The sequence below is a fragment of the Bacillus sp. L_1B0_5 genome (assembly GCF_000836715.1).
Taxonomy (GTDB): Bacteria; Bacillota; Bacilli; order Bacillales; family Bacillaceae_G; genus Bacillus_A; species Bacillus_A thuringiensis_S.
The window spans coordinates 1-57,671 of the sequence record NZ_JXIS01000002.1 but is presented as its reverse complement, the minus strand read 5'-3'; the positions used below and the strand labels follow the sequence as shown (position 1 = coordinate 57,671).

The following is a 57,671-nucleotide window of genomic DNA, read 5'->3' as shown; positions in this document are numbered from 1 at the left end:
GTGGAAAAGAATATAAAAGAAAAGAAATCACTAGGTATGACTACGATGCGTGAAAGAGTAGAATTAGTTGGTGGAACAATTAAAATTGTAAGTAGTAATAAACGAACGAGCGTAAAAGTAAATGTACCATTATGATGTGAAAATGAGGGAAGTTTGTGAAAATAAAAGTATTGTTAGTTGATGATCATACAGTCGTTTTAAAAGGATTAGCATTTTTCTTAAGTACGCAAGAAGATTTAGAGTTAGTTGGAGAAGCGAATAATGGGAAAGAAGCGTTAGTGAAAGTAGGAGAAACAAATCCTGATGTTATATTAATGGATTTATATATGCCTGAAATGGATGGTGTTGAGGCGACGGCATATATTAAAAAAGAGTATCCAAATGTGAAAGTAATTGTGTTAACTAGCTTTTCTGATCAGGCGCATGTTTTACCTGCATTAAGGGCTGGAGCAAGTGGATATATTTTAAAAGATGTAGAACCGGATCAGCTTGTTGAAGCTATTCGAAGCGCATATAAAGGTAATATTCAATTACATCCGGATATAGCAAATGCTCTTCTCTCTCAAACATTACCTGTAGAAGAAAAGGAAGAAGAGCCTTCTATTCAAGTGGATGTACTAACAGCGAGAGAAAATGAAGTATTGCAGCTATTAGCGAAAGGGATGAGCAATAAGGAAATTGCATCTGTTTTAGTTATTACAGAAAAGACAGTTAAGGCGCATGTAAGTAGCATTTTGAGTAAGTTGAATTTATCTGATCGTACGCAAGCGGCATTATATGCAGTGAAAAATGGAATTGTATAAGACGAAAGTCGTAAGACCTAGTTCGCCTTTAGAAGGTGGACTTTTTTTATGGAAAAATACGTCTATGTGAGGACGAAATTGTCCTGATATAAAGATAAAATATGTTTGTAAGCAACAAAACAACAATTACAAGGGATACCTTTTTTGAAAGCATATAACAACATAAGAGTGAGTACTAGGAGGAAGAAATAATGGCAACAGTTTTATTCGTTAAAGCAAACAACCGTCCAGCGGAACAAGCAGTTAGTGTGAAATTATATGAGGCATTTTTAGCAAACTATAAAGAAGCACATCCAAATGATACAGTGGTAGAACTGGATTTATATAAAGAAGAATTACCATATGTAGGTGTAGACATGATCAATGGTACATTCAAGGCAGGTAAAGGATTTGATTTAACAGAAGAAGAGGCAAAAGCAGTAGCAGTTGCTGATAAGTATTTAAATCAATTCCTAGAAGCTGATAAAGTTGTTTTCGGCTTCCCATTATGGAACTTAACGATTCCAGCAGTGCTACACACATATATTGATTATTTAAACCGTGCTGGTAAAACGTTCAAATATACACCAGAAGGTCCAGTTGGCCTAATCGGAGATAAGAAGATTGCATTATTAAATGCACGAGGCGGCGTATATTCAGAAGGTCCAGCAGCTGAGGTAGAAATGGCTGTTAAATATGTAGCAAGTATGATGGGCTTCTTCGGCGCGACAAACATGGAAACAGTAGTTATTGAAGGACATAACCAATTCCCAGATAAAGCAGAAGAAATCATTGCTGCAGGTCTTGAAGAAGCAGCTAAAGTAGCAAGTAAATTTTAATTAAAATTATAATCGTCACTCGAAAAAACAGCATTAACATGTAAATGTTAATGCTGTTTTTTTATATTTTTAGTTCATCAGCAAGTTTTTCTAATTGAATTCGATCTCGTATGTAATAGGTTCTTCCGTCTTTTTTTAAGTAATTTTGTTGGCAAAACTGATTTAATACATATAAAAGATGACGGTAGCTGACATTTAAATATTCCGAGGCCTCGGTATGCTTTTCTATATAACAATTATTTTGTTCTGTTAATAAAATAAAAGCAGCTAATCGATTTTCAAAAGGATAACTATAGTTTTTTGCGTAATTTTCAGTGCGAGTAATTGTCTTTTCTCCAATAAATTTGCATAAGTGCTGTAAAAACGTTGCATCTTGTAATAAAAGTTGCTGACAATCTTTAAGAGGAAGTGCCAAACAAACACAATCTTCTAGTACTTCAACGGACTTAGTAATATTTTCTACTCCTATTAATCCTAATTCCCCGATAAAAGATGGTGCTTGAATAAAATTAATTAATGAAACTTTCCCGTTTTTATGATTCATATATATTTTTGCTTTCCCAGAAATTAAGTAATAGAGATAAGGGAGAGCATTTCCTTCGCTACATATCATCTCTTTCGTTTGAAAAGAATGTAGCTCTACATATGGCAAGACATGAAATGAAAATAGGGTATGGAATTGATGGATTCGCATGTATTGATAAATTTCTTCCTCATTTTTGCTGACTTTCATATTTTCACCCCTATTTATAGTATGAGATATCTCCTATTATCTTTACAAGAAGGAATGATACGATTGATGTAAATTTGTTTTTGTAGAAAAGAGAGTGTGATGAATTTATGAAAAAATATAAAACATTGCTATTTGATGTAGATGATACATTATTAGATTTCCAGAAGGCTGAAAAAGTAGCTTTACGGGTGCTTTTTGAAGAGAAGGGGATCCCTTTAACGGACGAGATAGAGGCTCGTTATAAAAAAATAAATAAAGGCCTTTGGGATGCTTTTGAAAAAGGTGAACTATCACGCAATGAAGTTGTAAATACACGATTCTCTATGTTGTTTAAAGAGTATGGAGAAGAAGCAGATGGTATATTATTCGAAAATAATTATCGTAGCTACTTAGAAGAAGGAAATCAACTCATGCAAGGTGCGTTTGAATTTATAAATCAAATTCAAGGGGAGTATGAGTTGTATATAGTGACAAATGGTGTTTCTAAGACGCAAGATAAACGTTTGCGTAATGCAGGGTTACATTCATTGTTTAAAGATGTTTTTGTTTCTGAAGATACAGGTTTTCAAAAGCCGATGAAAGAGTATTTTGATTATGTTTTTGAACGGATTCCTAACTTTGCACCTGAAGAAGGGCTGATTATTGGAGATTCATTAAGCGCCGATATTAAAGGTGGATATGTAGCGGGAATTGATACTTGTTGGTTTAACCCAGAAAGTAAATTAAATGATAGTGGAATTATACCGACATATGAAGTGCATAATTTTGAAGAGTTAGAAGCGTTATTAAAGCAGCGCGTGTAATAAAAAAATAGGCAGTGGAGCTTTCGTCCCCACTGCCTATTTTGATTAATTTGTAGTTTTGTTATGTTTTGGAAGTGGAAAGGCATTCCCGATAGCAGCTGCACCAAGCATTGGTAATAGTAAATTAAGCGGGAAAAACATAAGTAATAGCAATGTAATAGCTATTGGCTTTCGTAACGCATAGCTCGAAATTGCTGTCGTTACGATGGCAACAGATGCTACTGGATCTATAGGAAGAATAGATGCTACAGCGTATCCGATACTTGACCCAGAAAATATAATTGGGAAGATATGTCCACCTCGCCACCCTGTCTTCAAACAAACGGCAGTAATGCACAACTTTAAAATCCCTGAAAGAAGTAGTATCCAAAAAGATAAATGGCTCCATTCAACAACTAATTCTTTTAATTGATGTTCCCCTGAAAATAATGTGTATGGAAGAAAAGTTCCTGCAATTCCTAATAAAATACCACCGAGAATTCCGAGTGTCAGCTTGTATTCTCTAAAAGGGTGAATTAACTTCTCTAATGTGAATTCTAACTTGAAATAAAAGAAACCAACTATAGCACCGATACTAGCAAGTGGAAGAAATGCGATCCATTCATTGAAAGAAAGTGAACCTTCCCCGAAATCAACAATAAAGGATCCACGATTATCGAGTTTACTCAGTAGTAAATAAACAGAAAAACCTGCGAAGGTAGTAGCTAAGTATACAATCGCCTTTTTTCCTTTAGAAAAAGCAGCAATTTGTTCTCCCTCATTTTCATTCGGTGCTAAATAACCGAATAATGGTGCGTTGAAAATGACACTTAAAGTAGCGCCAATTCCGATCTCGGTTAGCTCATCCATACCCTTCAAGGCAAATTTAAAGCGATCCCCTACCCATGTGCAAAGTCCGCCTATAATTCCAACTAGTGCGGCTTCTGGACCAAGACTAGCACCGAAAATTAAAACAATAATCGCGGTTAAAGTAGCCCGATGGACAAAGCGATATTCGATTCGACCAGTTTTTTTATATTCAGTCATCACTTCAGGCATAAGGCGTGGGTATGTACCGAAATATTTTTGTGATAGACCAACGAGGACCCCGCCAATTATTGTTACGCAAAGGGTGTAATAAGAGGGAAAAGAGAGAACTTCAGGCAAGTATCCCCAAATAAAGTGGATTCCAATATTTATTGTGACTAAAAATAACCAAACTGTAGCTCCTACTATAGATCCTAGAAGAATGCCATATAGAGCAAGTATGTACTGCATATCTTTTTTATCTGTCATGTTATACCTCCGTTATGTAAATCTTAGTAGGGAAAAAAGTGAAATATACTAGTGGAAAATGGATTGAATATATATAGTATCTTTTTGAGAGGATCGCCTATTCAACATGTAGGCTAAATTTTGGAGAATTTGAATTTATAGGTTAAATTACTTATTTAATTTTATAGACTGATTTGAGGTTTTTAAAGGTCTTTTTTGAAATAGATTAGAATATATTTCTTTTGTTGCTTTATATGAAATTGTTAACGTTTATTTTAGAACATTCAGAAAAACAGTTTGACATTAGGAAATTATTGCTATAAAATCAACGGTAATTGCATAGTCTTATCAAGAAAAGGTGGAGGGACAGGCCCGATGAAACCTTGGCAACAGCCGTATAACGGAATTGTGCCAAATCCTGCAGGTAGTAATCCTGAGAGATAAGAAAGAGCCTTTAGAGCGTGTTTTCAAACTGCTCCTTTCTTGTTTTCAGGAAAGGGGCAGTTTTTTATTTTGTATAAAAGAAAGGAGAATGAGAGATGGGAGAATCATGGGGAAAAGGAACGATTTGTGTGCAAGGTGGCTATACGCCAAAGAATGGTGAACCACGTGTTTTACCACTTTATCAAAGTACAACGTATAAATACGATACTTCAGATGATTTAGCAGCCCTATTTAACTTAGAGGCAGAAGGATATATTTATACGCGTATTGGAAACCCTACTCTAGCCGCATTTGAGCAGAAGTTATCAGATTTAGAAGGCGGTGTAGGAGCTGTTGCAACGGCTTCTGGGCAAGCAGCCATTATGCTCGCAGTTTTAAATATTTGTAGTAGTGGAGACCATTTGCTTTGCTCTTCAACGGTTTACGGGGGAACGTTTAATTTATTTGGAGTGAGTTTGCGTAAACTTGGCATTGATGTTACGTTCTTTAATCCAAATTTAACGGCAGATGAAATTGCGGCACTTGCTAATGACAAGACGAAACTCATTTATGCAGAATCATTAGGAAATCCAGCGATGAACGTTTTAAATTTCAAAGAATTTTCAGCTGCCGCTAAAGAATTAGAGGTACCTTTTATCGTTGATAATACATTAGCAACTCCTTATTTATGCCAAGCGTTTGAACATGGGGCGAATATTATTGTTCATTCTACGACGAAATATATCGATGGGCATGCGAGCTCCTTAGGCGGTATTGTAATTGACGGTGGAAACTTTGATTGGACAAATGGAAAATATCCTGAGCTTGTTGAACCAGATCCAAGTTATCACGGTGTAAGTTACGTTCAAAACTTTGGTGCAGCAGCGTATATTGTGAAAGCACGTGTTCAGCTATTAAGAGATTATGGGAATTGTATGAGCCCATTCAATGCATATATTAGCAATATTGGCTTAGAGACTTTACATTTACGAATGGAGCGTCATAGCGAAAATGCTCTCGCGGTTGCTAAGTGGCTTGCTAATCATGAACGTATTGAATGGGTGAATTATCCGGGATTAGATAGTAATGAAAATTACTCGTTAGCACAAAAGTATTTGAAAAAAGGTGCTAGTGGGGTTTTAACATTTGGGATTAAAGGGGGATTAGAAGCAGCAAAAGAATTTATCGCAAATGTAAAACTAGCAACTCTCGTAACACACGTAGCTGATGCACGAACTTGCGTTATACATCCTGCTAGTACGACGCATAGACAATTAAGTGCTGAAGATCAGCGTTTAGCTGGTGTTACATCTGATTTAATTCGTTTATCGGTTGGTATAGAAGATGTTTCTGATATTATTGCAGATTTGGAAGCAGCTCTAGTTGGAGGCAAAACACATGCCGATCATAATTGATAAAGATTTACCGGCTCGCAAAGTGTTGCAAAAAGAAAATATTTTTGTAATGACGAAGGAGCGAGCAGAAACACAAGATATACGCGCTTTAAAAATTGCTATATTAAATTTAATGCCAACGAAGCAAGACACAGAGGCGCAATTACTTCGCTTAATTGGAAACACACCGTTGCAATTAGATGTTCATTTACTTCATATGGAATCACATCTGTCTCGTAATGTAGCGCAGGACCATTTAACGAGCTTTTATAAAACGTTTCGTGATATTGAAAATGAAAAATTTGATGGGCTCATTATTACAGGAGCACCAGTTGAAACTCTTTCTTTTGAAGAAGTAGATTATTGGGAAGAGCTTAAACGTATTATGGAGTATTCAAAAACGAATGTAACATCTACGCTCCATATTTGCTGGGGGGCACAGGCTGGCTTGTACTATCATTATGGTGTTCCAAAGTATCCCCTTAAGGAAAAAATGTTCGGTGTATTTGAACATGAGGTTTGCGAGCAACATGTGAAATTGTTACAAGGATTTGATGAATTGTTTTTTGCTCCGCATTCTCGTCATACAGAAGTACGAGAGAATGATATTAGAGAAGTGAAAGAATTAACATTGTTAGCAAACTCTGAAGAAGCAGGTGTTCACCTTGTTATTGGGCAAGAAGGAAGGCAAGTTTTTGCCCTTGGACATAGCGAATATAGTTGTGAGACGTTAAAACAAGAATACGAACGAGATCGTGACAAGGGATTAAATATTGATGTGCCAAAAAACTATTTTAAACATAATAATCCAGATGAAAAGCCGCTTGTTAGGTGGAGGAGTCATGGGAATTTATTGTTTTCTAATTGGTTGAATTATTACGTGTATCAAGAAACCCCTTATATATTGTAAAGAAAGATTGTGTAACACGTGGCAACGTTTTCCTTGTAAAGATTAACTTATATTTTTCTGAATGTTCAAAATACATTGTTTTTCAGATTTTTTACTCATATAATTTCATCTAAACACAATTTTTGAGGGGTGGACAGTACTATGAAAGAAATTCAAGTTGGGTTATTAGGTCTTGGGACAGTTGGCAGTGGTGTGGTTCGTATTATTACGGATCATCAAGAACGACTCATACACCAAGTAGGTTGTCCAGTGAAGGTAACGAAAGTATTAGTGCAAAACATTGAGAAAGAGAGAGAGGTAGAGGTACCTTCTACTCTATTAACACAAGATGCAAATGAAATTTTAGATAATCCAAATATTGATGTTGTCATCGAAGTGATGGGTGGCATTGATGATGCAAAATCATATATTTTACAAGCCTTAAAAAGCGGAAAGCATGTTGTAACTGCAAATAAAGACTTAATGGCATTACATGGAGCTGAATTATTAGCGATAGCAAAAGATAATAAGGCTGATTTATTCTATGAGGCGAGTGTGGCAGGGGGAATTCCAATTTTACGCAGTATCGTAGAAGGACTTTCTTCAGATCTTATTACGAAAGTAATGGGAATTGTAAATGGAACGACTAATTTTATTTTGACGAAAATGTCAGACGAAGGGAGAGCATATAACGACGTGTTAAAAGAAGCCCAACAACTTGGATTTGCAGAAGCAGATCCAACATCAGACGTAGAAGGTTTAGATGCAGCAAGAAAAATGACGATTTTAGCTACTCTCGGTTTCTCTACAAATGTAGAGCTTGGAGATGTGAAAGTAAAAGGAATTACCTCTATTACAGAGGAAGATATTGAATACAGTAAGAGCTTAGGTTATACAATTAAATTAATCGGTCTTGCAAAACGAGATGGTGAAAAATTGGAGGTTACGGTTGAACCAACTTTACTGCCAAATACACATCCTCTTGCGGCGGTACAAAATGAATATAACGCTGTGTATGTGTATGGTGAAGCGGTTGGAGAAACGATGTTTTATGGACCAGGTGCAGGAAGTTTACCGACAGCGACAGCTGTTGTTTCTGATCTAGTTGCTGTAATGCAAAATATTAGATTAGGGGTAACAGGAAATAGTGCTGTAGTCCCGCAATATCAAAAAGTATTAAAAGAGCCAGACGAAATTGTCGTGAAAAAGTTTTTAAGACTTCATGTAAAAGACGAAATTGGTGTATTTGCAAAAATTACTTCATTGTTCTCTGAGCGCGGAGTTAGTTTTGAGAAAATTATTCAAATGCCGCTTGAAGAGAAAGGAAAGGCTGAAATTGTAATTGTAACGCATCGTGCGTCGCTTGCTGATTATGATTATATTCTACATACGTTGCAAGGGTATGAAGAAATAGATTGTTTGAAAGCGAACTATCGAATTGAAGGGGATGCTAAGTAGTATCTCTTACCATAAAACAGAAAGAGCCTATTAAGCAGCTTGCTTAATAGGCTCTTTTCTATTTAAAATCTGCGTACCAACTTGAATAAATGCTTGGATAATCCAGCCTGTTGTAAAGGATAAGATGATTGTTCCAAAATAGATAGGTCCATCTAATAAAAAGCTTAACGTTAAAAATAAAAAGGCTAATGAAATCTCTGTTCTTCTAAACGTCCATTTTTTCTTTTCAGCAACCGTTAAAACGAAAGCTTCTTGAGGCGCTGCGCAAAGGTTTGTAGAGACGTAAAGACCAATTCCAGCTCCAACGAATAGATTTCCGCAAATAAGTGTTATATATTTTGGAAGAGAGCGGATAGCGTCCATAATAGTTGTAATGGAACCAATCCAATCAACAAAAAGAGAAATAAGAACCATCGTTACAATTGTACCGATTGTAATTTGTTTTTTATTCCAAAAGAGTACGATAAGTGTAAAGGCAAAGTTAATCATGAAAATCCAAAAACCAATACTTATCCCAAAATTTTGATATAGTGCAATAAAGAAGGAATCATAAGGACTAAGTCCAAAGGAAGTAATTGTCGTCATCATATTAATACCGATGGCAAGAATGAGTAAACCGCTAATGAAAAATATATATTCTAATTTGAATCGAAGCATAGTTGTATATCCTTTCTAAATGTATTTGCTAGGAAAGGATATATTGTGGAAAGCTTACCAGGTCAAGGGAGAATTTTTGTGAGAAGGGGAAAATGAGATGACAAATATAAGAAAGATTGCTGAACTTGCTGGAGTATCTGTTTCAACTGTTTCACGTGTACTAAATAATCATCCGTACGTAAATGAACAGAAACGAAAAGAAATTTTAGCGATTATAGAAGAATTAAATTATACGCAAAACGTGAATGCAATTCATTTAGTGAAAGGAAAAACGAATGTAATTGGCGTTTTATTGCCACACGTAAATGATCAATATTATAGCGCTATTATCGAGGGAATATCAAAAGAAACAGCAAAGAATAATTATAATATGATGCTTTGCCAGACGAATTATAGCGAGGAAAGAGAACTAGAAATTTTAAATATGTTAAAAATGAAAAAGCTTGATGGGGTTATTATTTGTTCTCGGGCAAATAGTAAGGAGAAGCTTGAAGAATATACGAAATTCGGCCCGATTGTTATGTGTGAAGAAATAGATTCGAAGTGCATTTCAAGTGTCCATATTGATTACTACAAAGTATTTTCACATGGGATGAAAAGCTTAATAGATGCCGGTCATACACGTATTGGATATTGTATTGGAAGAAGTAATAGTGTTAATAGCCAAAGACGAAAGAAGGCGTATGAAGATTCGCTTCAACAGAGTATCGTAACACCGTTAGAGAACTGGAAATTTGAGGGTTGTTTTACAGTGGAAGATGGACGTAATGTAATTAGAGAATGGGCTCATATGTCAGTAAAACCGACGGCGTTCCTTGTATCTTGTAACCATATTGCAGCGGGGATGGTTACAGAAGCAAAAAAACAAGGAATTCGTATTCCGGAGGATATTACGATTATTGGGTGTGATGATCAAGAGGTGGCAGATATATTGGGTATAACGACGATTTCGCATTCTAGTAAAAATGTTGGAGTGAAAGCGTTTGAATTATTATATGAAAAAATTAATGAAGAGAAATTAGATGTGAAGCATATAGAGTTATTACCAGAGTTAGTAGATAGAGAAACGACATAATTGAGAAGGTGTGAAAATCGCTTTTCAAAATGTCGTTTGGTATAATTATGGACAATCTATGAGGGCTAAAAGGGGTTTTGATATGAGATCAAAAGTATTAAAAGTAATTCTACTCATTACAATTGCATCTTTCTGTTTATTTGCATATGGCTTTGTTTCAGGTGTAAATGATGTATTAAATCCGAAAGCTTCAAATTTAATTAAAAAGACCGATGTAGTGGCGAAAGAGAAAAAGAAAACGGGAACGTTACAAATCGTTAGTTTAGGTGATTCATTAACGCGTGGCGTTGGTGATAAAGAAGGAATTGGCTATGTTGGGCGAATGAAAGAAGATTTACAAAAAGATTATAAGCAAAAAATTGCATTAACAAATTTAGCAGTTAGTGGTGCAAAAATGCCCGATTTATTAAAACAAATTGAAAGTAGTGGCGCTCAATATTCAATTAAGCAAGCAGATGTAATCGTGTTAACGATTGGTGGGAATGATTTGTTTCCAGGCTGGGAATCGCTCGGGAAAATAGATTTAGAGACGTATCGTCCTGATACAGAAACGTTTCAAAATGAAGCGAAGAAAATTATAGAAGAAATTCGTAAATTAAATACAGATAGTCCGATTTTTTGGCTTGGTTTATACAATCCTTTTGAAGATGTAGAAGATTTAAAAGGGTCTTCAAACATAGTTGTGGACTGGAATGCATCTTTAGAGAAGTTAGCGCTAAACGATAAAAATGTGTATATTACACCGACATTTGATTTATTCCAAAACCGCGGGAAAGATTTATTATACTCTGATCATTTTCATCCGAACGAAGTAGGTTATACGTATATGGCAGAACGTTTAGTTCAAAATGTTGTAAGTAAATTAAAACTAGAACAAGGAGGGGTAAAATGACGACGATACTTTCCGTACGAGACTTGAAGAAGGTAATTGGAAAGAAGACTCTTGTAGAGAATATTTCCTTTGATGTAAAGCAAGGAGAAGTGTTCGGGTTCTTAGGACCAAATGGTGCTGGAAAGACGACTACTATTCGAATGTTAGTCGGATTAATTAAGGCGACAGAAGGTACAATTTCTATCGGTGGTTATTCGATTAAGGAAAATTTCAGAGAAGCGATGCGTCAAATTGGGAGTATCGTTGAAAACCCAGAGTTGTACACATATTTAACGGGATGGGAAAATTTAAAGCAATTTGCTCGTATGTTAGGTGATATATCAGATGAACGTATTATTGAAATTGCTAAAATGGTTCATTTGGATGAAAGAATTTATGACAAGGTAAAAACGTACTCACTTGGTATGAAACAGCGCCTTGGAATTGCGCAGGCGCTCCTTGGGAATCCTAAATTACTTATATTAGATGAGCCAACGAATGGTTTAGATCCAGCTGGGATTAGAGAACTTAGGGAATTTATACATAAGCTTGTGAAAGAAGAAAATATGAGCGTGTTTATTTCAAGTCACTTGCTAAGTGAAGTGCAAATGATATGCGATCGTGTTGCTATTATTCATAAAGGAAAGATGATAACAGTTGCCAAGGTTGAAGAATTAATTAAAACGGCAAGTGATCGTGTAGAATGGATTGTTACACCAATTTCTAAGGCGAAAGATATGTTAGAAGCGGCCGAAGAAGTAAGAGAAGCGAGTGTAGAAGGCGAGCGATTACTATGCCGCATGGATATTGCATCTATAAGTAGTTGGAATAAAAACTTTGTAGAAAATGAGATAGATGTACATAGCGTTAAGGAGCTTGTATTTACGCTAGAAGATTTATTTATTGAACTCACAAGGGGTGAGCAGCATGCGTGAATTTGCGAATCTAGTTTTAAATGAATCAGAAAAGATTTACCGTAAGAAACGTATTTTTGTTGTCATGCTTATTTTAGCAATCTTGATCCCGCTTTTTGTGTATGCGCAGTATCGTGAAATAGAAACGACACAAAAAAGACTCGGTACAACTGATTGGAAGGTTTCATTGCAACAGCAAATTGTTGATTCTCAGAACCGGTTAAACAATTCTAGGTTGCCAGAAGAATGGCGTGATTGGTTAAAGGTAAGAGTTGAGCAACAACAATATTATTTAGATCATGATATTAACCCGATGGCGCCGGGTGCACCGACTTTTGTCAGGGCATTTATTGAACAAGGAATTACATTGTTTATTCCGCTTCTCGTAATGATTGTCGCCATTGATATCGTTTCAGGAGAACGAAGTGATGGGACGATGAAGATGTTACTTACGCGGCCGATTCGGCGCTGGAAAATACTCCTTAGTAAATACGTGACGATGTTATTTTTCATTTCGCTCATACTGCTTCTTGTAGGTTTGTTTGCTTACATATTATCAGGGCTTGTATTTGGGTACTCGGGATGGAATTTACCTGTTTTAACAGGGTTTGTCATTGATAAGGAAACGTTAAATACAAACTTTGTGCATCTTATTCCGCAGTGGCAATACATCTTAATGGCATATGGACTAGCCTGGTTTGTTGCTATCGTTGTCGGAACTATATCATTTATGGTCTCTGTTTTAATTCGTAATACACCAGCGGGTATGGGCGTTATGCTAGCTGCATTAATTGCAGGCGGTATCTTAAGCTCGTTCGCAACATCTTGGGAAGGCGCGAAATATATTTTTAGTGTGAATTTATCATTAACGGATTATTTATCAGGAAAATTACCTGCATTACAAGGCTTATCAATGGGATTTTCTTTGATGAATTTAACTGTTTGGGCAGTTGTTTCTCTTATTATTTCGTTCTTAGTATTTACAAAACAGGATATGTTGAATTAATTGGACAGGAAGTGAAAGCATGGAAAATGTTTTAAAAAATGATTGGGGACCATTATTGGCACCAGAATTTGAGAAAGAGTATTATCTTACTCTATCCAGTTTTTTGACAGAAGAATACAGCACACATGTTGTTTATCCGAAGGTAGAAGATATTTTTAACGCTCTTCAGTATACAAGTTATGAAAATACAAAGGTTGTTATTTTAGGACAAGATCCATATCATGGACCGAATCAAGCGCATGGTTTAAGCTTCTCTGTGCAACCTGGTGTTAAGACACCACCATCATTGTTAAATATGTATAAAGAACTTCGAGATGAATATGGTTATGAAATTCCGAATAACGGTTATTTAGTAAAGTGGGCGGAGCAAGGAGTATTACTACTAAATACCGTATTAACAGTTCGTCAAAGTGAAGCAAATTCTCATAAGGGAAAAGGATGGGAGCACTTTACAGATCGTGTGATCGAACTGTTGAATGAACGTGAAAAGCCAGTTGTTTTCATATTATGGGGGCGCCATGCGCAGGCGAAGAAGAAGTTAATTACGAATTCGAATCATCATATTATCGAATCTGTACATCCAAGCCCATTATCGGCAAGACGTGGTTTCTTTGGTAGTAAGCCATACTCTAAAGTAAATACGATTTTAGCTAATATGGGAGAAAGAGAAATTGATTGGGAAATTCCAAATTTATAAATAGAAAAGGTAGTTAACAGTCGTTAACTACCTTTTTATTATTATTGTTGCTCGTTCTTTAATTTTGCATCTAGTACAAAAGTACCAAATGGGATAACTGATGAAACAAATGCTCCAAGTGCCCATAAAATTGATTTACGGTGTACGATTGTTACTTGAATTACTGCAAAGATGAATAGAATAAATAGAACACCATGAGCCATGCCTGTAATTTTAACAGCTGTTGCAAATCCTGCGAAATATTTCAATGGCATTGCTACAAATAATAGTAATAGGAAAGAAATCCCCTCAACTAGTCCAATTGCTCTTAATCGTCCGATTGGTGTAGATAACATAAAGTAGCCTCCTTTAACGTATGCTTGTATATAGTAAATTTGTATTCTTTTTCAAAATAAAATAGTCTATTTTGTTTCATTATATACAAAAAGAAAGTTTACACTACGAGAATAGTGCAAAGTTCAAAATATAGTCACAAAAGCATGAGAATTTAAATAAAAACCTATTTGAAGTATTTGACTTCAAATAGGTTTTGTGAATGAAAATATTAAACAAGTACATCCGTTTTTAAAACGAATTTCTCTACAACTTTTGCAACACCATCGTTCATATTTGTATCTGTTACGTAGTTTGCAATTTCTTTAATATCATCAGGTGCATTGCCCATTGCAACGCCAAGACCAGCAAATTCAATCATTGCTTGGTCGTTATAGCTATCGCCCATTGCGATAACTTCTTCACGCTTAATGCCAAGCTTTTGAATCAGTTTGTTTAAGCTCGTTCCTTTTGTAACACCGGCTTCAGTAAATTCTAAGAAGAATGGTTTCGAACGCATCACGCTTAATTGGCCTTCTAGTTGTTTTTGTAGTTTCTTTTCAACTTCAACAAGGCGTTCAGCTTCTTTATTCATTAATACTTTTACTACAGGCTCTTTAACTGCGGCTTTAAAGTCATCTACTACAACAATTGGCATACCAGTAATATCGCCCTCAATTTCAGTATAAGGATTATTTTCTTCCGTTACGATATCATCGCCCATATAAGTATGAATCCATACATCTTCAGTTTTACTAATTTCAAATAGGTTGTGAACGATTTCAGGAGATAGTGTACTACTAAAGATTTCTTCGTTTGTTTTACAGTTAATAATTTTTGCGCCATTAAAAGATAGAATGAAGCTGCCGTATTCTTCTAAACGAAGTTCTTTGGCTACATTGCGCATACCAAACGTTGGACGTCCAGAAGCAAGTACAACCTTTACCCCTTGCTCTTGTGCAGTCATTAACGCTTCTTTCGTACGAGGTGAAATAGTATGGTCATCACGTAATAAAGTATCATCTAAATCTAAAACAATCATTTTATAAGTCATATAGAAAATTCCTTTCTTTAATTGAAATCAAAATACATGTTCATGAAGAGGATGAGGAATAATAGTAAGACATCAAACCTCTTTGAAAAGAAGTAGATAAATTATTATGAGTGTGTTGCTCATAATATCGGTTAATAATCATTGGGGATGGATAAAACCCCAATGATTAAAGTTTGATTTTATCGTAACAACTCTAAAGGTAGAGTGCAATAATGGAAGTTTTCCAATTTACGATATTTGTTTTGCTGTGGAACGAGAAAATAGTATTTCTAGCAAGATTGCCATTACAGATCCAAGAACGAGACCGTTACTTAAAAACGATGCTAGAAATGGTGGAAGTGTGGAATATGCTCCTGCTGGAACAAACATAACCCCGACTCCTGTGAAGATTGAAAGACCGGCTACTTTAAATAATCGTTCTTTATCCTGGACAGTTTCGTATTCTCGAAAGGCAAGGCCAATCATGCTTGCGAATACAGGATAAATAGCGGCATAACCAACTGCAACTGGAATTGCTGCAAAGAATGAAGTAATCTTTGGAAATATACTAACGACAATAATAAAGCTTGACCCTAATATAAATGGGAGACGTTTATAAATATTAGTAGTTGCAATAAAACCTGCTGATCCAGAAATAGCGACAGGTCCAATAGCTGAAAACAGGCCGCCTAGCAATTGGTTGATTCCTGTTATAATACCGGCTTGTCTAAAACGATCTGATGCAGCATTTTCTTCATATTTAGAGACAACCTTTTGTACAACGCGAATACTTGCTAACATATTTGTTAGAAGTAAGAGTGTAACGAAAATGACCGTAATTACCATGTTCCATTCAACACGAGGCATTCCGAAAACAAATAAGGATGGAAAACGGATTATGTCTGTCACTGGTGTTATTGGATTAGATAATCCGAAGCATGCGAATAATATCCAGCCGCATATGATACTGAAAAGAACGGAATATTGTCCAATAATAGGTAGCTTCATGATGAAAAAGGATAGTAAAATAACAATGAGTGAAAGAATAAATACGTTAGGTTGTACTTCTGTATGTTTTCCATCAAGGCCAAACATCCCCTTTAAGAAGGAGCCACTGAGCTGTGCGACAAGAAGAAATAAATACGTTCCAATGACTGTCGGTGTAAAATAGCGAACGAGTTTATCAATAAGTCCAAAAACGCTAAGAATAATACAAATAATACCGCTTAATAAGAAAGCATATTGAAGAACTTTAAGTGTCTCATTGCTTGATCCAAATAATACGACACCTAAACTTGCGTAAAGGGAGAAAATTCCCCACCAAAGGCCTGCAGGACCTTCTTGAATAGGAAGTTTATGCCCAAATATAGCTTGCAGTAGACCAGCAAAGCCAAGCACAAATAATGTTCTTTGTACGAATGCGATGGCTTCAGCACCATCAAGGCCATAACTAGTTGCGACACTAATTGGTACAATAAGGCTTCCAGCTAAAATAAATAGTGCCCATTGTAAGGCGGAAAGAAATGTCTTCATTATATCAACCTCTTTCGTAGATTCCGTATCTAGTATATACGTATTTTATTTCCACTGGCAAAGATTTGTAGATAGAGAAAAGAGTTGAAACACGATATGAATGCACGTAAGCAATTATGGATAGCGGTTATATGCATGACCTTTGTTGTAATTCTAGGAACAATAGGATTTATGACGATTGAAGAGATTAGTTTGTTTCAAGCATTTTGGATGACGATGATTACGGTATTGACTGTTGGATACGGAGATGCCGTTCCTGTAACACAGGTGGGGAAAGTATTTGCGCTCCTTATTATTCCTGTTGGTGTTGGTATTGTTACATATGCAATTGGAGTAGTGGCAGCTATGATTATTGAAGGGAATTTATTTCATGCAGTGCGGAGGAAGAAGATGGATAAACAAATAGCGCAGTTACAAAATCACATTATAGTATGTGGTTGCGGTAGAGTGGGGCTTCAAGTTGTACATGAATTGCAAGAAAAGAAAATTCCATTTGTTGTTGTCGATAAAGATGAAAGCATATTAGAGAAGGAAAAGCTTTTGTATATACATGGAGATGCGACGGAGGATCAAGTTTTACATCATGCTGGAATTTCAAAGGCGGCTGGTTTAGTTGCTATCGTAGCAAATGATGCTGAAAATGTATTTATTACATTAACAGCAAGAGGATTAAACGATGCAATTAAAATTGTGGCGAGAGCTGAAAAGCCAGAAACTGAAGAGAAATTAAGGCGTGCGGGTGCAAATAAAGTTATTAATCCATCTAGTATGGCAGGAATTCATATTGCAAAAGGTATTGCGAATCCATTAACAGTTCATTATATTGATACAGTGCTGTATGGGATAGAACAGTCATTTGTCATTGAAGAAATTTTAGTTGGAAAAGATACAATACTAGTTGGTAAATCGTTACTAGAGAGTGATGTGAGGAATCAATTTGATGTAACGATATTAGCGATTTTGAGAAATGGGGATATTATACATAATCCAACGGGGCAGGAAAAATTACAAGAACATGATATGATAATAGTATTTGGTTCAGTAGAGAAGCTGAGGCAATTTGAGAAAGAATTACAAAGTACGAGGTGATAAGGAATGCAAATATCGAGCGATAAGATTTTAAATAAAATGGCGAATGAAATTGCAAAGGCAAAAAGTAGTGAAGGACAAAAATCAAAAGATCATTTATTAGTTGTGCGTGCTTTATGCGATTTACTATTAGATGAACAAGTTGAATCTTCTACGTATAGGGAACCGCAAATTCAATCGCAAGTAATTGGAGCGCAGCCTATAACGACAGTTCAACCAGTTATGCCAGTTTCTGGAGAACCTGTGTATATTAAAGAAGAAGGTGCAAATGGTAATTCTTTATTTGATTTTTAAGAATTAAATCGTTTGGCTTATATGAAAAAATTGCTTATGATAGAGGTAAAAAAGGGGAATTAAGATGAAAATTTTCTTTTTACTAGGCTGTATTGCAGCGGGGCTATCTGTTGCGTTAGGGGCCTTTGGAGCACACGGTTTAGAAAATAAAATTTCTGCAAAAATGTTAGAAGTTTGGAAAACAGGCGTTACATATCAAATGTTTCATGCAGGTGGACTATTCGTAGTTGCTTTATTGATGGATAAGGTTCAATCATCACTTTTAACTACTGCTGGTTGGCTAATGGTAGCTGGGATTATTATGTTCTCAGGTAGTTTGTATGCATTAAGTACGACAGGCATTAAGTTCTTTGGTCCAATTACACCTCTTGGTGGTGTAGCGTTTATTGTGGCGTGGATTCTAGTAGGGACTGCAGTTGTAAAAGGATTATAAAAAACAAAAGCTGGCATTTGCCAGCTTTTTTTATGGTCTTGGAGTATAAGTTGCTTGTTGACTAGGTAAATATGCAATTTCTTCTGGAAATTCTACATAATCTAAGTAAATCATTAGTAGTAAATAACGCTTCCCTGACTGCGGTTCACTAATAACGATGTGATCACGGCCAGCTGCTTCAATAATACCTGTATAAGATTGTGTACCAAGGGAACTGCCACGTTCATAAGTCATTACAACCGTAGCTTGCTTACCTTTGTTTAAACGAAGGATATTTTCAATATATGATTGCTCTAGAGGTAACATGCCTTGAGAAATTGCATATTGAGCTTGCGCAGCTTGAGCTGTTTGTTGTTGCATCGCTTGCTGCTGTTGTTGAGTCATTTGTTGCGGTTGTACATAAGTTCCAGATGGTTGATAAAAACCTGTTCCATAGTACGGATTTTGTTGCTGTGCCATTCAAAAATCCCTCCTCATTTTCATCTCTTAATATACGCTAGGACAGTCTTCACCAGATGGTTGGAAGAAGCAGTGCTTTTTGAAGCGGCCGGAGTTTTGTTGGTTATACCAAGTTGGCGGACAAGGACCTTCAGGTCTGAAAAACCATAAGGCAAAATTGGCAGGCCAAAAACGTTGCCCTTGAATCGTACGTCTCGCCAAAGCGATATCTTGCTCTCTCGCTCGTTGATAAAAATATCCTTTTTGCGTTGCTTCAAAACCGCCAGGATTTTGATAAACCATTTGACGTAAATTGCGAACCTTTTTAAAATCTAAACAATTTCCACGGACACGATTTACCCCAACGTTTCCGACCATTAACATCCCCTGCTGCCCTTCTCCTTCGGCTTCAGCACGCATCAGTCTAGCTAACAACTTTACATCTTCTTCGTTATAAGCAATAACACCCATTATGTGTCACCTCTCTTTTTGTAATACCTGCTGGAAAGAGGTTTATTTCTAGATGAAGTGTGGAACAATTACTAGTTCATACGTATGAGGAAAAGGACTCAGATATGACAACCAAACGAAGTTTTACATTGAGAGCGGAAAATAAAAAAAGCTAGCGTGAGCTAGCTTTTCATTATTAAAATACTTTAGACCATAAGTTTGAGAAGAAATCTCCAATAGAGCGCATTGTTAACACAAACCAATTTGCTTTTTCAACTTCTTCGGTCGTTTTTGCAGTAACTTTCATATTTTTATTACCATCTAAGAAACCATATTTATCAGTTGATTCTAAAGTAATTGAGCCTACTTTGGCATCTTTCTTAATAGGAGCAACTAAATGTCCATCTTCAGCAAGAGATTTATCTAATTCAGTCCCAATTTTATAAGGATCTTTGCTACCTTTTTTCGCAATTACTGTTATTTCTTTTTCTGGTGCAACAGTTACTTGATCTTCTTTCCCTTTTACTACAGAGATTGTATTGTTTTTATTAACTTTTAGTTTTTGTTTTTCAAAGTTATTAAATCCATATTCGATTAATTCACGAGATTCTGTGAAGCGTTCATCCATTGATTTTGTTTTAATAATAACCGAGATAAGACGTACATCACCACGTTTCGCTGTAATAGTGAATCCATATCCAGCGGTATCAGAACTACCAGTTTTTAAACCATCCGTTCCATCATAAGAGAAGGCAGCGCCTGGTAACATCCAGTTCCAGTTTTCCATACGAATTGGTTTTGGATGATTGTCTGGGAAGTTTCTAAATCTTTGTTTTGTATCCTCTAGCATTTCTGGATACTTTGTAATAATCGTTTTTGCGAGAATACCCATATCGCGAGCTGACATGGAGTTTTCTCCAGTCGGATCGGTTCCTTCAGGATGTTTTCCTTTTAAATCAGCATTATTTAACCCGGTAGAGTTTACAAATTTATATTTCTTTAACCCTAGCTTTTTTGCATGTTCATTTGCAAGATTTAAGAAGTTTTTCTCACTTCCTGCAAGAAGTTCTGCTAAAGCAATACTAGATCCATTTGCAGAGAATATAACAATAGAATGATATAATTCTCTTACAGTATATTGACGTCCTTTTTCGAACGGTACATTAGAGAATTCATTATTACGAGAGACTTCATAAGCGTAATCAGAAATATTTACTTTCGTATCCCAAGTGATTTTTCCTTCTTTAATTGCTTCTAAAACAGCGTAAACAACAATTAATTTTGACATACTAGCAATAGCTAGCAATTCATCTGGATTTTGCTCGTGGAGTATTTTTCCTGTATCTGCATCAAATAAAAGTGCAGCAGCAGCCTCAATATGTATTTTTTCTTCCGCATGGGATGTTGTTACTCCTAAGGAAGAAATTGAAAATACAAGCAATAGTAAAATAGACAAGATTTTTTTCATATAGATTATCACCTTCGCATCGTTATTTAGCATATAGCTCGTATCATTTTAGCATGAATTTGGATATAGAAAAGTTACAATTTTGTAAGGAATTTGTCGATTTTTGTTCGAATTTGCGGGAAAAAGGAGTTTTTTGAGGAGAAATATAGAGGGAAATAAAAAAAGGAACGAATTTCGTCCCTTTTCACCATTTATATGTGTAAAAATTTCTCTACTTTTTCGTCCGGTAAAATGTTTCCAACGAAGAATGTTCCAAATTCACCATAACGAGCACTTACTTCATCGAAGCGCATTTCATATATAAGTTTTTTAAATTGAAGAACATCGTCAGCAAATAATGTTACGCCCCATTCGAAATCGTCGAATCCAACAGATCCTGAAATCACTTGGCGTACTTTACCTGCGTATTGACGACCAATTTTACTATGACTGTACATCATTTTTTTACGCTCTTCCATAGGAAGCATGTACCAGTTGTCATTACCTTGGCGACGCTTATCCATTGGATAGAAGCAAATATGATTTGCTTTCGGCAATTCAGGATATAAGCGAGCTAAAATTTGTGGGTTTTGGTATGGATCCTCATCAGCTGGAAGATAGTTGCTTAATTCAACAACAGATACGTAAGAATATGCAGGAACCATATATTCAGCTAAAGTTGTTTTATTCAATTCTGTCTCAATTTCATTTAACTCTTCCATTGTTGGACGTAAAATCATAAGCATAATATCAGCTTTTTGACCAACAACTGTATACATTGCGTGACTACCTTTTTTCGCAGTAGCTACTTCGTTCCATTTTTCAACGACATTTAAAAATTCAGACACTGCTTGTCCGCGTTCGTCGCTAGATAATGTTTTCCATGCAGCCCAATCAATAGAACGTAAATCATGTAAACAATACCAGCCATCTAACGTTGTTGTTGCTTCACTCATTCTATTCACCTCAGTTAATGATAGTTTTACACGTTAACTATAGCATATATAGTTTTAAAATCATCTATATAAAACCTTGGCGCATAAAATTGTCACATTTAAGGGTTTAAGTAAGGTGAATTTAACGGCTGAATTTTATGAAAATATAATCATTTTTATTTTATCTATTTTTTGGGAGCTATAAGTTTAAAATATAGAAGAAAAGCAGTATTCTTAAAGATAGAGTTTTTTTAACATATGTAGGAGGGTTTATTCGTGAGCAACTTATTTACAACAGTAAAAGAAAAAGTTCAAGGAAAAGGCATTTCTATCGTACTTCCTGAAGGAACTGATGAAAGAATTTTAGGCGCTGCAGAGCGTTTAGCGAAAGAAGAGTTAGTAAAACCAATCTTAGTTGGTAATAAGGAAGAAATTAGCGCAAAAGCTGCTAGCATGAATTTAACATTAGCAGGCGTTGATATTTACGACCCAGCTACATACGAAGAAATGGATGCAATGGTAGCATCTTTCGTTGAACGCCGTAAAGGTAAAGCAACAGAAGAAGACGCTCGCAAAATTCTTAAAGACGAAAACTATTTTGGTACAATGCTTGTATACATGGGCAAAGCACACGGTTTAGTAAGTGGTGCAGCTCACTCTACAGCTGATACAGTTCGTCCAGCACTTCAAATTATTAAAACAAAACCAGGCGTTACAAAAACTTCTGGCGTATTCATCATGGTACGTGAAGAAGAGAAATATGTATTTGCTGATTGCGCAATTAACATTGCACCAAACAGCCAAGATTTAGCTGAAATCGGTATCGAAAGTGCGAAAACTGCTGAGTTATTCGGCATTGATCCACGCGTTGCTATGTTAAGCTTCTCTACAAAAGGTTCTGCGAAATCTCCAGAAACAGAAAAAGTTGTAGAAGCAACTCGCATTGCAAAAGAAATGGCTCCTGAGTTAACTTTAGATGGAGAATTCCAATTCGATGCTGCATTCGTACCATCTGTAGCTGAGAAAAAAGCTCCAGGTTCTACAATTAAAGGTGATGCTAACGTATTCGTATTCCCAAGCTTAGAAGCTGGTAATATCGGCTACAAAATCGCTCAACGTTTAGGTAACTTCGAAGCAGTAGGACCAATCTTACAAGGCTTAAACATGCCTGTAAATGATCTGTCTCGTGGATGTAACGAAGAAGAAGTGTACAAGTTAGCTTTAATTACAGCAGCTCAAGCACTTTAATTCTAAAATGAATTAGTATGGAAAATGACCACCCTTAGGGTGGTCATTTTTATTTTTCTAAGCCAAGTGCTTTATTATTACGATCAATAATACGTTGTAAATTCGTCTCATATAAAGGAATCTCATCTATTGTTAATTGAGATGGTGTTAACTTCGGAGCGAATTGCTGTAATGTTTTTAAAAGACGCATCATTAAATCTTGTACTGTAATGGTTTCGCCAAGTAATTCTGAGAGTGAGGCCATCGTACTTGGTACAATTTCAGGGTACGTAAAGCGTGTTTCTTCTCCTTGAATTGCTAGGTTGTAGAAATCACGAACGAGTGCGGCACGCTCAGAGCCACTTCCGGTAGCACAGAGATAAATTTGGACAGCGACACCGCCGCGAATACGACGTTGTGAAATACCAGCGAATTTTTGATCGCGAATACTTAAGTCATAACTACCAGGACAGTAAGAGCCAACAATTTCTTTTGCCTCGATAGTAACGTTGTAATCCTTTAACATTTCCTTAATTAAATGCCACATCGTATCGTATCCAAGATCAATATCGATACCTTTTTCTGTTTCTTGGAATAAAAGTGATACGTTTAAAACACCTTCATCAAGCACGACTGCAAGCCCGCCAGAATTACGAACAATAACATTGAAATTGTGTTGTTTTAAAAAAGAAATACCTTCTTCTAAATGCGGAAGGCGTGAATCTTGAATGCCAAGGACAATTGTATTGTGATGAACCCAAGAACGCATTGTTGCGGCTGACTTGCCATTTCCAATGCTTGTGCATAATGTGTCATCCATTGCGAATGACTGAAGTGCATGGAATGTTGGTCCCAAACTAGACTGATCTACAATGCGCCACTCTGGCTGAGATAAAATGGAACGGGAATTGCTCATATAACTAACCCCTTATCTTTAAAATGACAATCTCTATTATAGCAAAAAATGAAGAATGGAGTTTTCTCACATATAAAGGGGGAGCTTAGAGGTGAAATAATAAAAAGGATGCATTACATGCATCCTTTTTATTCTGCAATTTTTTCTAAATTACCGTTTCGGTCCATTCGGAAAGATGTTTGAGAACGTTCTTCGTCATCCATGACTGCCAATTTACGAGCTCGGTTCATAATGTTCATAAGTGTTTCGTAATCTTCTTGTACAGTATGAGATTGCTTTTCTAACTTTTCTAGTTTCTTTTCTAGTTCCTCATTCCGAAGGATTTGTGCTTTAACTTCTTGTTTCAATCTCGTATTCTCGTTTTCAAGAGCTGTCACTTTTATATTTGAAGATCCGACTGTTTGTAAAAAATAAATAACATCTTGCATTGTCATAGAGCTTCTTGCAGCAGGAGCAGTAGATTCTTGATATGGAATAGCTTCTTTATATTGTACGATTGATTCTTCTTGTATTAATTCTTCATAATCAGTTACCGAATCTGAAGCTGGTGGTGTATAAAGTAAACGTTTTTTCGCTTGTTCACCGCTTGCAGCACGCATTTTATCTTTACGATGTTTTTTTGCTAGTTGAAGAGCTTGTTCATAGCTATAGCGAACGACAGCATTCCAGCGGAAACCACAAGCAGCAGATGTACGATTTAACTGATCTCCTACTTCCTCAAATGCATTTAATTGCGTACTTCCTTCTCGAACATGACGAAGTACTGTTTCAGCAAGTAATAAATCATCCTCATCTGTCCAAGCATCTTGTCTTACTTTCATAGATTCAACTCCCTTTCTTTTTATGAACTTCCTATTTTTATAATGGGCAAAAAAATAAACTTTTATACAAAGCTTTTAAAAATATGGTAGATTTCGATGAAAGGTAAAAATTTTCCCATGAATGGTGAGCGCTTCTGTAGGAGAGCATATAAATATGTAGCATTATGTAGAGAATAGGCTTTGTAGGGAAACTTGCAACGAGCTTCAAAGAGCGGTAAAATACCATTTAGTGTTTATTTTTAAACGTACTTGAGAAAAGTTTAAAATAGAGGAAGTGTTATATAATGGGAAACGAATTTCGCGTGTGCGATGACTGTCAGGCAACGAACGTTAAAACGTTAGTTCCGAAGTTAAAAAAAGTAGATTCATGTGCAACGATTGAAGTTGGATGTCAGTCTTACTGTGGTCCTGGTCGTAAAAAATCATTCGCATTTGTAAATAACCGTCCAGTTGCGGCTCCAACGGAAGATGAGTTAATCGTAAAAATTGAAGCAAAGTTAAATAAGTAAGAAAAAGAAGAGTGAAAAGATTACTCTTCTTTTTTTATGCCCATAATGAGGAACGATTTATTCTGCGAAAGTACTATTGTGTGGCCGAACGTTTTCTAAAGGATGGACATAACTTTTGTATTAAAGTTCCAATTTATATAAATTTATATTTCAAAATAATGGTTGACAGTCTTTTAAAGCGATAGGTAGAATAGAAGTGTCTGATTCTGAGAATCATTATCAGGAAAATAACAATTCACCTAATTTTTTTATTACTATTTGAGAATAAATTTCATTTTAATAAATATATGTTGTTGGTTAGGATGGTTGAGGGATGGAAGCGAGCGCAAGCAGTATAGAACAGCAAGAAGAGAATGTTAAAGAGATTAAGAGCAGACCGCTCATCGCTTCTATTATTTTAGTAGCGGGTACAATTTTGTTAGCTTTAAGCATGGCAGTTTCTATTTCTTTTGGGGCTGCAGATATTAGTTTAAAGACTGTATGGCAAGCTGTATTTCAGTTTGATGGATCTATTACACATCATAATGTAATTCAAGAGCTTCGCATGCCTAGAGCAATAGGGGGCGTAGTTGCAGGTGCCTTTTTAGCGGTATCAGGAGCAATTATGCAAGGTATGACGAGAAATCCACTTGCTTCACCATCGTTAATGGGGATTACAGATGGGGCTGTATTTGGAATTGCAATTATGTATGCATTTTTCCCTAATTCACCTTATTTACTGTTTGTTATCGCATCTTTTATTGGAGCTGCGTTTGGTGCAAGCATTGTATATGGAATTGGGTCTTCTTCACCAGGTGGATTAACACCTGTGAAATTAGCTTTAGCAGGTGCAGCTATTAGTGCTTTATTAGGGGCAATTTCATCTGGAATCGCATTGTATTTCAATCTTGCCCAAGAGGTGAGCATGTGGAATGCAGGCGGAGTTGCTGGAGTGAAATGGCAAAGTATTAATATGTTAGTGCCAATTGGCCTTGTTTGCCTTTTTATCGCAATTATGATGTCGAGATATATTACAATTTTGAGCTTCGGTGAAGAAATTGCAATTGGACTTGGTCAAAATACGACATTAATTAAATTTATCGGAACAGTACTTGTTCTTGTTTTAACGGGTTCCGCAGTTTCCATGGCAGGATCAGTAGGGTTTGTTGGTCTTGTAATCCCGCATATGACTCGTTTCCTTGTAGGCTCGGACTATAGATGGGTTATTCCATGTTCTGCGGTCTTAGGCGGGCTGTTAATTGAATGTGCAGATATGTTATCTCGCGTTATTAACCCGCCATTTGAAACGCCAATTGGAGCAATTACAGCGCTAATTGGGGTTCCATTCTTCCTCTACTTAGCACGTAATGAAGGGAGAGGAAAGATGTGAGGACGAGTGTCTTAACAAAAAAGAACATTTCTATATTAACGATTTTAGTAGGACTAATCGTTTCTATATTTCTTATTAGTTTAAATACAGGAACTTTTAAAATACCCCCAATGGACGTATTAAAGTCATTGGTTGGACTAGGGGCTGAAGATCAGTCTGTTATTTTATTTGAATTCCGTATGCCGCGTATGGTAATTGCTATACTAGTCGGATCTGCTTTAGCTATGTCAGGTGCGATTTTGCAAGGTTTATCAAGAAATCCGCTTGCTGATCCAGGTATTATAGGGATTAATGCTGGAGCGGGATTAACAGTTGTTATATTCGTCTACTTCTTCTTCGGGAAAGTAGGGACTGGTACATTTTTATCTGTATTCATTCTTCCATTTTTCGCACTAGTTGGAGCGATATTAGCAGCGGTAATTATTTATTTACTAGCATGGAAAGACGGCGTTTCATCGACTCGATTAATACTTGTCGGTATTGCCGTTGCAGCTGGATTTGGAGCTGTTAGTTTAATTTTCTCTATGAAGATGACATCTAACGATTTTCGTTTTGCTACGATTTGGCTGGCGGGAAGTCTGTGGGGTACAGATTGGAAATTTGTATTAAGTGTACTTCCATGGATGGTTATTTTCTTACCTCTTGCTATAAGTAAAGCACACATATTAAATGTAATGAACCTAGGCGATTCTACAGCAGTTGGCCTTGGTGTAAACGTAGAAAAAGAAAGACGTAAATTATTATTTATTGCAGTTTGTTTAGCAGGTGCATCTGTTGCTGTTGCCGGCGGAATTGGCTTTATCGGTTTAATGGCCCCGCATTTAGCAAGGCGTCTTGTTGGTGGTAAGCATCAAATTATGTTGCCCACAGCTGCGCTAATAGGAACGTTTTTACTTTTATTCGCAGACGTAATTTCAAGAAGTGTACTAACAACTTCAGAAATACCAGTCGGTCTTGTTATTTCTGTAATTGGTGCACCGTATTTCATTTATTTACTTATGAGGACAAAATAAAGGGAGGCTTTTCGTATGGCAACTTTAGCGGTAGATGCGGTATCTGTTGGCTATAATGAAGGTTTAATTATTGATGGATTAACAGTTGAAATTCCGGAAGGGAAAATTACAACAATTATTGGACCAAATGGTTGTGGGAAGTCCACATTATTAAAAACGGCGTCTCGTATTTTGAAGGCAAAGCAAGGTACTGTTTATCTTGACGGAAAAGCAATTGAGAAACAGCCAACGAAAGAAATTGCAAAGAAAATGGCGATTTTACCACAAACTGCAGAAGTACCAACGGGTCTTACTGTATTTGAGCTTGTGTCATACGGAAGATTCCCTCATCAAAAAGGGTTTGGCACGTTGAAAGAAGAGGATTATCGCTACATTAACTGGGCACTTGAAGTGACAGGAATGAAAGAATTTGCGAATCGTCCAGCAGAAGCACTATCAGGTGGTCAACGTCAACGTGTGTGGATTGCAATGGCTCTTGCGCAAGGAACAGAATTACTTGTATTAGATGAACCAACAACGTACTTAGATATGGCTCATCAATTAGAAGTATTAAACTTATTGAAAAAATTAAATGAAGAAGAAGGTAGAACGATCGTTATGGTTATCCATGACTTAAACCACGCTTCTCGTTTCTCAGATCATATGATTGCATTAAAAGCAGGTAAGTTAATGAAACAAGGAACGCCAGATGAAGTTATGACAAGTGAAACACTTCGTAACGTATTTGAGATTGAAGCTCAAATCGTTCCATGTCCAGTAAACTGTAAGCCAATTTGTTTAACATATGATTTAGCGATGATTAGTAATCAATTGCGTAAAAAAGCATAAGTAGAACCCCCTCGTGAAGAGGGGGGACTTCTAATGGACGTTGAGCTTCTTGTATAAGAATGGGAAGTTGAACGCCCTTTAGAATGGGTTATTAACAACAATTAATAAAAATATATTGATTAATTGTTATCTTCGTTTCTTATAGTTCATTGCAACTTATAAGATAAATACAGCTAGAAGGAGTGGGAACATGAAGAATTTTAAAATGGCACTATTAGCAATGGTATTAGTTGTAACTTCTGTACTATTTGCAGCTTGTTCTAACAAAGAAGAAGAAAAGAAAGCAGATGCAAAGACTGAAGAGCGCACTGTAAAACATGCAAAAGGGGAAATTAAAATTCCTGCAAACCCCAAAAAAATTGCTGACCTTAGTGGTTCAACAGAAGAATTATTAATTTTCGGTATGAAACCGGTTATTACTGCTAATACATCTCAAGAAAAAATTGATGCACATATTGAAAAGAAACTAAAAGACGTTAAACCAGTTGGTTCTGCTTGGGGCGATAAAATTAACATCGAAGCAGTAGCTGCTGCAAAACCAGATTTAATTCTTGTAAATAATCGTCAAGAAAAGATTTATGATCAATTATCTAAAATTGCACCAACAGTTATGTTAAACACTCCATTAGATCAATGGCGTCCAAAATTCGAAGAAGTAGGTCAAATCTTCGGTAAAGAAAAAGAAACAAAAGAATGGTTCAAAAAGTATGATGAAAAAGCAAGCAAATTACATGACAAAATCGTCGCTAAAACTGGTGAAGCAACATTTATGAAAATGGCTGCATATCCAAATGCTTTCCGCGTATACGGTGACTACGGTTACGGTAGCGTAATCTTTAATGATTTAAAACTACCAGCAGTTAAAGGTACACCAACTGATAAACCGTTAGTGCAAGTACAAAAAGAAGCTTTAATCGATTACAACCCAGATTACTTATTCGTATTTACAACTGGTGACGGTTCTCAGCGCTTAAAAGAATTCCAAGAAGAATCAATTTGGAAAAATATGAACGCTGTTAAAAACAACCATGTATTTACAATTAAAAATGAAGACTTAAACAAAGGTTACTTCCCATTAGGGAAAGATATGATCTTAGACGAAGTTGCTGAGTTCGTTTTAGGGAAATAATGTATAAAAGAAATCACTTTTACTTCGGTAAAGGTGATTTTTTCTTTTTATAAAGGGAATTAATACAGTCTTTCATTTCTTTCTGTTTCTCATTTCGTTTATAATATAAAGTAAGAATGTAGTAAAGAAAGGGGGATGTCGGAAAGTGGTATATTTAAACGACAAACTCAGCGAAACAAAAGTGTTTAAAGACCCAGTACATAAATATGTGCACGTGCGTGATCGTGTTATTTGGGATTTAATCGGAACGAAAGAATTTCAACGTTTGCGCCGTATTAAGCAGCTTGGAACGACATTTTTTACATTTCACGGTGCAGAGCATAGTCGCTTTACTCATTCGTTAGGTGTATACGAAATTATTCGTCGTATGATTGATGATGTGTTTGATGGCAGACCAAATTGGAATGCTGAAGATAGATTGTTATGTTTATGTGCGGCATTACTTCATGATGTCGGCCACGGCCCATTTTCTCACTCGTTTGAAAAAGTATTTTCATTAGATCATGAGAAATTTACGCAAAAGATTATTGTGGGCGATACGGAGATTAATGATGTATTAAGTCGTGTTGATAAGGAGTTTCCACAAAAGGTAGCAGATGTAATTGCAAAAACGTCTACTAATAAATTAGCGATTAGTATGATTTCAAGCCAAATTGATGCGGATCGTATGGATTATTTATTAAGAGATGCTTATTTCACAGGCGTAAAGTACGGAAACTTCGATATGGAACGTATATTACGTGTAATGCGTCCGTACGGGAATCAAGTAGTTATTAAAAATAGTGGTATGCATGCTGTTGAGCATTATATTATGAGTCGTTATCAAATGTACTGGCAAGTATATTTCCATCCGGTAACGCGAAGTGCTGAAGTTATTTTAACGAAGATTTTACACCGTGCTAAAGCATTGCATGAGAAGTATTATACATTTAAAAATCATCCGGTTCATTTCTATTCTTTATTTGAAGAAGAAGTAACAGTAGAGGATTATTTAAAGTTAGACGAGAACGTTATGTATTATTACTTCCAAGTATGGCAAGACGAAGAAGATCCAATTTTAAGCGATTTATGCCGACGTTTTATGAATCGAAATCTATTTAAATATGTAGAGTTTACAGATAAGCATGGCTTAGATAATTGGATGGAATTAAGTAGCTTATTTAAAAAAATTGGACTTGATCCGGAGTATTATTTAGTAGTTGATTCAACATCAGACTTACCGTACGACTTTTATCGTGCAGGAGAAGAAGAAGAACGTCTGCCAATCTTACTGCTTATGCCAAATGGAGAGCTTAGAGAGCTTTCACGTGAATCAGATATTGTTGAGGCGATTACAGGTAAGAAGAGAACGGATCAAAAATTATTCTATCCGCATGATTTAATCTATGAAGATGGAAGAAAAGGAAAATATAAAGAGAGAATTATCGAGTTGTTAGAAGGAAAAAAATAAGAAGCAGCTAATGGCTGCTTCTTATGAAAAAACTTGAAATTATTTGTCGCTTAAGCGTTTTCCGCCAACTGCATAATGGTTTTTAGACATTTCTTCGATGAAGACAACGATGTTTTCTTCAGGAGCACCAGTTGTTTCGCTTACTGCTGCTGTTACTTTCTCAGCAAGAGCTTTCTTTTGTTCCTCTGTGCGTCCTTCTAGCATTTTCACTGTTACGTATGGCATGTACAATCGCTCCTTTTATGTAAGTTACACTCTTATTATAGCGGATTATGGGGAAGAACAATCGAAAAAACAAATAATTTCTTTTTTTGACATATGGAAGAGGAGATGAAGTATGGATCAGTTATTTAGATATCCATTGCACGAAATTCCGTTGGTAGCAATGGCGATTATTATTGCATTATCCGTTCATGAATTTGCACATGCATATGTTGCATATAAATTTGGGGACGATACAGCAAAGAGACAAGGGCGTTTAACGTTATCGCCGATGGCTCATTTAGACCCTATCGGTTTGATTGCAGTATTAATTCTTGGATTCGGTTGGGCAAGACCGGTTCCTGTTAACCCATATAACTTTAAAAGACCGCGTCTTGCAGGCATATTAGTTTCAATTGCAGGGCCGATTAGTAACTTAATTTTAAGTGCAATTGGTTTAATTATTTTGTATAGCTTAGCAGTATTTGGAGTGTTAGATGCAGTTCCAGTTGCAGTAGCTGAAACATTAGGAAAGTTTTTTGAGCTCTTTATTATGTTAAATATTGTTTTACTTGTATTTAATTTATTACCGATCCCGCCACTTGATGGGTATCGTGTAGTGGAAGATTTAGCGCCAGCAAATATTCGCGCGAAAATGACACAGTATGAAAAATATGGAGCGATTGCGTTATTAATTCTCGTTATTACACCGCTTAGTAATTACACAATTCAACCTATTTTCCAGGTAGTTATTCCGCATGTATTAATGTTTTTACAAAGTATCATTGCGCCTATTTTTGGCCTTTTATAATTTTTAAGTGAGGAGGATTTTACATATGACAGAGAAAAAGAAAAAAATCGGTTTTAATATCGTGAAAAATGATTCAACAGATGGACATGGTGGATTTGGTGTTGGGGCATTAAGCCTAGAAAACATTTCACCTGTATTTGTTGATGTACTAGAGAAAACTGCATTCGTTGATATCGGTGCGATGCATGCGCGTAGTACAGTAGAAAAAGGTATTAAGTTTTTAACAAATAAAGATGAAGTTCCAAACGGAAAACCATTTTGGCTTGTTTGGGTAACGATTGAAAGAACTGCAACTGGTGCTTATTACGCAGGTGTAACAGCTTGTGAAATGACAGTAGACCGTGAAATTCGCCGCGGATATAAATCACTTCCAGAACACGTAAACAAAATGGATAAATCAATGAAGCGTCACATTATGGTTGAACATATGGATGAATCATCTAAAAAAGTACTTGGTACGTTCTTGAAAGAACATAATGAAGTGATTTGGAACGAATCTAGTGAAGAATTGCGCCGTGCATTATTAAGCGAATAAAAAATAGCTGACGGATGCCCGTCAGCTATTTTTATTACCAAGGAAGATATTTTTTCCACCAACTTGTTTTTTTCTTTTCTTCAGTCGTTTTTTCAAATTCTTCTTTATCATCGACGTGATCCATACAATATTCAGTCGGTTCGGTACCTTTAGCGAAGTACATTTTTACAGAAATAGGACAATTTTTTGTAGCAATTTTACCGTTCTCTGGGTTGATATTAATCGCTACGACGTCACCTGGTTGTTTAAATTCTTTTTTGGGCTGTCCTTCTAAGCCTTTCTCCATCGTATCAGTCCATATTTTCTTCGCATATCCTTGTTCTGCTACGTTTGAAATAGATTTAGGTTGGTCATATCCGACCCATACGCCTGTTACGATTTGCGGAGTAAATCCGATCATCCAACTATCCGTTTCAGTAGAACCAGATTTTCCGGCATATGTTCTTGATAATTTTGATAACATCGATTGGCCAGTTACAGCGGCATAACTGCTTAGTTTCTTATTAAACATACCAGTCATCATTTCTTGCATTACAAACGCTTTGCTCTTGTCGAGAACTTGTTTACTCTCTAAATGAGCATCATATAATATATTTCCTTCATGATCCATAATGCGGCGAATGAAAGTAGGTTTTACTTCTTTTCCACCGTTTGCGAACATGCTATAAGCGTTAACCATTTCAATTGGTTTTACTGGTGATGTACCGAGAGCTAGAGAAGGCACATCCTTTAATGCACTTGTAATTCCAAATTGTTTCGCTGTTTTTGCGAGTGCGTCATCTCCTAAAAACAAATTCGTTTTTACAGCATATATGTTATCAGAGACTGCGAGAGCTTGTGCCATCGTTACGAAATCATCTGCATAATAATCTTTATAGTTCTTCGGTTTATACTTTGAAACGCCGTCACCTAAAGTAAATACAGTATATTCGCTTTTTAAGCGCGTAGCAGGCGTGAATCCTCGTTCTAATGCCGCATAATATAGAAATGGCTTAAATGTAGAACCAGGCTGACGAATGGCTTGTGTAGTCCTGTTAAATTGACTCGTAGTATAATCAGTTCCGCCAACAAGAGCAGCCACTTCACCTGTCGTTGGATTCATAGAGACGAGAGCCGTTTGTATGTTTGTTGTGTCAGGTATATGATCTTTTACAGCCTGTTCTGCTACAGCTTGTAGTTTAGGGTCTAGCGTTGTATAAATTCGCAAGCCACCTCGTTGTAAAGCTTGTTCGTCTAATCCAACATCACGAAGAAGCGAAGCTTGTACAGCATCTTGGAAATATGGTGCGACTTCTGCTACTTTTTTCGTATCTAATGAGGCAAAAGTTAGTGGCTCTTTCTTCGCTAAGGCTGCTTGTTGCTTCGTAATATATCCTTGTTCTACCATTTCATCTAATATGAGAGCTTGTCGCCCTTTAGCACGATCTTCTTTCAAAAAGGGAGAATAGACACTTGGCCCTTTCGGGATACCTGCGAGCATACTAGCTTCTGCTAATGTTAAATCTTTTGCTGTTTTATCGAAATATAGACGGGACGCAGCTTCGATTCCATAAGCGCCATGTCCGTAATAAATTGTATTTAAATATCCTTCTAAAATATGATTTTTATTATAGTTTACTTCAAGGCGGACAGTGTACATTGCCTCTAATAATTTCCGTTTCCACGTTTTATCATGATCTAAATACAGATTACGCGCGTATTGTTGTGTAATTGTACTAGCTCCTTGTACCTTTGCCATCGCTTTTAAATCAGCAACAATTGCACCTGCAATCCGTTTCACATCGAAGCCGTGATGCTTATAAAATCTTTGATCTTCAATAGAAAGAGTCGCTTCTTTTACATAAGGTGAAATTTCATTAAGAGAGACATTGTAACGTTTTTGAATTTCGTTACTTTGTCCAATAACAGTATCATCGTTTGCGTAAAAGACGCTTGTTTGCGGGACCGCAACAGGAGGAGGTCCCATAATTTTTGCAACTATAATAATAACAAAAAAAGAAAAAACGAAGAAAAGGACGCAAGAAAACATTGCGGTGAAGAAAAGACGTTTATATTTTTTAAGTTTTGGATTCATAGTTTGATCCATCTTTTTTCAGCCCCTCATTAATACAAGCGTTATTGTATTAGTATTGAGGGTTTTCGTTTATTTTAAACAATGAAATTTCGAAAATAAAAAGCCCCTTCCATTAAGAAAGGAGCTCAAAGGCACGTGCTGGCCAATCGGTAATGATGACATCTACACCATAATCAATCATAGTTTGTAAATCTTTGTATTCGTTAATTGTATATGGACGGAAAACATATCCTTGCTCTTGTGCTAAATGCACAAATTCTTTCGTTAATAGCTGGAAGTTTGGATGTAACCCACTTGCTTTTCTCTGTTTTGCTTCGGCAATTGGATCAGCAATCGGTGTATCATATAAAATTGCTCTTGGGATTTCAGGAGCAATTTCTGCTAATAATGAAACAGAGTCATGGTTAAATGATGAAAATACAATTTGATTAGAAAGATGATATTCACGCACAAGTGCAACAGCTTTTTCCTCAATATTTGGGTAATGAATAACATCTGTCTTTAATTCAATATTTAGTTGTAAGTTCGTTGTGGAAAGCCAAATGAAAACCTCGCGCAACGTTGGGATTTTTGCTTCATGGAAAGAAGGGTCTTTATAGCTACCGGCGTCTAATGATTGTAGTTCCTCTACCGTTTTTTCCGAAACAAGTCCAACGCCAGTTGTTGTACGATCGACGGTTTCATCGTGAATTACGACAAGTTCACCATCTTTTGATAGATGGACATCGAGTTCAATTCCGTGAGCGCCAATGCGTTCAGCTTCTTGGAAGGCAATCATCGTATTTTCGGGATGTGTTCCTTTTACTCCGCGATGAGCGAAAATAAGTGGTTTACTCATGTGAAAATCTCCTTATTATCTCTTTTCTTTCATTATGAAACTGCTTTAGGAAAAATACAATTGAATATGACAAACATTTACAAAAGTCTAACAGTTGCACAAAAGTTAACGTTAACGTAAAATGTAATAATTGAGTGAAGGGAGGAATAAACATGTATAAAATTGATGAAGTAACAAAACAAGTTGGTTTAACAAAACGTACACTTCGTTATTATGAGGAAATTGGTTTAATTCATCCCCCGGAACGTAGTGAGGGGAATATTCGTCTGTATACGGATGAGGATATTGCGAGAATTAAAAGAATTGTAGAAGCGAAAGAAGTGCTAGGAATCACACTTCAAGAAATGCAACATTTCTTATCATTAAAAGAAAGAATGGAACAAAGAAGAAATAGCGAGAACCCTCGCGACCGCGAAGTGATTCAAGAAATTAAAGATATGCTTGAAAAACAAGTGCAAACGTTAGACGAAAAAATGGAGCAAATGCAACGTGTAAAGGCAGAACTTGAAGATAGTTTACATCGTGCAGTAACATTTTTAGAGAGTACAAAAGGAGAGTAATCAAAATGGAGAGCAAACAAAAACTAGGGAGATTGATTACAGTGGTAGCTACCTTTCTTGCCTTTTCGGGTATAGGGGTAGTTGACCCAATCTTGCCGATTATTGCTGAGAAAATTGGTGCAACGCATTGGCAAGTTGAAATGTTATTTACCGCTTATATTTTAACGATGGCAATCATGATGTTACCAGCCGGTATATTTGCATCGAGATTTGGTGATAAACGAATGATGACAATCGGTCTTGCGATTGTGACTGTATTTGCGTTTATATGCGGTATATCGCAAACGATTGCTCAATTATCTCTTTTCCGCGCTGGATGGGGATTAGGAAATGCGATGTTTTTTGCGACAGCAATGACGCTGTTAATAGCATTAAGTAAAGAAGTTCATGAAGCAGTAGGATTATACGAAGCAGCGATCGGTTTAGGTATGGCTGGGGGGCCGTTATTGGGTGGAATACTAGGTGGACATTCTTGGCGTTATCCGTTTTTCGCGACGAGTATTTTAATTTTCTTAGCATTTATTTTAGTATTCTTTTTTGTAAAAGAACCAGAGCGAAAAGTGAAGCGTAAGGCTGCTGGCGTGGGAGAATTACTTAACCTGGTGAAGTATAAACCATTTATGCAAGGTGCCATTTCAGGGATGCTATACTACTACGGATTTTTTGTCGTGTTAGCATATTCACCACTTATTATGCATTTATCAGCTATTCAATTAGGCTTTGTATTTTGCGGATGGGGATTAGCGTTAGCTTACGGTTCTGCAATTTTAGCACATAAGCTAGAAGGGAAATATGAACCAAAAACATTATTGAAGGGTAGTTTACTCGTATTTGCGATTTTCTTAATTGCACTATTCTTTGTGAAAATTATGTGGTTACAAATTACTCTTATCGTTTTATCAGGATTGGCATCTGGTTTAAACAATGCATTATATACAAGTTATGTAATGGATATTTCACCTTATGAAAGATCTGTTACGTCAGGTGTTTATAACTTTGTTCGTTGGTTAGGTGGTGCGATTGCTCCAATTTTATCAGGAGTTATCGGGCACACAGTTTCACCACAAAGCCCATTTTTAGTTGGGGGAATTGTCGTGTTAGTTGGTTGTATTATGATCCTAATTCCAATTCGTAAACCAGTAGAACTAGAGACAAAAACCCTTTCTTAAGAAAGGGTTTTCTTTATACACATATGTTAGAACCCTCTGACTAAAATATATTTTCGGTATTTTTGTACTTTTAACTATACTTTTTGGATGTTTTGTTTTATTTTTGTTAGGGGACATTAATGATGTCCTCATTATAAATTTGCATTGAAAGGCGTGATTGTACGATGGAACTATGGTTCACAGAGAAACAAACAAAACATTTTGGGATTACGGCGCGTATTAACCGCACATTACATACGGAGCAAACAGAATTCCAAAAACTTGATATGGTTGAAACGGAAGAGTTCGGAAACATGCTTATTTTAGATGGCATGGTTATGACAACAGAAAAGGACGAGTTCGTTTATCACGAAATGGTAGCGCACGTACCTTTATTTACACATCCAAACCCTGAGAACGTATTAGTTGTTGGCGGCGGCGATGGCGGTGTTATTCGCGAAGTGTTAAAACACCCAAGTGTAAAGAAAGCAACTCTTGTTGAAATTGATGGAAAAGTAATTGAGTACTCTAAACAATACTTACCATCAATCGCAGGCGCATTAGATAATGAGCGTGTAGAAGTAAAAGTAGGAGACGGTTTCCTACACATCGCAGAAAGCGAAAATGAATACGACGTAATTATGGTAGATTCTACTGAGCCAGTAGGACCAGCAGTAAACTTATTTACGAAAGGTTTCTACGCTGGAATCTCTAAAGCATTAAAAGAAGACGGTATTTTCGTTGCGCAAACGGACAACCCTTGGTTCACACCAGAGTTAATTACGACTGTGTTTAAAGATGTAAAAGAGATTTTCCCAATTACTCGTTTATACACAGCTAATATTCCAACATACCCAAGTGGTCTTTGGACGTTCACAATCGGATCTAAAAAACATGATCCACTAGAAGTAAGTGAAGAGCGTTTCCACGAAATCGAAACGAAATACTACACAAAAGAATTACACAACGCAGCATTCGCATTACCGAAATTTGTTGGCGATTTAATTAAGTAAGAAAATCGAATTTGAACAAATAAAGTGTGAGTAGCTCATTTAAGGTGTTTGTCCAGAAGACTTGAACATGCTAGCTACTTACACTTCTGTAGAGAAAATCGTCTTCTTGTTGTTAAAAAGAAGACCCCGGTAAATCGAGAAAGAGGAGCAATTCGCTCCAAATTTGAGAAATAGTGAAAGGTTGGGATACCTTAAGTTCCACATAAGGAGGAAAAGAATATGCGTTTTGATGAAGCTTATTCAGGTAAAGTATTTATTAAAAGTCATCCAAGTTTTGAAGAGTCAAAGGTAGTTATTTATGGGATGCCTATGGATTGGACAGTAAGTTACCGTCCAGGATCTCGTTTTGGCCCTGCACGTATTCGTGAAGTATCAATCGGTCTTGAAGAATATAGTCCGTATTTAGATCGTGAACTAGAAGAGGTAAAATATTTTGATGCGGGTGATATCCCATTACCATTCGGAAACGCACAACGCAGCTTAGACATGATTGAAGAGTATGTATCAAAACTTTTAGATGCCGATAAGTTTCCACTAGGTCTCGGCGGTGAGCACCTAGTGTCTTGGCCAATTTTTAAGGCAATGGCAAAAAAATATCCGGATTTAGCAATCATCCACATGGATGCTCATACTGATTTACGTGAATCGTATGAAGGGGAGCCTTTATCCCACTCTACACCAATTCGTAAAGTGTGTGATTTAATTGGTCCGGAAAACGTATATTCTTTCGGAATTCGTTCTGGAATGAAGGAAGAATTTGAATGGGCGAAAGAAGTAGGTATGAACTTATACAAATTTGACGTATTAGAACCGTTAAAAGAAGTATTACCGAAACTTGCAGGACGTCCAGTCTATGTCACAATCGACATTGATGTATTAGACCCAGCTCACGCTCCAGGAACAGGAACGTTAGAAGCTGGCGGTATCACATCTAAAGAATTATTAGATTCCATCGTAGCAATTGCAAATTCAAATATAAATGTAGTTGGAGCAGACTTAGTAGAAGTAGCTCCAGTCTACGACCATAGTGATCAAACACCAGTCGCAGCAAGCAAATTCGTGCGGGAAATGCTGCTAGGTTGGGTGAAATAAAAGTGAAGCCGACTGTTTAGACCCGGTGACTAAGGTTCTTTCCTGCAAAAGGTGCTTTTTACCTTTTGGCAGGGAAGGTTCTTAGACGCAAGGGTCTAGGAGGCGTAACTGGATAGAAGTAAAAGCAGAAGCGGCTCGCTCAGAATGTGAGGGGGATGGAGCTTCAGACGTAGAGGCGCTTTTTGCCTCGAAGGAAGAAGCGAAGCCACCGATCATTCTAGCCGCTGCAGCTGGACAAAAAAAGAGTTATTCTCATCATTTGAGAACAACTCTTTTTCTTATGCAACTTTCTCTTCCGAATTAATGCCGCGAATTTCATCGGCAGAGCGGATTGGATATTTGCGGAATACAATTGATCCAACGTAACCAACAATAGTGGTAACGATTCCGCATAGTACGGCAGCGAGCGTTACTTTTATAACGTCATTAAATCCGAATAGGACAAGAAGACCTGGAATTGGTGATGCTGTTCCTGGCGCATTATTAACGAGCTGGAATAGCGATGTAATAATACCGGCAAGTGCACCGCCAACGAAGTTTGTTGCATAAATTGGAATTGGATTTGCTGAAACAACATCGGCTTGTGTTAAAGGCTCGATCGCTACAGCGATTGTGTCTTTCTTTGAGCAAATTTTTAGTCGCTTAAAGAAAATAAAGTTCATCGGGGCTGAGGCTGCTACGGCAAGACTACCAATTGCCATTGGTAAACCTGTTAATCCAAGCATTGCAGTTAGTGCCATAGAACTCAGTGGAGAGGTAGAAATAACTGTTATTAATCCACCAAGCATAATACCCATAATGATAGGACTTTCTGTAGTTGCAACTGATATCATAGAACCGATTTTACCAAGTGTTGCGTTAACGAGCGGATCCATAAGCATTGCCATTCCACGTGAGATTGGTGCAGCGATAAATAGGATTGCCAAAAACTCTACACCAGCTGGTAATTTCTTTTCGAGAAATTTCACGACGAAGGCACAAACGTATCCAGCGAAAAATCCTGGTAAAATACCGAATCCACTAGTAGCGATACCAATTAAAACAGCGTATACGGGGGAAACGCCGATTGCTAATGCGACTAAAATCGCTGCTGCGACACCGCTCATACTACCAGAAGCTTCTCCTACTGATTGTAAAAAGTCATTATGAAACATTTCTCCACCTATATAACGGTGAAATGCTTCAATAAGAAAACTTGCGATTGCTGCATTAGCTAAAGCGCCCATCGCCTTCATTCCGTAAGGTGCACGGTAACTGAAAAGTGTAAATAGACAAAGTACAACAAGTAATAGTGCTAAACCTTGCAAGATAGCCATTTGAAAATTGTCTCCTTTGATTTTTGTAATAAAGTGAAACTTTAATCAGTGGGTGTTTTGTCCCTTCCCACTGATTATTAGTTGAACCAATCGGGCATTTACGGGCAGTTGTTTCCCACCGACTTTTCACGTATTCACCGCATTTGGGGGTGGGAGTCTTACTGCCCGTTAATGCGGGATAAAAATTCGTATCATTCAATAATAATATAAAAGTGTATGAAACGGAAAAATTTTTTCTTGGGAACTTGCTGTAAGAAAAAATCCCTTACAATAATGTAAGGAAAGTGTAAGACTTTTAGATAGAGTATAGTATGCTCTTTTCCGTATAATAAAAGTATAGATATAATACTAGTGAGAAAGAAGTGCAAACAGGAGGCGCATGTATGAAATTGGTAATTAAAGTTTTAGCTGTATTCGCCATCATTTTAGGGGGAACAGCGTATTATTTAAACACAAAAACAGAAGGTGTACATGCTTTTGTAGACAACTTCTTTTCAAATAAAGAAATACAAGATTATTATGCGGTTGTAGATAAAGGTGAGAAAAAAGACGGTGAGTATTTGTATACATTTAAAGGGTATACAGAGGACGGAAATCAACAAATTATTAAAAGAATGGTAAATCGTGAATTGCATGCAGGTGCTTTTATAAAAATTTATGCAAAAGGTATGCAAGGAAAAGGATGGGCTGAAATACCGAAAGAGTCAATCCCGCAAAAAGCATTGCAAAAAATAGAAAAACCATAAAAGGAGCGAATCGTTCGCTCCTTTTTTAGTGCGTTAAAATAGTGATAGATGTATTTTCTTTGTTAGAAATGATTTTGGCATGTCCACCAATTGGAAAAGTAAAAATTGGAGTTGTATGTCCAAAATTTGCATTTGCAATGATAGGAATATGTGCAAGTTCAGGTTTTGAAGAAATCATTTCTTGAATATCCGCTATCGTACATTCTGCTTCTTTTTGCATTCTTCCTATTACAATACCTGTTATATGTTCAAAATTAGGTTGCTGCATAAGGGAATGTAGATAGCGATCAAAAGTTTTAAGCGTCGATTTTCCTGTTAAACTGTCTTCTTCAAGGAATAAAATTTTGCCCTTTAAGTTTGGCATATATGGTGTGCCTTGTAGTAAATTAAGTGTGCTCACATTGCCACCGATAATTTCTCCTGTCACTTCCCCCTCTTGAATTGGAACATACCCTTCATTTTTAATAAATTCTCGATTTTCCTGATCCATATACCAAGAATCATCGCTCCAAGTTTCCGCCGGAATGATTTCAATAGGCTCATTAGTGGTTAAGCATTGTAAAAAGTAATCAGCCGTGTAATGGAGTCCTTTTTCCATTCCAAATGAAGAGAAGTGGGGACCTGAATATGTAACGAGACCCGTTTTTGCGTAAATTGCATTATTTAAGGCAGTAATATCAGAATAACCACAGAAAAATTTTGGGTTTTCACGAATTAAATCATAATTGAGATGTTTCAATAAACCATTCGAGTTGTATCCGCCAAGTGTAGTTAAAATAGCTTTTACATTAGGGTCTCTAAATGCTTCATGGAGGTCTTGGACGCGGGAAGAAATAGAAGAGGAAGCAAATCGATCTATCTCATCGGCATATTTTGAGAATGTCACTTGAAAGCCCATGTCAGTTAATCTTTTTATAGCAAGTTTTCTATTTTCATTTGAAACAATACTTAAACTACAGGATGGTGAAATCACGCGTATTTCATCACCCTTTTTTAACTTTGTTGGTATCACTGAATTCACCTCTAGAATTAAAAGAATATTTAGATTTAAAAAATATTTTATCACATGAAATAAAGTAGAAGTGAATTATTTTTTGAAATGGAGTTTTCCTGATTTTTCAGCAGACAGACAGCGTCTTTTTTTGATATGATAGGAAAAGTGATTTATTATAAGTAGTATTTAATATCTATAACATTTGAAAGGTGTGCAAGACGTGAAGAAACAACTTGCAGGCTTGCCGGTACACGTTCATTTCGTAACAGAAATCCGTGAAGGGGCGAGGAAGGAAACCGTTGCTTTTGAAGCAAATGGTCAATACTATGTAAAAGGTCAAGGTACATATGTAACATTCCAGGAGCCGAACGAACAAGGCGAAGTGAAAACAATTATTAAAATTCAAGATGAACAAGTTCTCATTATGCGTTCAGGTGCTATTTCTATGCGTCAGACGCATGTGAAAGGTGAATGGACAACGGGTACGTATACGAGTGAACTTGGTACGTTTGCACTGCAAACGAAAACTGATAACGTTCTTTTTAAATGGTCGGATGAAAAGAAAAAAGGACAACTCTTCTTAACGTACGCATTGCTTCTAAGTGAACAAGAAGCTGGCAGATATACAATTACAATTAATTTGAAGGAGGCAAAATAATGAATTCCTTAGAACAGGTAAAAGGATTGATTAAAGAAGAAATTCAAGCTGCTGTATTAAAGGCAGAATTAGCGACAGAAGAACAGATTCCAAACGTTGTATTAGAATCTCCAAAAGATAAAACAAATGGTGACTTCTCTACAAACATGGCAATGCAACTTGCACGCGTTGCGAAAAAAGCACCTCGTATGATTGCAGAAGAACTAGTTGCAAACTTCGATAAAGCAAAAGCTTCTATTGAAAAAATCGAAATCGCTGGTCCTGGTTTTATTAACTTCTATATGGATAATAGCTACTTAACAGATTTAATTCCAACAATCGTAAACGCTGGTGAAGCTTACGGTGAAACGAATACTGGTAAAGGTGAAAAAGTACAAGTTGAGTTCGTATCTGCGAATCCAACAGGTGACCTTCACTTAGGACATGCACGTGGTGCGGCAGTAGGTGACACTTTATGTAACGTATTAGCAAAAGCAGGATACGATGTATCTCGTGAGTACTATATTAATGATGCTGGTAACCAAATTCATAACTTAGCTCTTTCTGTTGAAGCTCGTTACATGCAAGCTTTAGGTTTAGAGAAAGAAATGCCAGAAGACGGTTACCATGGTGCGGATATCATTGGAATCGGTAAACGTTTAGCTGAAGAGTTTGGCGATCGTTACGCAAAAGCTGATGAAAAAGAAAGCTATGAATTCTACCGTGAATATGGTTTGAAATATGAGTTAGCAAAACTTCAAAAAGATTTAGAGAGCTTCCGTGTTAAATTTGATGTATGGTTCTCAGAAACATCATTATACAAAAACGGAAAAATTGATGCTGCACTTGCTGTATTAAAAGAGCGTGACGAAATCTTCGAAGAAGGCGGAGCAACTTGGTTCCGTTCAATGACTTACGGTGACGACAAAAACCGTGTATTAATTAAAAATGACGGTTCTTACACATACTTAACGCCAGATATTGCTTACCATCGCGATAAATTAGAGCGTGGTTTCGATAAGCTAATCAACATTTGGGGTGCTGACCACCACGGTTACATTCCTCGTATGAAAGCTGCTATTCAAGCGCTAGGTTACGATAAAGAAACACTTGAAGTAGAAATCATCCAAATGGTACAACTGTACCAAAATGGTGAAAAAATGAAAATGAGTAAGCGTACAGGTAAAGCAGTTACACTTCGTGAGCTTATGGAAGAAGTAGGCGTGGACGCAATGAGATACTTCTTCGCGATGCGTAGCGGTGATTCTCATTTAGACTTCGATATGGACTTAGCTGTATCAAAATCTAATGAAAACCCAGTATACTATGCACAATATGCTCATGCTCGTGTATGCAGTATCCTTCGTCAAGGTGAAGAGTTAGGATTAGCTGCAGATGGAGACGTGAATTACAAACTTGTTACTTCTGAGAAAGAAGTAGAGTTACTGAAAAAACTTGGTGAATTCCCAGCTGTAGTTGCGGATGCAGCACAAAAACGTCTGCCACACCGCATTACAAGCTATGCATTTGAATTAGCAGCAGCATTACACAGCTTCTACAATGCAGAAAAAGTATTGAACCAAGATAACTTAGAATTAAGTAAAGCTCGTTACGAGTTAATGAAAGCAGTACGCACTACACTTCAAAATGCATTAGCAATCGTAGGAGTATCTGCACCGGAAAAAATGTAATGAAGAAAAGCGGAGCCGACTGTTTAGTCCCGAAGCCACCGAGTATTCTAGCCACTGGAGCTGGACAATAAAGAAAAACGGAAGCGGACTTTCGTTTTTAAATAAAAGGCAATCACACGATGTTGTGATTGCCTTTTTGTATGGAGATAATAAAAAAATAAAATTTTATCAAACAAAAGGATAATTTGCGTCGTCTTATATAAATGACAGGAGGCTTATGATGGAAGAAAAGGTAGAAGAATTAATTGATATATATAAGCAGCAAATATATTCCTTATGCTATAAGTTAGCGAAAACGAAAGAAGATGCGGAAGATATTTTTCAAGAGACGTGGATAAAAGTTTTTTCCTCTAGGCACCAACTTTCTTATGTGGATAATTATAAAAAGTGGATTACTACAATTTGTGTTCGTACGTTTTATGATTTTTATCGTAAGAAAAAAAGATGGAAAGATCGAATATTGGATTTGTTTCATAAAGAAGATGGTGAAGAAATAGATTTCGCAGATGAAGTGAATATATCAGAAGAATTTATTCAAAAAGTGGAAGCGGAAATGATACGGGAAGTTATACAGTTATTGAATGAAAAGTATAAAACTGTGCTCGTACTCTACTATTATGAACAATATTCTTATAAAGAAATGAGTGAAATATTAAATATACCGATTGGTACAGTGAAATACCGCCTTAATTATGCGAAGAAGCAAATGCGAGAACATTTGGAGGGGTTCGTTTATGAAGGAAGATAAATTTGATCAAAAGATAAAAAGTAGCTTAGCGGGAGAGATGATTCCTAGTGAAGAGCTGATAAATCATACGAAACAGAGCGTGCGAAATGCTAGGAAATTAGAGGGAAAATGGGTTATTTTCATTCATGCTATTTGGATGATTGTATTAACAGTCACCCTAGAGCAGTTTGTTAGTCATTTGGATCATAAAATATCTGTCATTATAACGATAGTTATTATGATGCACCTGTACATTCCGATATATGTTGTCATACAGTCATTTTTAAAGAAGGAGTATAAATTACATGATAGAGTTCGCTAATCCATTTGTAGTATTTGAGATAGCTGGGATTACAATGTTTTTGGCTTTTATAGCACTTTTAGTATGTGTAGCATCATGGGTGTATACAGATGCGAAAACGCGTGGAATAAGTAAGTGGTGGAGTGTTATAGCGATTGTATTGCCATTTTTTATTGGAGTTTTGTTATATATGATACGAAGAAGTAACAAGAAAATAGAAAGAGAATATACGATGAAGAGTATGAAAAAGCAAAAGGTAACATTAGTTGTTATATTTGCAAGTGCGATGTTTGTATTACTTAGCGGCTTTGCTTTTGTTCAAACGTTAGATGATATGTGGAGAGCTGGTGATATATATTTAGAAAATGAGAAGCAAGGGGAGACAAGTTATGAGGCAAAATTTTCATCATGGGATATTGCTGGGAAAGATATTGAACTTGAGTATGCAAAAGATACAGAAGTAACATTTTCTTATGAAACAGATGCAAAACGTGGGAATTTATGCTTTAGCTTGTATGAAAGGAAAGGAGAAGGTATAAGAGAGTTAAAAGAAATCTGTGAATCGAAAAAAGGTACTTTTAAAGCTACATTAAAAGCAAATGAAAAGTATGTATTTAGTATAAGTGGTTTAATGGTGAAAGATGGTTTTGTAAAAGTGAATTGGGAAGCAAAGTAAAGGGCCCCTGAGAAAGGCCCTTTATTTTATTGGATTGTATAAGTAACAGAAAAACTAACAGGACTATAGTAAACATAAGGTGCATGAAATTGAACGTACATATTTCCATCTGTTTTTGCAGTGAAAATTCGGCCGTAACCATCAGAATAACGTCCAATAAGGTTATGATTTGAGTCATAAACACTGTAACTAGGAGTTTTGCTGTTAGGTTGAATTGTTAACTCTTGTCCCTTTTGAAGGAAAATAGGTTCTTGTTCAGAACTACCTCCAGTTTGCAAAGAATAAAATTTTGTAAAGCTTTGTTCTTGAGCGGCAGCAGCGACTTTTGTTTCAGGAATAAACGCGGTAGCGCCGGTAATTCCTGCTAAAGTTAACGCACCTACTAAAATCATTTTTTTCATAATAGAAAAAGCCTCCTTATTAGTTGTAATCGGTATTGTTACAGTTAATATTGTATACGATAATGAGTAGGATAAAATATGCTTTTATGCATATATATTTTTTCTCAATAAAAGACCACTGATAAAAATCAGTGGTCTTTTATTGATTAGGCAGCTTTCTGTTCAGTTTGAGTAACAGGTTTTTGAAGCGAGTTATAAACCCCTGTTCCAATAACGTCTAATGCCATTTTCATTCGTTCAGGTGAAATGTTTTCTAATACGTTATCTTGAGGTGTATGGTATACCTTCTCGATATGATAGATTAATGGATTCCAACTATCGACACCCATCCAAATAAATAGAGCAGCAGGAATACCAGCTTCAGTAAATGGAACATGATCACTAGAACCGAATTTACCTTGTAGGATGAGGTCATTATTTAGTTGTTTACCTGCTTGCAAGGCAGCGTCTGTTACAAAGTTTGTAGAGCCATCAGGTGTCATAGCATATAAATTCTTTGCTTTATCATAATTTGTTGCAACCATATCAGCATTAAAGACGCCTAAAATACGGTCACGTTCTTTTTGAGATAAACTATTCACATAATAATCCGAACCAAGTAAGCCAGTCTCTTCAGAACCAAAGGTAATAAAACGAATTTCTTTATCAGTTTCTACATTTTGAAAAGCACGAGCTAGTTCTAATACTAATCCAGTTCCAGAAGCATTATCATTTGCGCCAGGTGCTCCGACAACACTATCATAGTGCGAGCTTACAACGACTGCTTTTTCATTACCTGTACTCTTTTTTGGTTTCTTTTTTGCGATAACATTTAGAGATGTTAATTTAGATTCATGTCTTGCCTTTAGAGAAAGGATTGTAGTTCCTTTTTTCGCAATTTCTTCTTTAAATGCATTTCCTTGCGCATAAGCAAGGCCAAATACAGGTACAGATTGTTTTTTCGTTAAACGAGGATTGAAAGTTTGCCCATAGTTTCCGCGTCCTCCAATTAAACTGTATAAAAGAACGCCTTTTGCACCTTTGCTAACGGCATTTTCAACTTGTTTATTATAATCAGCGACAGTTGTTCCTCTTTCAAATAAAACAATTTTACCGTTTACTTCATTTGGAATATCTTCTAATTTTGTCCCACCTTGAACAAAGATAAGGGGAGCTGTAACAGCTTCTGTAGAAATTAGTGAATTAGGAGCAGCACCAGCTTGCCAATTACGTTTTATTGATAGTGGTGATTCAATGAATCCAACGTACTGATCGGGCACCTGAAATGGCTGATATTCTACTTCATAGCCCATTGATTTAAGCTGCATACCAATGTAACGAGAAGCCCATTCTTCGGATTTTGTTCCACCAGGGCGAGGACCAATTGTTTCAGATAAGAAACGAACATGTTCAATTGCGCGGTTTGGATCAATCTGTTTTGTAATAGATGGAGTTTGTGTAACCTCTGACGTGGAATCCGCTTTTGCTTGCCCAATTGGAGATAAGCTAACAGCGAGTGATACAGCAAGCAAAGAGCTTACTATTTTTTGTTTCAATGATTTTCTCATTTTTTCCTCTCCTATTCTTCTATTCTCTCTGACTGACAAAAGAAGACGGATAATGACTTTATTTTACCTTCGCATCTTTTATTTTTCAATATTCTGACATTGAGAAATAAAAACGATATATGCATATTTGCATATTTTTGAGGGAGATATGTATGCTATCATTTTAAACGAAGGTTCGCTTTCTACTCTGAAAGCTCCTACATTGCATGAATCTAGTGTACCCAAACTTTAGATTATGTAGAGGAATGGAACCACTGTAGGGTTTCATTTCTCATGTTTGAATCAGTTGATGGTAATTATGTTTCCGCATTTCATAATTATTATCAGTGATATATGTAAGGCATCCATATGAAAATAAGAGGCTGTTCAAAGGTTTTCCGTACTTTTGGGCAGCCTCACCCCGTTAAAAGGACGATACTTTATGTATCGTCCTTTTTGTATAAAAAAACATCCAATCAATTGAGAGATTGATTGGATGTGAAAACATTATTAATAATGTTTTTTGCGTTTTGTAGCTAAAATACTTAATAATCCAGCTAGTAGAAGAATGATACCTACTGTTTGTGTAGGATCTTCTTTATGACCTGTATTCGGAAGGTGTTTATCCGTATTTCGATCATCTTGCTGTTTGTTATCTGTTTCATTTGATGTTTCTTCGGAAATTCCGTTTTTGTGTTTCTCAGATGTTTCATTGCCTTTGTTTTCTTCTTTATTTGGAGGAGTAACTGGCTTGTCATCTCCACCTGACGAAGATTCAATCTTTTTATTTGAAACTGTAATTTGTAGTGGCGTAGCTTGGGCTTTATCAATTGTAAAGTTTATTGGTGATGCATCTAATTGATAGCCTTTAGGAGCCTGTGTTTCTACTAATTGATAATTACCAGGTTTCAAATCATTTACGATTACTTTTCCGTGTTGGTCTGTTTTTAAACCTTCTCGGATGGTTTTTCCATCTTGGTCTAAAATATTGAAAATGGCACCTTCAAGTGTTCCATGGTGATCAATATCAACTTTAGTTAACTCAATTGAACCTGTTGTTAAACTATTTAAAGCTGTAACAGAGGTAACCTGAGATTGTCCTTTCGTAATTGTGAAAGGAATTGGTTTAATGTTTAAATCATAGCCAGTTGGAGCTTTCGTTTCAATGAACTGATAATCTCCCGGACGTAAATCAGAAACAGAAATTTTACCATCTTTATCAGTAGTTAAATCAGAACGAACATCCTTACCGTTCATATCTACAATTTTAAAGATAGCCCCTTCAAGAGTAGTACCATCGATGTCATCAACTTTAGTTAATTCAACTGCGCCTTTAGTTAAGCTGTTAGTAGCAGTAACAGAAGCTTTAGCAGTTTGACTCTTTTCAACAGTAAACTTGATAGGATTTTGATTTAAGTCATAATGCTTAGGAGCTTTCGTTTCAATGAACTGATAATCTCCTGGACGTAAATCAGAAACAGAAATCTTACCATCTTTATCAGTAGTTAAATCAGAACGAACATCCTTACCGTCCATATCTACAATTTTAAAGATAGCCCCTTCAAGAGTAGTACCATCGATGTCATCAACTTTAGTTAATTCAACTGCGCCTTTAGTTAAGCTATTCGTAGCAGTAACAGAGGCGATTTTTTCTTGGCCTTTTTTAACTGTGAACTTAATAGGTGTTTCGTTTAAGTCATAGTGTTCAGGAGCCTTTGTTTCGATAAACTCATAGTCTCCTGGCGGTAATTCATCCACAACTAAACGGCCGTTTTTATCAGTAGTTAAATCGGTACGAACATCGTGTCCATCCTTATTAACAATTTTAAATACTGCACCTTCAAGTGTTGTGTTTTGCTTGGCATCATCAACTTTAATTAATTCAACACTACCTTTCGTTAAGCTATTAATAGCTGTAACAAAGACATGCTTTGTTTGACTTCTTTCGATTGTGAACTTAATTGGTTCTTCATTTAAGTCGTAATGTTTAGGAGCTTTTGTTTCAATAAATTGATAGTCTCCTGGTTGTAAGTCTTTAGCGATGATTTTTCCGTCTTTATTGGTAACTAAATTCGTACGAATGTCGTTACCGTTCAGATCAGTAATTTTAAATACCGCACCTTCTAGCATTTCTTTCTTATCTATAGAGTCAACTTTCGTTAATTCTACGCCACCTTTTGTTAGGCCATTCTTAGCAGTAACAGAAACGTGAGTTGGTTGACTTCTCTCGATAGTGAAGCTAATAGGTTTTTTATTTAAATCGTAATGCTTAGGAGCTTTCGTTTCAATGAATTGATAGTCTCCTGGGCGTAAGTTCGTAGCAGTAATCTTACCATCTTTATCAGTAGTTAAATCAGTGCGAACAATTTTACCTTTCGCATCGATGATGTTAAACACTGCATCAGAAAGTTTTGTATCTGGATTTATATCATCCACTTTTATTAATTCTACAGCACCCTCAGTTAAGCTATTTGTAGCAGTAACTTGGAGCTTTTCTTTTTGGCTTTTCTTAATTGTAAACTTAATAGGTGTACTATTTAATTTATAGTGTTCAGGAGCTTTCGTTTCAACAAACTGATAGTCCCCAGGACGTAAATCAGAAACAGAAATTTTACCATGTACATCTGTTGTAAGCTCAGTACGAATGTCGTTACCATTCATATCGGTAATTTTAAATACCGCATCTTTAAGAGCAGTACCATCTACATCATCCACTTTAGAAAGTTCCACAGCGCCTTTCGTTAAGCTATTTGTAGCTGTAACGGAGATAGGATCAGCTTGGCTCTTTGTGATTGTGAATGGAATTGGTTCTTTGTTTAAATCGTAGTGTTTTGGAGCCGTTGTCTCGATGAATTGATAATCACCAGGACGTAGGTCAGAAACGCTAATTTTACCTTGTTGATTCGTAACAAGATCTTTGCGAATTACAGTACCATTCATATCAACAATTTTAAATACTGCGCCTTCAAGAGTAGTGCCATCGACGTTATCCACTTTAGAAAGTTCCACGCCGCCTTTTGTTAAACTATTTTTCATAGTAACGGTAGCAATATCTTTTTGGCTTTTTTCAATTGTAAATATAATTGGCTTTTTGTCTAAATCATAGTGTTCAGGAGCCGTTATTTCAACGAATTGATACGTACCAGGACGTAAGTTTTCGACAACGATTTTACCTTCACTGTTTGTTTTTAAATCTGTTTTAAGTACTTTGCCATCTTGATCTAGTAAATTAAATACCGCATCGGCAAGTTTTGTTTGATTGTTTAAATCATCCACTTTAAGTAATTCGATACTACCTTGTTTTAAGCTATTTGTAGCAGTTAAAGAAATAGCTTTCTTCTGTCCTTTTTCAATAGTGAATTTGATTGGTGTTTCATCTAAAACGTAATGCTTAGGAGCTTTCGTTTCGATGAATTGGTAATCACCAGGACGTAGGTCGTTAATTTCGATTATTCCTTGTTCATTTGTAACAAGGTCTTTATGAACTACATCACCGTTCATATTAACAATTTTAAATACTGCATCTTTAAGAACAGTGCCATCAACATCATCTGTTTTAGAAAGTTTAACTGTACCCTTTGTTAAAGCATTTGTAGCAGTGACATGAAGAGTTTCAGTTTGGCTCTTTTTAATTGTAAATACGATAGGTTTTTTATTTAAATCGTAATGTTCAGGAGCAATTGTTTCAACGAATTGATACGTACCAGGACGTAGGTTTTCAACAACAATTTTACCTTCATCATTTGTTTTTAAGCCTTCTTCAACTAGCTCTCCGTCTGCATCTAATAAATTAAATACGGCGTTAGCAAGTTTTGTATTTATATCAATATCGTCAATCTTTGTTAGTTCAACGCTACCGTTTTTTAAAGCATTTTTGCCTGTAACATTGATCTCTTTCGTTTGACTTCTTTCAATTGTAAATGGAATTGTTGTTTCATCTAATACATAGTGCTCAGGAGCTTTTGTTTCAATGAACTGATAGTCCCCAGGGCGTAAATCAGAAACAGAAATTTTTCCGTTTTTATCTGTAATAAGATTCGTATGAACTTCCTTACCGTTCATATCAACAATTTTAAAGATTGCACCTTCGAGCATCGTACGATCGATGTCATCGATTTTTGTTAATGTTACTGCACCTTTCTTTAAACTATTAGTAGCGGTAACAGTAATATTCTCTTTTTGACTTTTTTCGATAGTGAATGGAATAGGCTCTTTGCTTAAGGTATAGTCTTTTGGAGCTTTTACTTCAACAAATTGATAGTCTCCAGGACGTAAATCAGAAGCAGTAATTTTACCGTTTTTATCAGTCGTTAAACCTTTTCGAATTACTTTTTTAGTATCATGAGCGTCAACAATTATAAATTCTGCACCTTCAAGAGTAGTGCCATCAACATCATCAACTTTTGTTAAAGTGACGCCACCTGTAAGTAAACTATTTTTTACAGTAACAGGGATAGGAAGATCTTCCTTACTACCTTTTTTAATTGTGAACTTAATAGGTGTTTTGTCTAATTTATAATGTTCAGGGGCTTTTGTCTCGATAAATTGATAATCCCCTGGTGCTAAATCAGGAATAACTAATACTCCGTAATCATCTGTTGTTAAATCTTTCATAATTTCTTTTCCAGTTGCGTCTTGCAATGTGAATACAGCGCCGGCAAGAGCTTTACTACTTTCCACATCATCTTCTTTAATAAGTTTAACTTTTCCTTTCGTTAAACTATTTTTAAATGTAAGTGGAAGGAGTTTTTGTTGTCCTTTTTCGATTGTAAATTCAATAGGTTCTACATTTACATCGTAATAAGTTGGAGCCTTCGTCTCGATTAGCTTATAATTACCCGGGCGTAAGTCTTGTGCTACTAATTTACCATCTTTATCAGTAGTAAGTTCCGTACGAACATCCTCACCTTTGTCATTAACAATTTTAAATACTGCACCTTCAAGGGTTTCCTTAGCATTTACAGAATCAACTTTTGTTAATTCAATACCGCCTTTTATTAAGCTATTAGTAGCTGTAACGTTAATAGCAGTCGCTTGGCTCTCCTTAATTGTAAATTCAATCGGTGTTTTATTTAAGGTATAATGCTCAGGAGCTTTCATTTCGATAAATTTATAGTTACCTGGACGTAAACCAGTAGCAATAATTTTACCTTCCTGATTCGTAACTAATTCTGTACGGACATCTTCATTTTTGTTATTAACAATTTTGAATACGGCACCTGTAAGTACAGTGCCATCAGTATCATCGATTTTTGTTAGTTCAACATCGCCTGGTAGTAGACCATTTTCAGCTGTAATAACAATCGGTGTTTTTTGACCTTTCTCAATTGTAAATTCAATTGGTGTTGATCGCAGTTCATAATGTTCAGGAGCTTTTGTTTCAATAAATTTGTATTTGCCTGGACGTAAGTCAGAAGCTTTAACAGTTCCGTTTGTATCGGTAGTTAATTCTGTACGAACGTCTTCGTTCTTATCATTCACGATTTTGAACATAGCTCCAGCAAGGGGAGTCTTTTTATCAAATTCGTCGACTTTTAATAGCTCAACAGCACCTGTTGTTAAACTGTTTTTTGCAGTAATTGAGATAATGCTTGTTTGACTTTTCTCGATTGTAAACGGAATTGGTTCTTTATTTAAGTCATAGTATTTAGGTGGTGTTGTTTCAATAAATTGATAATCACCAGGATCTAAATCTTTAACGTTCAAAGTTCCATCTTTTTCTGTTTTTAAGTTTGTACGGACATCTTCATTTTTGTCGTTAACAATTTTGAATATCGCACCTTCAAGGGTAGTGCCATCAATATCATCCACTTTTGTTAACGTAACGCCACCTTTAATTAAAGCATTTTTTGCTGTAATAGAAGCGGCTGTAGTTTGGCTTTTTTCTATTTCAAATAGAATAGGCGTTTTGTCTAATTCATAGTGCTCAGGAGCTTTTGTTTCGACAAATTGGTATTTACCAGGGCGTAAATCTTTTGCTTCTATTTGTCCATGCTCATTTGTTGTTAATTTCTCATATCCAGGAATATTTTTTCCGTTGCGATCCTGAACAGTAAACTCTGCCCCTGCTAAAGTTTTATTATAATTATCCACTTTTGTTAAAAGAGCAGATCCTTTAGTTAAACTATTTGTCGCAGTTCGGTTTACTACTGTTGTTTGATCTTCAGAGATAGTAAACGGAATAAGTTTGCTATCTAATTGATAATGCTCAGGAGCCTTCGTTTCTTGTAAGTAGTAAGTTCCTGGTTTTAGTTTATCTATAATAATTTGTCCGTTATTATTTGTTGTTAATTTTTCATGTTCTGGAATTATTTTTTTGTCTTTATCTAGTAGTGTGAAAACGGCGCCTTGTAGTGTTGCGTTTTTGTTCAGGTCATCAGATTTTGTTAAAACTACTTTCCCGATAAACTTCTTATTTGCAAGTTTATATGTTGTAGTCTCTTGTGTACCAAGTTCAACAATTTTCCCTTGTTTTAAATCCCAGCTAATTACATAGCCTTCAGGAGCCTTTGTTTCTTTCAATAAATATTTATCGCGTTTTAAATTATTAAATTTAGCGATACCGTCTTTGTCTGTTGCAATTTTACGGATAACAGTTTTACCTGTACGATCGTATAAAGTAAATTCTGCCCCAGCTAATAGTACGTTCTTATTGTCGTTATCTACCTTTATAATTTCAAGGTTTCCACGACCTTTGGTAGCAGATCCTCCGCCTGAACCAGAAGACATTCTCACTTCAATCGTTTCAGTAGTTTCTGTGTTTTTAACTGTCAACTTATTGCCTGTGATTTTCGCTTTATTACTTACTTTTTCTTTATCGTCTGCATTAATAAGTGAGCGATATTCTAAAATATAAGCTCGATCAATTTTTTTCAAGAAGGCAATTTCGAAATGTTGCTTTCCGGTATTATTGTCTGTTGTTATTTTGAGTTTATAGTCTGTTCCTTCTTTTAATTCGTTTACTGTATCTTTTGTTAAATTTCCATATGGATCAACAGTTGTAGGATATAAGTGGAATGAATCTTCCACAATTACCTGATTTTCGGTGGGGTCATCTGTTACAACCGCATCTGCAATGGTTGATTGGCTTTCGTTAATTGCGATACTCCAATTAATATAGTTGTCGTCTTGCACAGCTTTTTTAGTAACGAAGCTGCCACCTTTATTTACTTGAGTGTCACCTGTAAGGGTGTTTACAATTTTAGAGCCATCTTTTAAATCTGCCTCGTTTTTGTAGGTGCCTTGGATAAGTTCACCATCAAGGCTTGTTTTAAAGATAATATAGTAAGGTGAATTAATTGATTGTTTGAAATGAACCTTTAGGGTGTTTTTATTTTTCTCTGTAGGTTCTTCAAGTTCATATTTCTCAGTTGGTACAGCATTACCAGGTTGTGCATTATCAGGATTTCCATTTAAAATCATATCGCGCACTTCAATGGATCCAGGCACTAACTTTTGTTTATCTTGTATTACGTCTATAACATAAGGATCTTTAATCTCAACATTATTATAGTTAAAGCCTATTATCCAAGTAATTTCCTTCGTTTGGGCGTTATAAGAACCGTATTTATAACCATTTGCTTTTGTGAAAGTATCAGGATCGAAATTAGCTTCAACTTTATTTGATTGTGGATTAGAATCCGTATCTATCCAAGATAGGTTACCTGTGTTTTTAAATGAAGTTTTACCACTTTCTAGCTTTGTATAATCAAAGTCTGTCGTATATTTTACGACTAATGTCTTTGTCATATTAGACTGATACGCACCTATAAGAGTAATTTTGAAGCCTTTATCTGTTGCATCTAAAACATAGTCAGTCCCAGCTTGAAGGGTATAATTTCCGTCTTTAATTTCTAGTTTCTTATCTTTTAATTGTAATCCACCATGATCAAAGGTGTCCGTAATGATCGCGTTGTTTAATGGATAGTTGTTATTATTTACTATAATTGTCCAAGTTGTTGTTTTGTCTTTATAATTTGTTTCAGCTTTATTATTAGATTTAATAATATTTTGCTGCTTGAAGCTAGCTTCATTCTCTTTACTTGAATCATTATCAGCTGTAACTGTATTTTTTACTTTTCCATCTTCTATAACTTTATTAGTTGGCTTGGTTTTATAGGTAATCACATAAGCACTATTAATATCATCGTTAAACTGTAAATCGAATCCATTCTTCTTGTTACTTACAGTGTAATTATTAACAGCGTCTCCTGTTACAAGCGTTCCTTTTTCATTATATGAAGCGTTTTTCACAACAATAGAATTTGCATCTAGTTCGTGTGTATCGTCAAAAATATCTTTTAAAATCGCATCAGCTTTTTTGATCTCTCTTTGATCACCATTGTAAGTAATTGTCCACTCAATTGTTTGCGTCTTTGGATCATATTTACTTGTTTTATTTAAGTGTGTACCACGAGAAACCGTTACAGTAGAGCTTGCGTTTTGTTGCTTTTGATTATCACTCGTTATCGTAACGTTATTTCGGAAGCTTTTAATATTTTCATCGGTAATTTTTGTGGCATATTCGATTTGATATGCTTTATTGATAGAATCTTTGAAAGCAATCTCCAATTTTGAGCCATCTGATGAAATAATATTGTAATCTGTTGGCTCAGCTTCTGCACCACGCGTTACATTCCCATTAACATCAACTTCTAAATAATAAACTTTAATAGAATCTTTATTTAAGCTTGTACCTTGTGGAATGTTATCTTTAAAAACAGCGTTTTTAAGGGTGTCTTTCGTTTTGTTCATTTCTACTTTCCAATTAATTTCATTTGTATTAATTGGTCTATCAGGTAACCCTTTTTTATTCGTAGCTGTTTGTACATTAGGCTTAAAGTCAACTGTAATAGAAACATCCTTATCTTTAATCGGGAAAGGAATTTCTTGTGTTGTTGTACCTTTAATTTCAGCTTTATTAAATTCTGTCTTTAATTGTAGGTTACCAGCGACATCTGGATGCTCTTCAACATAATCGTTGAATGTCATCGTGACTTTTCCATCTTTTGTAACAGTAAAATTACCAATTTGATTGTTTTCACTATCATATAAAGGACTGTTAATTGTATTGTAAATTTTAAAATGTTTAGGAAGATCAAAAATATAGTAATCTCCACTTTTCACATTCATTGATTTTAAAAGTTCCCATGTAAACTCAATATTGGCAGGAGAATCTGTACTTGGACGGTTATCCTCTGTAAATGGTTTTCCGTCTTTATCCGTCAGCTTTACACCGGTTAAAATGTTTGTTGTTATTTGCTTTGGACCTGAATTTGTATTCTCAGCAGGGTCGCTTGCTAGCTTTCGTTCTGGATTGTCAGTAGCAATTTTAGCTGCTGGGTTTTGTTCCGGATTATCAGT

General features: G+C 36.0%; 54 protein-coding genes and 1 riboswitch (1 of these 55 running past the window's edge). Of the genes, 34 read left to right on the top strand and 20 right to left on the bottom strand.

The window, feature by feature from the left end; all coding sequences use genetic code 11:
* The 3 genes from RT27_RS01345 to RT27_RS01335 all read left to right on the top strand — a co-directional run.
* Window positions 1–135, top strand: the end of a protein-coding gene (locus RT27_RS01345; RefSeq protein ID WP_016079586.1) for a GAF domain-containing sensor histidine kinase. The gene continues 1,437 nt to the left of window position 1, outside the view; the window shows 135 of its 1,572 coding nt (coding positions 1,438–1,572); its start codon lies off the left edge, out of view; its stop codon occupies window positions 133–135.
* Between the two features lie 20 nt (window positions 136–155).
* The gene (locus RT27_RS01340) at window positions 156–803 is read left to right on the top strand and encodes a response regulator transcription factor (RefSeq protein ID WP_000695799.1); all 648 of its coding nucleotides are present in this window, start codon (window positions 156–158) and stop codon (window positions 801–803) included.
* Window positions 804–994: 191 nt separating this feature from the next.
* Window positions 995–1,621: an FMN-dependent NADH-azoreductase gene (locus RT27_RS01335; RefSeq protein WP_000246724.1), complete on the top strand. Its 627-nt coding sequence runs from the start codon at window positions 995–997 to the stop codon at window positions 1,619–1,621.
* A 61-nt stretch (window positions 1,622–1,682) separates the two neighbouring features.
* Here RT27_RS01335 and RT27_RS01330 read toward each other — a convergent pair whose 3' ends face one another.
* Window positions 1,683–2,354, bottom strand: coding sequence for a transcriptional regulator YeiL (locus RT27_RS01330; protein WP_029443695.1), 672 nt, complete (start codon window positions 2,352–2,354; stop codon window positions 1,683–1,685).
* A 107-nt stretch (window positions 2,355–2,461) separates the two neighbouring features.
* On the opposite strand from RT27_RS01330, the gene RT27_RS01325 reads away from it, so the two are divergent.
* On the top strand, window positions 2,462–3,157 hold the full coding sequence (locus RT27_RS01325) for a YjjG family noncanonical pyrimidine nucleotidase (RefSeq protein ID WP_029443694.1): 696 nt from the start codon (window positions 2,462–2,464) through the stop codon (window positions 3,155–3,157).
* A 45-nt stretch (window positions 3,158–3,202) separates the two neighbouring features.
* Here RT27_RS01325 and RT27_RS01320 read toward each other — a convergent pair whose 3' ends face one another.
* Window positions 3,203–4,432: a chloride channel protein gene (locus RT27_RS01320; RefSeq protein ID WP_043935110.1), complete on the bottom strand. Its 1,230-nt coding sequence runs from the start codon at window positions 4,430–4,432 to the stop codon at window positions 3,203–3,205.
* A 321-nt stretch (window positions 4,433–4,753) separates the two neighbouring features.
* A riboswitch (SAM riboswitch) is annotated at window positions 4,754–4,858 on the top strand.
* 92 nt (window positions 4,859–4,950) lie between these two features.
* Here RT27_RS01320 and RT27_RS01315 point away from each other — a divergent pair.
* The 3 genes from RT27_RS01315 to RT27_RS01305 all read left to right on the top strand — a co-directional run bounded on the left by RT27_RS01315 (window position 4,951) and on the right by RT27_RS01305 (window position 8,575).
* Window positions 4,951–6,249 (top strand): bifunctional O-acetylhomoserine aminocarboxypropyltransferase/cysteine synthase, encoded by a 1,299-nt coding sequence (locus RT27_RS01315; RefSeq protein WP_016079590.1) that lies wholly within the window; start codon window positions 4,951–4,953, stop codon window positions 6,247–6,249.
* Window positions 6,233–7,138, top strand: a complete 906-nt coding sequence (gene metA / locus RT27_RS01310; protein WP_016079591.1) for a homoserine O-succinyltransferase — start codon at window positions 6,233–6,235, stop codon at window positions 7,136–7,138. Before RT27_RS01315 ends, metA begins: the two co-directional genes overlap by 17 nt.
* A 141-nt stretch (window positions 7,139–7,279) precedes the next feature.
* Window positions 7,280–8,575: a homoserine dehydrogenase gene (locus tag RT27_RS01305; RefSeq protein WP_016079592.1), complete on the top strand. Its 1,296-nt coding sequence runs from the start codon at window positions 7,280–7,282 to the stop codon at window positions 8,573–8,575.
* 30 nt (window positions 8,576–8,605) lie between these two features.
* Here the strand turns inward: RT27_RS01305 and RT27_RS01300 are convergent, their stop codons facing one another.
* Window positions 8,606–9,232, bottom strand: a complete 627-nt coding sequence (locus tag RT27_RS01300) for a YitT family protein (RefSeq protein WP_016079593.1) — start codon at window positions 9,230–9,232, stop codon at window positions 8,606–8,608.
* Window positions 9,233–9,329: 97 nt separating this feature from the next.
* Between RT27_RS01300 and RT27_RS01295 the strand changes: the two genes are divergently transcribed.
* The 5 genes from RT27_RS01295 to RT27_RS01275 are packed head-to-tail and all read left to right on the top strand — an operon-like array spanning window position 9,330 to window position 13,795.
* Window positions 9,330–10,307: a LacI family DNA-binding transcriptional regulator gene (locus RT27_RS01295; protein WP_043935109.1), complete on the top strand. Its 978-nt coding sequence runs from the start codon at window positions 9,330–9,332 to the stop codon at window positions 10,305–10,307.
* A 10-nt stretch (window positions 10,308–10,317) separates the two neighbouring features.
* Complete coding sequence (locus tag RT27_RS01290) at window positions 10,318–11,199, top strand: SGNH/GDSL hydrolase family protein (protein ID WP_142397273.1); 882 nt, start codon at window positions 10,318–10,320, stop codon at window positions 11,197–11,199.
* On the top strand, window positions 11,196–12,113 hold the full coding sequence (locus RT27_RS01285) for an ABC transporter ATP-binding protein (RefSeq protein WP_043935107.1): 918 nt from the start codon (window positions 11,196–11,198) through the stop codon (window positions 12,111–12,113). Before RT27_RS01290 ends, RT27_RS01285 begins: the two co-directional genes overlap by 4 nt.
* A complete protein-coding gene (locus RT27_RS01280; RefSeq protein WP_001206482.1) occupies window positions 12,106–13,098 on the top strand; it encodes an ABC transporter permease subunit in 993 nt (330 codons plus the stop codon). Before RT27_RS01285 ends, RT27_RS01280 begins: the two co-directional genes overlap by 8 nt.
* Window positions 13,099–13,117: 19 nt before the next feature.
* The gene (locus RT27_RS01275) at window positions 13,118–13,795 is read left to right on the top strand and encodes a uracil-DNA glycosylase (RefSeq protein WP_016079597.1); all 678 of its coding nucleotides are present in this window, start codon (window positions 13,118–13,120) and stop codon (window positions 13,793–13,795) included.
* A 41-nt stretch (window positions 13,796–13,836) separates the two neighbouring features.
* Here RT27_RS01275 and RT27_RS01270 read toward each other — a convergent pair whose 3' ends face one another.
* The 3 genes from RT27_RS01270 to RT27_RS01260 all read right to left on the bottom strand — a co-directional run bounded on the left by RT27_RS01270 (window position 13,837) and on the right by RT27_RS01260 (window position 16,673).
* Entirely contained in the window at window positions 13,837–14,130 is a 294-nt protein-coding gene (locus RT27_RS01270; protein ID WP_000953396.1) for a DUF3817 domain-containing protein, read from the bottom strand.
* A gap of 209 nt (window positions 14,131–14,339) precedes the next feature.
* Window positions 14,340–15,161, bottom strand: coding sequence for a Cof-type HAD-IIB family hydrolase (locus RT27_RS01265; protein WP_000221382.1), 822 nt, complete (start codon window positions 15,159–15,161; stop codon window positions 14,340–14,342).
* A gap of 228 nt (window positions 15,162–15,389) precedes the next feature.
* A complete protein-coding gene (locus tag RT27_RS01260) occupies window positions 15,390–16,673 on the bottom strand; it encodes a purine/pyrimidine permease (protein ID WP_016079599.1) in 1,284 nt (427 codons plus the stop codon).
* 96 nt (window positions 16,674–16,769) lie between these two features.
* Here RT27_RS01260 and RT27_RS01255 point away from each other — a divergent pair, with 96 nt between their 5' ends.
* The 3 genes from RT27_RS01255 to RT27_RS01245 all read left to right on the top strand — a co-directional run bounded on the left by RT27_RS01255 (window position 16,770) and on the right by RT27_RS01245 (window position 18,489).
* Window positions 16,770–17,762, top strand: a complete 993-nt coding sequence (locus RT27_RS01255; RefSeq protein ID WP_016079600.1) for a potassium channel protein — start codon at window positions 16,770–16,772, stop codon at window positions 17,760–17,762.
* Between the two features lie 6 nt (window positions 17,763–17,768).
* A complete protein-coding gene (locus RT27_RS01250) occupies window positions 17,769–18,056 on the top strand; it encodes a YwdI family protein (RefSeq protein WP_029443689.1) in 288 nt (95 codons plus the stop codon).
* Window positions 18,057–18,120: 64 nt separating this feature from the next.
* Window positions 18,121–18,489 carry a DUF423 domain-containing protein gene (locus RT27_RS01245; RefSeq protein ID WP_000688315.1) on the top strand — a complete coding sequence of 123 codons (369 nt, stop codon included), beginning with the start codon at window positions 18,121–18,123 and terminating at the stop codon, window positions 18,487–18,489.
* 30 nt (window positions 18,490–18,519) lie between these two features.
* Here RT27_RS01245 and gerQ read toward each other — a convergent pair whose 3' ends face one another.
* From gerQ to hemQ, 4 genes are all read right to left on the bottom strand, one after another.
* The gene (gene gerQ, locus RT27_RS01240) at window positions 18,520–18,948 is read right to left on the bottom strand and encodes a spore coat protein GerQ (protein WP_016079602.1); all 429 of its coding nucleotides are present in this window, start codon (window positions 18,946–18,948) and stop codon (window positions 18,520–18,522) included.
* 27 nt (window positions 18,949–18,975) lie between these two features.
* Window positions 18,976–19,398, bottom strand: a complete 423-nt coding sequence (gene cwlJ, locus RT27_RS01235) for a cell wall hydrolase CwlJ (protein ID WP_016079603.1) — start codon at window positions 19,396–19,398, stop codon at window positions 18,976–18,978.
* A gap of 175 nt (window positions 19,399–19,573) precedes the next feature.
* Entirely contained in the window at window positions 19,574–20,845 is a 1,272-nt protein-coding gene (locus RT27_RS01230) for a serine hydrolase (protein ID WP_043935106.1), read from the bottom strand.
* A gap of 191 nt (window positions 20,846–21,036) precedes the next feature.
* On the bottom strand, window positions 21,037–21,780 hold the full coding sequence (hemQ, locus tag RT27_RS01225; RefSeq protein ID WP_016079605.1) for a hydrogen peroxide-dependent heme synthase: 744 nt from the start codon (window positions 21,778–21,780) through the stop codon (window positions 21,037–21,039).
* Window positions 21,781–22,035: 255 nt separating this feature from the next.
* Between hemQ and pta the strand changes: the two genes are divergently transcribed.
* Window positions 22,036–23,007: a phosphate acetyltransferase gene (gene pta, locus RT27_RS01220; RefSeq protein ID WP_000067215.1), complete on the top strand. Its 972-nt coding sequence runs from the start codon at window positions 22,036–22,038 to the stop codon at window positions 23,005–23,007.
* Window positions 23,008–23,056: 49 nt separating this feature from the next.
* Here the strand turns inward: pta and RT27_RS01215 are convergent, their stop codons facing one another.
* Both RT27_RS01215 and RT27_RS01210 read right to left on the bottom strand, forming a co-directional pair.
* Window positions 23,057–23,902, bottom strand: a complete 846-nt coding sequence (locus RT27_RS01215; RefSeq protein ID WP_000071944.1) for a biotin/lipoate A/B protein ligase family protein — start codon at window positions 23,900–23,902, stop codon at window positions 23,057–23,059.
* A 128-nt stretch (window positions 23,903–24,030) separates the two neighbouring features.
* A complete protein-coding gene (locus RT27_RS01210) occupies window positions 24,031–24,723 on the bottom strand; it encodes an RsfA family transcriptional regulator (RefSeq protein WP_016079607.1) in 693 nt (230 codons plus the stop codon).
* A 284-nt stretch (window positions 24,724–25,007) separates the two neighbouring features.
* Here RT27_RS01210 and RT27_RS01205 point away from each other — a divergent pair, with 284 nt between their 5' ends.
* From RT27_RS01205 to RT27_RS01180, 6 genes are all read left to right on the top strand, one after another.
* A complete protein-coding gene (locus tag RT27_RS01205) occupies window positions 25,008–25,232 on the top strand; it encodes a DUF1450 domain-containing protein (protein ID WP_000526079.1) in 225 nt (74 codons plus the stop codon).
* A gap of 313 nt (window positions 25,233–25,545) precedes the next feature.
* A complete protein-coding gene (locus RT27_RS01200) occupies window positions 25,546–26,601 on the top strand; it encodes an iron ABC transporter permease (RefSeq protein ID WP_029443687.1) in 1,056 nt (351 codons plus the stop codon).
* Window positions 26,598–27,614: an iron ABC transporter permease gene (locus RT27_RS01195; RefSeq protein WP_001260757.1), complete on the top strand. Its 1,017-nt coding sequence runs from the start codon at window positions 26,598–26,600 to the stop codon at window positions 27,612–27,614. Before RT27_RS01200 ends, RT27_RS01195 begins: the two co-directional genes overlap by 4 nt.
* Window positions 27,615–27,629: 15 nt before the next feature.
* Window positions 27,630–28,442 (top strand): ABC transporter ATP-binding protein, encoded by an 813-nt coding sequence (locus RT27_RS01190; RefSeq protein ID WP_000212068.1) that lies wholly within the window; start codon window positions 27,630–27,632, stop codon window positions 28,440–28,442.
* A 190-nt stretch (window positions 28,443–28,632) separates the two neighbouring features.
* Window positions 28,633–29,571: an ABC transporter substrate-binding protein gene (locus RT27_RS01185; RefSeq protein ID WP_000787724.1), complete on the top strand. Its 939-nt coding sequence runs from the start codon at window positions 28,633–28,635 to the stop codon at window positions 29,569–29,571.
* A 145-nt stretch (window positions 29,572–29,716) separates the two neighbouring features.
* Window positions 29,717–31,021 (top strand): HD domain-containing protein, encoded by a 1,305-nt coding sequence (locus tag RT27_RS01180; RefSeq protein WP_043935105.1) that lies wholly within the window; start codon window positions 29,717–29,719, stop codon window positions 31,019–31,021.
* Window positions 31,022–31,060: 39 nt separating this feature from the next.
* On the opposite strand, the gene RT27_RS01175 is transcribed toward RT27_RS01180, so the two are convergent.
* Window positions 31,061–31,246, bottom strand: a complete 186-nt coding sequence (locus RT27_RS01175; RefSeq protein ID WP_001147171.1) for a 2-hydroxymuconate tautomerase — start codon at window positions 31,244–31,246, stop codon at window positions 31,061–31,063.
* Window positions 31,247–31,358: 112 nt separating this feature from the next.
* On the opposite strand from RT27_RS01175, the gene RT27_RS01170 reads away from it, so the two are divergent.
* Together RT27_RS01170 and RT27_RS01165 are read left to right on the top strand one after the other, a co-directional pair.
* On the top strand, window positions 31,359–32,033 hold the full coding sequence (locus tag RT27_RS01170; RefSeq protein WP_000372443.1) for a site-2 protease family protein: 675 nt from the start codon (window positions 31,359–31,361) through the stop codon (window positions 32,031–32,033).
* A gap of 25 nt (window positions 32,034–32,058) precedes the next feature.
* Window positions 32,059–32,568 (top strand): YwhD family protein, encoded by a 510-nt coding sequence (locus tag RT27_RS01165; RefSeq protein WP_043935104.1) that lies wholly within the window; start codon window positions 32,059–32,061, stop codon window positions 32,566–32,568.
* A 34-nt stretch (window positions 32,569–32,602) separates the two neighbouring features.
* On the opposite strand, the gene RT27_RS01160 is transcribed toward RT27_RS01165, so the two are convergent.
* On the bottom strand, window positions 32,603–34,654 hold the full coding sequence (locus RT27_RS01160) for a PBP1A family penicillin-binding protein (protein ID WP_043935103.1): 2,052 nt from the start codon (window positions 34,652–34,654) through the stop codon (window positions 32,603–32,605).
* Between the two features lie 100 nt (window positions 34,655–34,754).
* Window positions 34,755–35,480 (bottom strand): glycerophosphodiester phosphodiesterase, encoded by a 726-nt coding sequence (locus tag RT27_RS01155; protein WP_043935102.1) that lies wholly within the window; start codon window positions 35,478–35,480, stop codon window positions 34,755–34,757.
* Between the two features lie 152 nt (window positions 35,481–35,632).
* Here RT27_RS01155 and RT27_RS01150 point away from each other — a divergent pair, with 152 nt between their 5' ends.
* The 4 genes from RT27_RS01150 (at window position 35,633) to speB (ending at window position 39,293) form a co-directional block, all read left to right on the top strand.
* The gene (locus RT27_RS01150; protein ID WP_000276560.1) at window positions 35,633–36,040 is read left to right on the top strand and encodes a MerR family transcriptional regulator; all 408 of its coding nucleotides are present in this window, start codon (window positions 35,633–35,635) and stop codon (window positions 36,038–36,040) included.
* A gap of 5 nt (window positions 36,041–36,045) precedes the next feature.
* On the top strand, window positions 36,046–37,209 hold the full coding sequence (locus tag RT27_RS01145; RefSeq protein ID WP_000444236.1) for an MFS transporter: 1,164 nt from the start codon (window positions 36,046–36,048) through the stop codon (window positions 37,207–37,209).
* A 164-nt stretch (window positions 37,210–37,373) separates the two neighbouring features.
* Window positions 37,374–38,201 carry a polyamine aminopropyltransferase gene (gene speE / locus RT27_RS01140; RefSeq protein ID WP_000424696.1) on the top strand — a complete coding sequence of 276 codons (828 nt, stop codon included), beginning with the start codon at window positions 37,374–37,376 and terminating at the stop codon, window positions 38,199–38,201.
* A gap of 219 nt (window positions 38,202–38,420) precedes the next feature.
* On the top strand, window positions 38,421–39,293 hold the full coding sequence (gene speB / locus RT27_RS01135; RefSeq protein ID WP_001209831.1) for an agmatinase: 873 nt from the start codon (window positions 38,421–38,423) through the stop codon (window positions 39,291–39,293).
* A gap of 278 nt (window positions 39,294–39,571) precedes the next feature.
* On the opposite strand, the gene RT27_RS01130 is transcribed toward speB, so the two are convergent.
* Window positions 39,572–40,609, bottom strand: coding sequence for a PTS sugar transporter subunit IIC (locus tag RT27_RS01130; protein ID WP_016079614.1), 1,038 nt, complete (start codon window positions 40,607–40,609; stop codon window positions 39,572–39,574).
* A gap of 383 nt (window positions 40,610–40,992) precedes the next feature.
* On the opposite strand from RT27_RS01130, the gene RT27_RS01125 reads away from it, so the two are divergent.
* A complete protein-coding gene (locus RT27_RS01125) occupies window positions 40,993–41,355 on the top strand; it encodes a YxeA family protein (protein WP_016079615.1) in 363 nt (120 codons plus the stop codon).
* Window positions 41,356–41,380: 25 nt separating this feature from the next.
* On the opposite strand, the gene RT27_RS01120 is transcribed toward RT27_RS01125, so the two are convergent.
* The gene (locus RT27_RS01120; protein ID WP_043935101.1) at window positions 41,381–42,367 is read right to left on the bottom strand and encodes a S66 peptidase family protein; all 987 of its coding nucleotides are present in this window, start codon (window positions 42,365–42,367) and stop codon (window positions 41,381–41,383) included.
* A 202-nt stretch (window positions 42,368–42,569) separates the two neighbouring features.
* Here RT27_RS01120 and RT27_RS01115 point away from each other — a divergent pair, with 202 nt between their 5' ends.
* The 5 genes from RT27_RS01115 (at window position 42,570) to RT27_RS01095 (ending at window position 46,381) form a co-directional block, all read left to right on the top strand.
* Entirely contained in the window at window positions 42,570–43,007 is a 438-nt protein-coding gene (locus tag RT27_RS01115) for a DUF1934 domain-containing protein (RefSeq protein ID WP_000744343.1), read from the top strand.
* Window positions 43,007–44,677, top strand: a complete 1,671-nt coding sequence (gene argS / locus RT27_RS01110) for an arginine--tRNA ligase (RefSeq protein WP_001086464.1) — start codon at window positions 43,007–43,009, stop codon at window positions 44,675–44,677. The genes RT27_RS01115 and argS overlap by 1 nt, the downstream gene beginning before the upstream one ends.
* Before the next feature lie 220 nt (window positions 44,678–44,897).
* Entirely contained in the window at window positions 44,898–45,425 is a 528-nt protein-coding gene (locus RT27_RS01105) for an RNA polymerase sigma factor (protein ID WP_016079617.1), read from the top strand.
* Window positions 45,412–45,726: a hypothetical protein gene (locus tag RT27_RS01100; protein WP_016079618.1), complete on the top strand. Its 315-nt coding sequence runs from the start codon at window positions 45,412–45,414 to the stop codon at window positions 45,724–45,726. The genes RT27_RS01105 and RT27_RS01100 overlap by 14 nt, the downstream gene beginning before the upstream one ends.
* Window positions 45,710–46,381 carry an ECF-type sigma factor negative effector gene (locus RT27_RS01095; protein WP_043935100.1) on the top strand — a complete coding sequence of 224 codons (672 nt, stop codon included), beginning with the start codon at window positions 45,710–45,712 and terminating at the stop codon, window positions 46,379–46,381. Before RT27_RS01100 ends, RT27_RS01095 begins: the two co-directional genes overlap by 17 nt.
* A 26-nt stretch (window positions 46,382–46,407) precedes the next feature.
* On the opposite strand, the gene RT27_RS01090 is transcribed toward RT27_RS01095, so the two are convergent.
* The 3 genes from RT27_RS01090 to RT27_RS01080 form a co-directional block, all read right to left on the bottom strand.
* Window positions 46,408–46,782 carry a hypothetical protein gene (locus RT27_RS01090; protein WP_029443678.1) on the bottom strand — a complete coding sequence of 125 codons (375 nt, stop codon included), beginning with the start codon at window positions 46,780–46,782 and terminating at the stop codon, window positions 46,408–46,410.
* Between the two features lie 146 nt (window positions 46,783–46,928).
* Entirely contained in the window at window positions 46,929–48,329 is a 1,401-nt protein-coding gene (locus RT27_RS01085; protein WP_016079621.1) for a M28 family metallopeptidase, read from the bottom strand.
* 489 nt (window positions 48,330–48,818) lie between these two features.
* Window positions 48,819–57,671: SpaA isopeptide-forming pilin-related protein (locus RT27_RS01080; protein WP_052497722.1), on the bottom strand; the 8,853-nt coding region annotated here is incomplete at its 5' end.

Bases quoted from the DNA above. Each gene is read 5' to 3' on its own strand.
- RT27_RS01150 (WP_000276560.1), top strand. From the start codon at position 35,633: ATGTATAAAATTGATGAAGTAACAAAACAAGTTGGTTTAACAAAACGT.
- RT27_RS01270 (WP_000953396.1), bottom strand. From the start codon at position 14,130: ATGTTATCTACACCAATCGGACGATTAAGAGCAATTGGACTAGTTGAG.
- RT27_RS01255 (WP_016079600.1), top strand. From the start codon at position 16,770: ATGAATGCACGTAAGCAATTATGGATAGCGGTTATATGCATGACCTTT.
- RT27_RS01245 (WP_000688315.1), top strand. From the start codon at position 18,121: ATGAAAATTTTCTTTTTACTAGGCTGTATTGCAGCGGGGCTATCTGTT.
- RT27_RS01335 (WP_000246724.1), top strand. From the start codon at position 995: ATGGCAACAGTTTTATTCGTTAAAGCAAACAACCGTCCAGCGGAACAA.
- RT27_RS01145 (WP_000444236.1), top strand. From the start codon at position 36,046: ATGGAGAGCAAACAAAAACTAGGGAGATTGATTACAGTGGTAGCTACC.
- RT27_RS01085 (WP_016079621.1), bottom strand. From the start codon at position 48,329: ATGAGAAAATCATTGAAACAAAAAATAGTAAGCTCTTTGCTTGCTGTA.
- RT27_RS01125 (WP_016079615.1), top strand. From the start codon at position 40,993: ATGAAATTGGTAATTAAAGTTTTAGCTGTATTCGCCATCATTTTAGGG.
- RT27_RS01215 (WP_000071944.1), bottom strand. From the start codon at position 23,902: ATGAGCAATTCCCGTTCCATTTTATCTCAGCCAGAGTGGCGCATTGTA.
- RT27_RS01300 (WP_016079593.1), bottom strand. From the start codon at position 9,232: ATGCTTCGATTCAAATTAGAATATATATTTTTCATTAGCGGTTTACTC.
- argS (WP_001086464.1), top strand. From the start codon at position 43,007: ATGAATTCCTTAGAACAGGTAAAAGGATTGATTAAAGAAGAAATTCAA.
- RT27_RS01325 (WP_029443694.1), top strand. From the start codon at position 2,462: ATGAAAAAATATAAAACATTGCTATTTGATGTAGATGATACATTATTA.
- RT27_RS01095 (WP_043935100.1), top strand. From the start codon at position 45,710: ATGATAGAGTTCGCTAATCCATTTGTAGTATTTGAGATAGCTGGGATT.
- RT27_RS01205 (WP_000526079.1), top strand. From the start codon at position 25,008: ATGGGAAACGAATTTCGCGTGTGCGATGACTGTCAGGCAACGAACGTT.
- RT27_RS01260 (WP_016079599.1), bottom strand. From the start codon at position 16,673: ATGAAGACATTTCTTTCCGCCTTACAATGGGCACTATTTATTTTAGCT.
- speE (WP_000424696.1), top strand. From the start codon at position 37,374: ATGGAACTATGGTTCACAGAGAAACAAACAAAACATTTTGGGATTACG.
- RT27_RS01090 (WP_029443678.1), bottom strand. From the start codon at position 46,782: ATGAAAAAAATGATTTTAGTAGGTGCGTTAACTTTAGCAGGAATTACC.
- RT27_RS01200 (WP_029443687.1), top strand. From the start codon at position 25,546: ATGGAAGCGAGCGCAAGCAGTATAGAACAGCAAGAAGAGAATGTTAAA.
- cwlJ (WP_016079603.1), bottom strand. From the start codon at position 19,398: ATGGGTGTTATTGCTTATAACGAAGAAGATGTAAAGTTGTTAGCTAGA.
- RT27_RS01100 (WP_016079618.1), top strand. From the start codon at position 45,412: ATGAAGGAAGATAAATTTGATCAAAAGATAAAAAGTAGCTTAGCGGGA.
- RT27_RS01285 (WP_043935107.1), top strand. From the start codon at position 11,196: ATGACGACGATACTTTCCGTACGAGACTTGAAGAAGGTAATTGGAAAG.
- RT27_RS01190 (WP_000212068.1), top strand. From the start codon at position 27,630: ATGGCAACTTTAGCGGTAGATGCGGTATCTGTTGGCTATAATGAAGGT.
- RT27_RS01155 (WP_043935102.1), bottom strand. From the start codon at position 35,480: ATGAGTAAACCACTTATTTTCGCTCATCGCGGAGTAAAAGGAACACAT.
- RT27_RS01230 (WP_043935106.1), bottom strand. From the start codon at position 20,845: ATGAAAAAAATCTTGTCTATTTTACTATTGCTTGTATTTTCAATTTCT.
- speB (WP_001209831.1), top strand. From the start codon at position 38,421: ATGCGTTTTGATGAAGCTTATTCAGGTAAAGTATTTATTAAAAGTCAT.
- RT27_RS01210 (WP_016079607.1), bottom strand. From the start codon at position 24,723: ATGAAAGTAAGACAAGATGCTTGGACAGATGAGGATGATTTATTACTT.
- RT27_RS01105 (WP_016079617.1), top strand. From the start codon at position 44,898: ATGGAAGAAAAGGTAGAAGAATTAATTGATATATATAAGCAGCAAATA.
- RT27_RS01130 (WP_016079614.1), bottom strand. From the start codon at position 40,609: ATGGCTATCTTGCAAGGTTTAGCACTATTACTTGTTGTACTTTGTCTA.
- RT27_RS01275 (WP_016079597.1), top strand. From the start codon at position 13,118: ATGGAAAATGTTTTAAAAAATGATTGGGGACCATTATTGGCACCAGAA.
- RT27_RS01265 (WP_000221382.1), bottom strand. From the start codon at position 15,161: ATGACTTATAAAATGATTGTTTTAGATTTAGATGATACTTTATTACGT.
- RT27_RS01170 (WP_000372443.1), top strand. From the start codon at position 31,359: ATGGATCAGTTATTTAGATATCCATTGCACGAAATTCCGTTGGTAGCA.
- RT27_RS01320 (WP_043935110.1), bottom strand. From the start codon at position 4,432: ATGACAGATAAAAAAGATATGCAGTACATACTTGCTCTATATGGCATT.
- RT27_RS01305 (WP_016079592.1), top strand. From the start codon at position 7,280: ATGAAAGAAATTCAAGTTGGGTTATTAGGTCTTGGGACAGTTGGCAGT.
- RT27_RS01175 (WP_001147171.1), bottom strand. From the start codon at position 31,246: ATGCCATACGTAACAGTGAAAATGCTAGAAGGACGCACAGAGGAACAA.
- RT27_RS01280 (WP_001206482.1), top strand. From the start codon at position 12,106: ATGCGTGAATTTGCGAATCTAGTTTTAAATGAATCAGAAAAGATTTAC.
- RT27_RS01295 (WP_043935109.1), top strand. From the start codon at position 9,330: ATGACAAATATAAGAAAGATTGCTGAACTTGCTGGAGTATCTGTTTCA.
- gerQ (WP_016079602.1), bottom strand. From the start codon at position 18,948: ATGGCACAGCAACAAAATCCGTACTATGGAACAGGTTTTTATCAACCA.
- RT27_RS01250 (WP_029443689.1), top strand. From the start codon at position 17,769: ATGCAAATATCGAGCGATAAGATTTTAAATAAAATGGCGAATGAAATT.
- hemQ (WP_016079605.1), bottom strand. From the start codon at position 21,780: ATGAGTGAAGCAACAACAACGTTAGATGGCTGGTATTGTTTACATGAT.
- metA (WP_016079591.1), top strand. From the start codon at position 6,233: ATGCCGATCATAATTGATAAAGATTTACCGGCTCGCAAAGTGTTGCAA.
- RT27_RS01160 (WP_043935103.1), bottom strand. From the start codon at position 34,654: ATGGATCAAACTATGAATCCAAAACTTAAAAAATATAAACGTCTTTTC.
- RT27_RS01165 (WP_043935104.1), top strand. From the start codon at position 32,059: ATGACAGAGAAAAAGAAAAAAATCGGTTTTAATATCGTGAAAAATGAT.
- RT27_RS01185 (WP_000787724.1), top strand. From the start codon at position 28,633: ATGAAGAATTTTAAAATGGCACTATTAGCAATGGTATTAGTTGTAACT.
- RT27_RS01330 (WP_029443695.1), bottom strand. From the start codon at position 2,354: ATGAAAGTCAGCAAAAATGAGGAAGAAATTTATCAATACATGCGAATC.
- RT27_RS01315 (WP_016079590.1), top strand. From the start codon at position 4,951: ATGGGAGAATCATGGGGAAAAGGAACGATTTGTGTGCAAGGTGGCTAT.